Below are 57,671 nucleotides of genomic sequence, written 5' to 3'. Positions count from 1 at the left end.
GATGCCAGCCACATCCGGCGGTGATGAGCACCGCCAGTGATACGAACAATGTAGCCAGATATCGCACGCTTCCTCCCGCGCTTAGCCAACGACCAGATTAAGCAGTTTACCCGGTACGTAAATCACTTTACGCACGGTCACGCCATCAAGATATTTTGCTACCAGATGTTCCTGGCCCGCACGTTCACGCACCTGTTCTTCTGTCGCGTCAACGGCAACAGTAATTTTACCACGCACTTTACCGTTGACCTGGACGACGACCAGCGTGGTGTTTTCCACCATCGCTTTTTCATCAGCCTCCGGCCATGGCGCGTTGTCGATATCGCCTTCGCCGCCCAACGCCTGCCACAGCGTGAAGCTTGCGTGTGGGGTGAACGGGTTAAGCATTCGTACCACCGCCAGCAGAGCTTCCTGCATTAAGGCGCGATCTTGTTCGCTCTCTTGCGGCGCTTTCGCCAGTTTGTTCATCAGCTCCATAATCGCCGCGATAGCGGTGTTAAAGGTCTGACGGCGACCGATATCATCGGAAACTTTCGCGATAGTTTTATGCACGTCACGGCGCAGGGCTTGCTGATCTTCACTCAGTGCAGCCATATCCAGCGCGGCAACAGCACCCTGAGTGGTGTGTTCGTAAACCAGTTTCCAGACGCGTTTCAGGAAGCGGTTCGCGCCTTCTACGCCGGATTCTTGCCACTCCAGTGTCATATCGGCTGGCGATGCAAACATCATGAACAGACGCACGGTGTCCGCGCCGTAACGCTCAACCATTTCCTGCGGGTCGATACCGTTATTTTTCGACTTGGACATTTTGCTCATGCCGGTATATACCAGCTCGTGGCCCGCCGGATCGGTCGCTTTGACAATGCGGCCTTTCTCGTCACGTTCCACAATGGCATCTTTCGGCGAAACCCAGTTACGCTCGCCGTTTTCACCCACGTAATAGAACGCCTCGGCCAGTACCATGCCCTGGCACAGGAGTTGTTTCGCAGGCTCATCGGAGTTCACCATGCCCGCGTCGCGCATCAGTTTGTGGAAGAAGCGGAAGTAGAGCAGGTGCATGATGGCGTGTTCGATACCGCCAATATAGATATCTACCGGCAGCCAGTAATTTGCCGCTTTCGGGTCGAGCATGCCTTCGTTGTGCTGCGGGCACGTGTAACGCGCATAGTACCAGGATGACTCCATAAAGGTGTCAAAGGTATCGGTTTCGCGCAGTGCCGGTTGGCCATTAACGGTGGTTTTCGCCCACTCAGGATCGGCTTTAATTGGGCTGGTGATACCGTCCATGACCACATCTTCCGGCAGGATAACCGGCAGTTGATCTTCCGGCGTTGGAATAACGGTACCGTCTTCCAGCGTCACCATCGGGATTGGTGCGCCCCAGTAACGCTGACGGGAAACCCCCCAGTCGCGCAGACGGAAGTTCACTTTGCGCTCGCCCACGCCTTTGGCCGCCAGTTTGTCGGCAATGGCGTTAAACGCAGCGTTAAAGTCGAGTCCGTCGAATTCGCCGGAGTTAAACAGCACACCTTTTTCGGTCATCGCTTGTTCGCTAAGATCCGGCGCATTGCCGTCTGCGTTGAGAATGACCGCCTTGATCGGCAGATTGTATTTAGTCGCAAATTCGTAGTCGCGCTGATCGTGACCCGGAACGGCCATCACCGCGCCAGTACCGTACTCCATCAGCACAAAGTTTGCCGCCCACACCGGGATGGCTTCGCCGGTCAGCGGGTGAATGGCTTTCAGGCCGGTATCAACGCCTTTTTTCTCCATCGTCGCCATATCGGCTTCAGCAACTTTGGTATTACGGCATTCATCGATAAAGGACGCCAGCTCTGGTTTGCTCGCGGCAGCCTGCTGCGCCAGCGGATGACCCGCCGCAACGGCAAGGTAGGTTGCGCCGATAAACGTGTCCGGGCGAGTGGTGTAGACCGTCAGTTTCTGGTCGCTGTTCTGCACGTCGAAAGTGATTTCCACCCCTTCAGAACGGCCAATCCAGTTACGCTGCATGGTTTTCACGGTATCCGGCCAGTGATCCAGATTATCCAGGTCATTCAGCAGTTCGTCGGCATAAGCGGTGATTTTAATAAACCACTGCGGGATCTCTTTACGCTCAACTTTGGTATCACAGCGCCAGCAGCAGCCGTCGATAACTTGTTCGTTCGCCAACACGGTCTGGTCGTTCGGGCACCAGTTCACCGCAGAAGTTTTCTTATAGACGAGCCCTTTTTTGTACAGCTCGGTGAAGAACTTCTGTTCCCAACGGTAATATTCCGGTGTGCAGGTCGCCAGCTCGCGGCTCCAGTCATAGCCGAAGCCCAGCATTTTGAGCTGGTTTTTCATGTACGCGATGTTGTCGTAAGTCCACGGTGCTGGTGCGGTGTTATTTTTTACCGCCGCGCCTTCAGCCGGCAGACCAAACGCATCCCAGCCAATCGGCTGCAGCACGTTCTTACCCAGCATGCGCTGATAACGCGAGATCACATCGCCGATAGTGTAGTTACGGACGTGGCCCATGTGTAGTCGGCCAGAAGGATAGGGGAGCATCGACAAGCAATAGTATTTCTCTTTGCTCTCGTCTTCAGTGACTTCAAATGTGCGCTTCTCTTCCCAGTGGCGCTGTACTTTGGATTCTATCTCTTCCGGGCGGTATTGCTCTTGCATGGCAGCCAGTAGTCCTGTTTTTGCTACAGCTACAAATGTAGCGTTGTTACGTGATTTTTCGAAAGGCATAGCATAGCCCAAACGCCACTCTCAAAACAGCCTTTCCGCGAGGCGGGAATGAAATTGCCGCAGCCGTTGGCGGCTAATTTTTTGTCGACAGTGCGGGCGAGTCGGCACTGAGAGCAAGAAATAACGTCTACCATTAGAGAGAGTTACTGAACCGGGAGGCGAAACGATGAACAAGGTTGCTCATTTTTACCGTGAACTGGTAGCGGCGTTGACCGAGCGTCTACGCAATGGAGAGCGAGATATTGACGCATTGGTTGAACAAGCGCGCCTGCGCGTGGCGAAGACCGGCGAGTTAACGCGTACCGAGGTTGACGAGCTGATGCGCGCCATTCGCCGCGATCTGGAAGAGTTCGCCCTCAGTTACAGCGAAAGCCAGCAGGAAGTCACCGACAGCGTATTTATGCGGGTGATTAAAGAGAGTATCTGGCAGGAGCTGGCGGATATCACCGATAAAACGCAGCTTGAATGGCGTGAAGTATTTCAGGATCTCAACCATCACGGCGTGTATCACAGCGGCGAGGTGGTAGGGCTTGGGAATCTGGTGTGCGAGAAGTGTCATTTTCATCTGGCGGTCTACACGCCGGATGTGTTGCCGTTATGCCCGAAATGCGGACATGACCAATTCCAGCGCCGCCCGTTCGAACCGTAATCCCAAAAGCGCCTGCCCGGAGCGGGCAGGCGCAGGCTGTTAATGCAGGATTTTAGCGAGGAAGTCTTTAGCACGTTCGGATTTCGGATTATCAAAGAAGGCATCTTTCTCTGAATCTTCGACAATTTTCCCTTCATCCATAAAGATCACCCGGTTCGCCACTTTGCGGGCAAAGCCCATTTCGTGGGTTACCACCATCATGGTCATGCCTTCGTTCGCCAGTTCGACCATTACGTCCAGCACTTCGTTGATCATCTCGGGATCGAGCGCGGAAGTCGGCTCATCAAACAGCATCGCCACTGGATCCATACAGAGCGCGCGCGCAATCGCCACGCGCTGCTGCTGACCGCCTGAGAGTTGCGCCGGAAACTTATTCGCATGCGCTGACAAACCAACGCGCTCCAGCAACTTGAGCCCTTTTTCCCGTGCAGCGGCTTTATCACGCTTCAGCACTTTTACCTGTGCCAGCGTCAGGTTTTCGATAATCGACAAGTGCGGGAACAATTCAAAGTGCTGAAACACCATCCCGACGTGAGAACGCAGCTTCGCCAGATCGGTTTTCTTGTCATTCACTTTGGTGCCGTTGACGACAATCTCGCCTTTCTGCACCGGTTCCAGACCGTTGACGGTTTTAATCAGCGTGGATTTACCGGAGCCGGACGGCCCGCAAACCACAACCACTTCGCCTTTTTTCACTTCGGTGGAGCAATCGGTCAACACCTGAAAGTGACCATACCATTTAGAAACATTTTTCAGGGAAATCATTAGACGGTCCTTTTCTTCAGCCAGCTGACCAACAGCGAAGCACTCAAACTGATAACAAAATAGACAGCACCAGCAAACAGGATCATTTCAACCTGCGTACCATCGCGCTCGCCAATAGTAGATGCGGTGCGGAAGAAGTCCGCGAGGCTCAGGACATAGACCAACGAGGTATCCTGGAACAGCACAATGCCCTGCGTAAGCAGCAACGGAACCATGGCGCGAAACGCCTGCGGCAGGATGATGAGTTTCATCGACTGCCAGTGCGTCATACCCAACGCCAGTGCGGCACTGGACTGCCCACGGGAGATACTCTGGATGCCTGCGCGAATGATTTCTGAATAGTAGGCCGCTTCAAACATTGAAAAGGCCACCATCGCTGAAATCAGGCGGATATCGGTTTTGGGTGACAGGCCGAGCACGTTTTGCAGAAAACCCGGCACGATCAAATAAAACCACAACAGCACCATCACCAGCGGAATGGAGCGGAACACGTTAACGTAACTCTTGGCGAACCAGCGCAGCGGGGCGAAAGTGGACAGGCGCATTACTGCCAACAGCGTTCCCCAGACGATACCGACAACAATCGCAATCGCCGTGATCTTCAGCGTGACGATCAGACCCGCGACCAGGTACGGCAACGAAGGGACGATTGAACTCCAGTCAAATTCGTACATGATTATTTGCCCCCCATATTGCCCGGCAGGCGAATTTTGCGTTCAACCAGGTTCATCACCAACATAATGAAAGCATTAATTAATACATACGCAACGGTGATTGCCGTAAACGATTCCCAGGCATGTGCCGAGTAATCCAGCAATTTCCCTGCCTGTGCTGCCATGTCGACCAGACCGATAGTGGAGGCGATGGCCGAGTTTTTCACCAGGTTCATCATCTCCGAGGTCATCGGCGGCACAATCACGCGATAGGCGTTTGGCAGCAATACATAACGGTAGGTTTGCGGCAGCGTCAGCCCCATCGCCAGACCGGCGTTTTTCTGGCCGCGCGGTAGCGACTGAATCGCGGCGCGTACCTGCTCGCAAACGCGCGCTGCAGTAAACAGCCCCAGGCAGACCATTGAGGAGACGAAGAACTGGATATTCGGATCCAGTTCTGATTTGAACCACATGCCGATATCTTCTGGCAGCAGTTCCGGTACCACCAGGTACCAGGTGAAAAACTGCACGATCAGTGGCACGTTGCGGAACAGTTCGACATATAGGGTGCCAATGCCGGACAAGAAACGGTTAGGGACGGTGCGCAGGATGCCAAACAGGGAACCGACCAGGAAAGCGATAATCCAGGCCGTCACGGAAAGCGCGATGGTGACCTGAAAACCACTCCATAGCCAGCCAAGATAGGTGGTGTTGCCGAACGGGGCCTGTTCAAGAAATATTCCCCAGTTCCAGTCTATGGACATAAATCTACTCCGGAAAAAAAAGGGTAGCAGCGCTACCCTCGAAGATTGTATGAAGAGCGAGTTTTCGTGTTGAGTGGGGAACGACCACTCAGCATATAGTCTGTCCGTGCTACTTCGACAATCGAGAGGGCAGGTAAACCCGCCCCTAATGGTTTTAATTAGTTCAGAGCTTTGTCATTCGGTTCTTTGAACAGCGCTTTCATATCGTCAGAGAGATCGAAATTGAGGTTCATGTTTTTTGGCGGAATTGGGTTTTTAAACCATTTATCGAAGGATTTTTCCGCTGCACCGGATGTCTGCAACTGCGCGATGGTGTCATCCATCAGCTTTTTGAACTCCGGATCGTTTTTACGCAGCATACAGCCATAGGCTTCTTTTGATTGCGGTGTACCAACGATGTCCCAGTTGTCCGGTTTTTTCGCTTTCGCACGTTCACCCGCCAGCAGCGCGTCATCCATCATAAAGGCCACCGCACGGCCGCTTTCCAGCGTACGGAACGAGTCGCCATGGTCTTTCGCGCTGATAATACGCATATCCATTTTCTTTTCGTCGTTCAGCTTGTTCAGCAGAATTTCCGACGTAGTACCGGAAGTTACCACCACGGCTTTGCCTTTCAGGTCAGCGAAGTCTTTAATTGGGCCGCCTTTTTTGGTCAGTAGACGCGTGCCAACCACGAAAATGGTGTCAGAGAACGCCGCTTGTTTCTGACGTTCAACGTTATTGGTGGTGGAACCACATTCAAAATCGAAGGTGCCGTTTTGCAGCAGCGGGATACGGTTTTGTGAAGTGATTGGAATCAGTTTTACCGCCAGATCCGGCTTATTCAGTTTTTTCTTCACGGCTTCAACAATAGCGTTGGAGTAGTCCTGGGAGTAACCCACGACTTTTTGTTCATTGTCGTAGTAGGAGAACGGTACGGAAGATTCGCGGTGACCGACGACGATAACGCCGTTTTTAGCAATTTTAGCCAGCGTAGCTTGTTGATCGGCCGGCGCTGCGTCGGCAGGTTTTGCATCTTCAGCATGCACCAGACCGGCGGACAGTCCCATCACCAGCATCGCGGCGGCCAGTTTACGTAATTGCATATCCAGACTCCTTTATCGTCAGCGCCAGAGACGCGTATTGATACCCATTGTGTGTATTGTGTTTTTGTTGTTCTGCGACAATATCGTGCAGTGTCGTGTGTGTTTGTTACATTCAGTCTGGCTTAATGTAAAGATTTTGCTGCGGTATTGTTTATTTTTGCGAGGCGCGCCGCACCGTTTAGAGGCAAAAATCTCCCATTGCACCAGATTGGTGCTGCTACTGTTTCCTGTTGGTGCGACGTAAGTTGCACATAAGCGGATTTCATAGCTGCCTGATAGATATAAGCAAACCGCATGCCAAAAACGGCTTAATCGTAAATTTTGCGTAGCGAAGAGAGGATGCCCGGCAAGCAGACAGTCACCGGGCAGAACAGCGGGGAAAGGGATTAACGGCGGCGCTGACGCAAGCCCATCACCAGGGCGCCAAAGCCCAGCAGCACGGTGATAATCCACAGCGGCCAGTTGCCCGTGCGGGCATACGGCGTGAGACCAGAGGTGGGCGTCACCTTCGCGGTTAATACTTCGCGAGTAAATTGCGGGATCATCGCCTGGATTTCACCCTGCGGGCCAATGACCGCAGTGATGCCGTTATTGGTGCTACGCAACAGCGGTCGCGCCAGCTCCAGCGCACGCATCCGCGCCATCTGGAAGTGCTGCCACGGGCCGATGGATTTGCCAAACCAGGCGTCGTTCGAGATGGTCAGCAGGAAATCAGTATCCGGGCGGAAATTATCACGCACCTGCTCGCCAAGGATGATTTCGTAGCAGATTGCCGCCGTCAGCGTTAGCCCATGAGCCGTCAGCGGAGGTTGTACATAAGCGCCACGGCTGAAGGAGGACATCGGTAAATCGAAGAACGGTGCCAGCGGGCGCAGAATCGACTCCAGCGGTACAAATTCGCCGAACGGCACCAGATGGTTTTTGTTGTAGCGATCGCTTGAGCTGTAGCTATACGCGTTGTCTTTGCCCAGTGTAATGATGGTGTTGTAGGTATCGTAGCGGTTTTGCTTATTGAGACGTGCATCGACAATCCCGGTGATAAGCGTACTGTTGTTCGCCCGTAGCAGATTATCCATGGCGCTTAAAAAGCGTTGCTGGTTAATTTCCAGATCAGGAATGGCGGACTCCGGCCAGATGATCAGCTGCGATTTACCCATCACTTGCTCACTGGCTTCGCTGTAGATTTTCAGCGTATTGAGCAACTGGTTTTCGTCCCACTTCATCGATTGTGGAATGTTCCCCTGCACCATCGACACCTGAGTGGTGCGCTCCGGCAGCAGTTGATACCACTGGATATAACGCAGCGGGAAGGGCAGAGCGAACAGCACAACGGCGACAACCAGCGGGCGCAAGCGACGTTGCACTACCGCCAGCACCACCAGACCGCTCACCACCATCAGTAAGAAATTGATTGCTTCAACGCCAAGCACCGGTGCAAGGCCTTTCAGCGGCCCATCTATCTGGCTGTAACCAAACTGGAGCCACGGGAAACCGGTCAGCACCCAGCCGCGCAGGAACTCGGTAATTTGCCAGACGACCGGTGCGGCAACGGCCAGGCGCAACCAGGTGGTATGCGGCCACAGACGCGACAAAATACCGGCGAACAGCCCGGTATAGAGCGACAAATAGGCCGCCAGCAGTACCACAAGGAAAATATTGACCGGGCCTGGCATGCCGCCGAACTGGGCGATACTGACATACACCCAGTGCACACCGCTGCCAAACAGACCAAGCCCCCAGAAATAGCCAATCCAGGCAGCCTGTAACGGGCGGCGATTCAGGGTTAAACCCTGTAGACCAATCAGGGAGATAAGTGCGGCGGGCCAGAAGTCATAAGGAGAAAAAGCCAGCGTTCCGCTGGCTCCGAATAACAACGCCAGCAGCAGACGTATGCGCTGGCGCTCAAACAATGCGGCAAATACCATTTACATTACTCATCCAGTTTCGGTTGCGGAGAATCATCCGGCATTCTGACATGGACCTGAATAATACGTCGACTATCAGCCATAGCGACCTTGAATTGGTAACCATCAATGTCAATCGATTCGCCGCGCGCAGGCAAGTGGCCAAACGCCTGCATCACCAGACCGCCAATGGTGTCTACTTCATCATCACTGAAGTGGGTGCCGAAGGTTTCGTTGAAATCTTCAATCGGGGCTAGCGCGCGTACTGTCCAGGTGTGGCGGCTAAGCTGGCGGAAATCGATATCCTCTTCTTCGTCATATTCGTCTTCGATTTCGCCGACAATAAGCTCGAGAATATCTTCAATCGTCACCAGACCGGACACGCCGCCGAACTCATCAATAACGATAGCCATATGGTAGCGCTGGGAACGGAACTCTTTCAGCATGCGATCGACACGCTTGCTTTCCGGCACCACTACCGCCTGGCGTAACACTTTTTCCATGCTGAACGCTTCGGCGTCGCTGCGCATAAAAGGCAGCAAATCCTTAGCCATCAGGATCCCTTCGATGTGATCTTTGTCTTCGCTGATCACCGGAAAACGCGAGTGGGCAGACTCGATAATGACATCGAGACATTCGTCCAGCGTCTGGTTGCGTTTCAGGGTAATCATTTGGGAGCGGGGGATCATGATGTCGCGAACGCGCTGGTCCGCAATATCCATTACCCCTTCCAGCATGTCGCGCGTATCGTTGTCGATAAGCTCGTTCTGCCCGGAGTCTCGGATCAGTTCCAGCAGTTCATCACGGTTTTTCGGTTCGCCGTGAAAGAGCTGGCTGAGTAAAAGGGAGAAGAATCCCTTTTTGTTGTTGGTGTTGTCGCTACTGTGTGAGTTATCGTCGCTCATGGCGTCGTGTGGGTTCTCGTGTTGGTTAATCTGTCGCTCGTCGCGCGTAAACTCAGCGCCGGACGGCATTTATAGTGAGTGGAGCGCAGTAATCTGCGCGCCAACTTACTCTTTCTCGGAAATGTACGGATCCTCATAGCCCAGAGCAAGCATTATCTCTGTCTCGATCCCTTCCATCTCTTCGGCTTCATCGTCTGCGATATGGTCGTAACCGAGCAGGTGTAAACTGCCGTGCACCACCATGTGCGCCCAGTGAGCATCCAGCGGTTTGCCTTGCTCCTGGGCTTCCTGTTCCACAACCTGGCGGCAAATAATCAAATCACCAAGTAGCGGCATTTCGATCCCTGGCGGTGCTTCAAACGGGAAAGAGAGCACGTTAGTCGGCTTATCTTTCCCACGGTAGGTCAGGTTCAGTTCGTGGCTTTCCGCATTTTCGACCAGGCGAATGGTGACTTCCGCTTCTTCCTGAAATTGCGGAATAACGGCGTCAAGCCACTTCTGGAACTGCGCTTCTTCCGGCAGGCCGCTGTTATCTTCACATGCCAACTGTAGATCAAGGATCACCTGACTCATTTCTGCTCCTGCTCCTGGGTTTCGCGTTTGCGCTCGGCGGCCAGTTCTGCTTTACGTTTCTGTTCGGCTTCTTCCCACGCTTCATAGGCGATAACAATGCGGGCAACCACTGGATGGCGTACGACATCTTCACTGTGGAAGAAGTTAAAGCTGATTTCGTCGACGTTCGCCAGCACCTCAATGGCGTGACGCAAACCGGATTTGGTGTTGCGCGGCAGATCAATCTGCGTGACGTCGCCTGTGATCACCGCTTTGGAGTTAAAACCAATACGCGTCAGGAACATTTTCATCTGTTCGATGGTGGTGTTCTGGCTCTCATCAAGAATGATAAACGCGTCGTTTAGCGTACGGCCGCGCATATAGGCTAACGGCGCGACTTCAATAACGTTACGCTCAATCAGCTTTTCGACGCGTTCAAAGCCAATCATCTCAAACAGCGCGTCATACAATGGGCGCAGATAAGGATCGACTTTTTGGCTGAGATCGCCGGGCAGGAAGCCGAGTTTTTCACCCGCTTCTACCGCCGGGCGTGTCAACAGAATGCGGCGCACTTCCTGACGCTCCAGCGCATCCACCGCAGCGGCGACGGCAAGGTAGGTTTTACCGGTGCCCGCCGGACCCACGCCGAAGGTGATGTCATGGTCAAGAATATTGGCGACGTACTGCGCCTGGTTCGGCGTGCGCGGTTTAATCACGCCACGCTTGGTTTTGATATGAATTGCTTTGCCGTAGTCCGGCACGCTTTCGGCGCTCTGCTCCAGCACGCGCGCTTCTTTGATAGCCAGATGGATCTGTTCCGGTTCGATATCCTGGATCTGACCGCGCATTGGGGCGGTATCGACATATAGGGTGCGCAGAATATCGGCCGCGGCATTAACGCAAATTTCTCGTCCGGTGAGTTTGAAGTGATTATCGCGGCGGTTGATTTCGATGCCCAGTCGCCGCTCCAGTTGTTTGATGTTGTCGTCAAACGGGCCGCACAGACTTAGCAGACGTGCGTTGTCCGCTGGCTCAAGGGTAATTTCACGCGTATCTATATTCAAACTGTTCCTCTTTTCGATGTGTCGAGGGCTATGCCCATTAGGGAATTATTCACGGCATATAAAGAAGTCGCAAGCATTGCGCAAGATGTTGGGGTCGGCGAGGGGAAAAGCAAGGCCTGCCAGATAGGGCAGGCCGGTGGCATTATGGTTGGTACAGACCGACGCCGAGATCGTTCTCTTTACGCGTACGGGCAATAACAGATTGCGGTGATTCCACCACGCGCAGTCCCATTTCCTCTTCGGTACGCACCAGCACGCCGCGCAGGGAGTTCGGGTAGACATCGACGATTTCCACATCGACAAATTTACCGATCATCTCCGGCTTGCCTTCGAAGTTCACCACGCGGTTATTTTCGGTGCGGCCGGACAGCTCCATGATGTTCTTACGCGAAGTACCTTCTACCAGGATGCGCTGGGTCGTGCCGAGCATACGGCGGCTCCAGGCCATCGCCTGTTGGTTAATACGCTCTTGCAGAATGTACAGGCGCTGTTTTTTCTCCTCTTCCGGCACATCATCTACCATATCGGCAGCGGGCGTGCCCGGGCGTGCGGAGAAGATAAAGCTGTAGCTCATGTCGAAGTTAACATCGGCAATCAGCTTCATGGTTTTTTCGAAGTCTTCGGTGGTTTCACCCGGGAAGCCGACGATAAAATCGGAGCTAATCTGAATGTCCGGCCGCGCCTCGCGCAGCTTACGGATGATCGCTTTGTATTCCAGTGCGGTATGCGTGCGGCTCATCAGGTTCAGTATGCGGTCAGAACCACTCTGCACAGGCAGATGCAGGAAGCTCACCAGCTCCGGGGTGTCACGATAGACATCAATAATGTCATCGGTAAACTCAATCGGGTGGCTGGTGGTGAAACGGATACGGTCGATACCATCAATAGCGGCGACCAGGCGCAGCAATTCAGCAAAGGTGCCGATGCTACCATCGTAGTTTTCACCACGCCAGGCATTCACGTTCTGGCCGAGCAGATTCACTTCACGTACGCCCTGTGCCGCCAGTTGCGCGATCTCAAACAGGATGTCGTCGGCAGGGCGGCTGACTTCTTCACCACGGGTATAAGGCACCACGCAGTAAGTGCAGTATTTGTTACAGCCTTCCATTATTGATACAAACGCGGTCGGGCCTTCGGCACGCGGTTCCGGTAAGCGATCGAATTTTTCAATTTCCGGGAAGCTGATATCGACCACCGGGCTACGGGTGCCACGTACGGAATTGATCATTTCCGGCAAGCGGTGCAGGGTTTGCGGCCCAAAAATAATGTCGACATAGTGCGCGCGCTGGCGAATATGATCGCCTTCCTGAGACGCTACGCAGCCGCCAACACCGATAATCAGATCGGGGTTTTTCTCTTTCAGCAGCTTCCAGCGGCCTAACTGATGGAAGACTTTTTCCTGAGCCTTTTCACGGATTGAGCAGGTATTAAGCAGCAGCACATCCGCTTCTTCCGCCACCTCGGTCAGTTGATAGCCGTGAGTGGCATCCAGCAGATCGGCCATCTTCGATGAATCGTATTCGTTCATCTGACAGCCCCAGGTTTTTATGTGGAGTTTTTTTGTCATCGACTTGCTCTTGCTTAAGTTCGTATACGCTGAGTATGACGGGTATCAGCCAGGATTGCAGGCCGCGTATTGTAATGCTTTGGTCGCGTGCTGACCAGTATGACGGTTGTCAGCCTCAAGGGGTAAAAAATCCGGTAAACTTGACGGATTATCGTTGAAGGATAAGTAGCCATGACAAATCAATCCACTGAAGTTGCTATCGTCGGCGGCGGAATGGTCGGCGGAGCGCTGGCACTGGGGCTGGCGCAACATGGTTTTGCCGTGACCGTGATTGAAAAACAGGAGCCCGCGGAGTTTGATGCAACGTTGCCGCCGGACGTACGCATTTCGGCAATCAGTGCCGCATCGGTGGCGTTGCTGCGAGGCCTGGGCGTCTGGGAGAACATTCAGTCCATGCGCTGCCATCCATATCGGCAACTGGAAACCTGGGAGTGGGAAAATGCGCATGTGGTGTTCGACGCTCGCGAGCTGAAGTTGCCGCTGCTCGGTTATATGGTGGAAAACACGGTGCTACAGCGTGCGTTGTGGGAGGCGTTACAGGCGCACCCGCAGGTAACGCTGCTCACGGCGAAAGAATTAACTGCATTGCATGCATACAACGAAGGTCAGCAACTCACGTTTGCGGATGGTAACACGTTAACGGCGAAGCTGGTGGTAGGGGCCGATGGCGCGAATTCCTGGGTACGGCAAGCGGCGGGGATTGGCATTCACGCCTGGCAGTATCAGCAATCCTGCATGTTGATTACCGTTCAGTGCGAACACGAAGCGGGTGACAGCACCTGGCAGCATTTTACGCCGGATGGCCCGCATGCTTTTTTGCCGCTGTTTGATAACTGGGCGTCGCTGGTGTGGTATGACACCCCGGCGCGTATCCGCCAGTTACAGACATTGACGATGGTGCAACTGGAGCAAGAGATTGCCCGACATTTCCCGGCGCGCTTAGGTGCCGTTAAACCGGTCGCCGCAGCCTCTTTTCCGCTGACTCGCCGTCATGCGCTGCAGTATGTCAGGCCGGGGCTGGCGCTGGTGGGAGACGCGGCGCATACCATTCATCCGTTGGCCGGGCAGGGCGTTAATCTGGGGTATCGCGATGTGGATGCGTTGCTGGATGTATTGACCAGTGCGCGTTCGCACGGTGAAGTCTGGGCCAGTCAGCAGATTCTAAAACGCTATCAAACGCGGCGTATGGCGGATAACTTTATTATGCAAAGCGGGATGGATCTATTTTACGCCGGGTTTAATAACTCCCTCGGCCCGGTGCGACTGCTGCGTAATATCGGTCTGATGGCGGCGGAACGCGCAGGCGTGTTGAAACGGCAGGCGCTGAAGTACGCATTAGGATTGTAAAAGGTCTGCGGGCGCAGCACCCGCAGTACTCACATAATTGCCAATAATTTATCCAGTGCCGTGTGCGCGCCTTTTTTGTCGATAAAAAAAGCCTGATACCCGTCAATCCCTTCAACCTGTTGCAGTGCCCATTCGCCATTGTGCATTTTGCGCAGCAACCGCACTGTGCGGTAAAGCGGCACCAGCAGAATAATCAGCGCCACGAAGGCTGCCGCTCCATAGCTCGTGGAGAGCGGGTTTGCGCTGGCCTGTTGCACCAGTAGCGCGACAGACGCAACTTGCAGCACGAGTCTTGTGAGCAGTGTCCGCATACAGAATTGCTGCAGGCGCTGTGGCGTAGAGAAGCAGGGGTTTTTCAGTGATGAGCGTGTTTCCTGCACCGGAATGCCCTGCACATACACCGTCCAGTGAGTTGTCTCCTTCAGCAGCAGAGCCTGGCCGCTTTCGCTCAGCGTATGCAGACGCATGGATATGACAACCGGGAAGACCAACCCCATACAGAGGCCATAAAAGATCGGCGCGGAGAGGCCCATAAAAGCAAGACCGAAACCGGTGACCACAAAGAGTACATACAGCGGGGCATAAATTAGCAGGGCAGTGTTTTGATAGTTCATCATGCTGACTCAGAGGAGAATGGCGGGTAAATTACCATACGTTTTATGCAGTGATTAACTACCAACATCCGGGGATGTGTAGAAAACAAAAAAGCCCGCCTAAGCGAGCTTTTTTGTTTTGTTGGCTGGGGTACGAGGATTCGAACCTCGGAATGGTGGAATCAGAATCCACTGCCTTACCGCTTGGCGATACCCCAAAAGTGCGTTCGCGAAAGCAAACGTCTTTGAGATGGCTGGGGTACGAGGATTCGAACCTCGGGATGGTGGAATCAGAATCCACTGCCTTACCGCTTGGCGATACCCCAACAAATCTTTTTCAGGCTTAACGTTTTAACATTAGACCTTAAATATGGTGGCTACGACGGGAATCGAACCTGTGACCCCAGCATTATGAGTGCTGTGCTCTAACCAGCTGAGCTACGTAGCCAAGTTTTACTGCTTTCCCAGTCATCGACTGGCTGGGGTACCTGGATTCGAACCAGGGAATGCCGGTATCAAAAACCGGTGCCTTACCGCTTGGCGATACCCCAACGACTAGTGCTTTTCGCAGGAGTCGAAGAAGAGATGGCTGGGGTACCTGGATTCGAACCAGGGAATGCCGGTATCAAAAACCGGTGCCTTACCGCTTGGCGATACCCCATCCGTGCAACGCTTACTTGGGAATGGTGCGGGAGGCGAGACTTGAACTCGCACACCTTGCGGCGCCAGAACCTAAATCTGGTGCGTCTACCAATTTCGCCACTCCCGCAAAAAAGATGGTGGCTACGACGGGAATCGAACCTGTGACCCCAGCATTATGAGTGCTGTGCTCTAACCAGCTGAGCTACGTAGCCATCTTTTTTCGCGTTACCTTATCGGCGTTGCGGGGCGCATTATGCGTATTGGGCCTTACAGCGTCAATACCTTTTTCATCGAAAATTGCCGGAATGTGACTGTTTGGTTAGGTTGCGAACAGCATGACGCTTTATTGGGCGAAAATTGATTTTATTCATTAAATCAGCGCACAAAAAACAACAGGCCCCGCAGGGCCTGTAAGAATAACCATTACTTATTAATAAGCTGACTGGTGAATACCTACCGCGCGACCTGACGGATCGTTCATGGTTTTGAAGGCTTCGTCCCATTCAAACGCTTTCGCGGAAGAACAGGCAACGGATGGACCGCCAGGAACGCATTCCGCGGCACTTGCCAGCGGGAACAGCTCTTCAAAAATTTCACGGTACAGATACGCTTCTTTCGATGCTGGCGTGTTGTACGGGAAACGGTAGCTGGCCGTTGCCAGTTGTTGATCCGTTACCTGCTGCGCGGCGACTTCTTTCAGCGTATCGATCCAGCTGTAACCAACGCCGTCGGAGAACTGCTCTTTTTGACGCCATGCCACGCTTGCCGGCAGGTAGGATTCAAAACATTCGCGCAGAATGTGTTTCTCCATTTTGCCGTTGCTGCCGCACATTTTGTCTTCCGGATTGATACGCATGGCCACGTCGAGGAATTTTTTATCCAGGAACGGTACACGCGCTTCCACACCCCAGGCGGACATCGCTTTGTTTGCACGGGCGCAGTCAAACATATGCAGGGCCTGCAGTTTACGCACGGTTTCTTCGTGCAACTCTTTGGCATCTGGCGCTTTATGGAAATAGAGATAACCGCCAAACACTTCATCGGAACCTTCGCCGGAGAGCACCATTTTGATGCCCATCGCTTTGATTTTACGCGACATCAGATACATCGGGGTTGAGGCGCGAATCGTCGTCACGTCATAGGTTTCAATGTGGTAAATCACATCGCGAATCGCATCCAGCCCTTCCTGCACGGTGAAATGAATTTCATGGTGTACGGTGCCAAGATGGTTGGCGACTTCCTGCGCCGCTTTCAGATCCGGCGCGCCTTTCAGACCAACAGCGAAGGAGTGAAGTTGCGGCCACCAGGCTTCTGATTTCTCCTGATCTTCAACGCGACGGGCTGCGAATTTTTTGGTAATTGCGGAAATGACCGAAGAGTCCAGACCGCCGGAAAGCAGCACGCCGTATGGTACATCGGACATCAGGTGGCTTTTCACCGCGTCTTCCAGCGCCTGGCGCAGTTCCGCTTTGTCGGTCACGTTGTCTTTTACTGCATCGTAGTCAAACCAGTCGCGCTGATAATAAGAGCGGATTTCACCGTCTTTGCTCCACAGGTAGCTGCCTGCCGGGAACTCTTTAATGGTGCGGCAAACCGGCACCAGCGCTTTCATTTCTGACGCCACGTACAAGTTGCCGTGTTCGTCGTGGCCCATATACAGCGGAATGATACCGATATGGTCGCGGCCAATCAGGTAAGCATCTTTTTCACTGTCGTACAGCGCGAAAGCGAACATGCCTTGCAGGTCGTCGAGGAATTCCGGCCCTTTTTCCTGATACAGCGCGAGGATCACTTCGCAGTCAGAACCGGTCTGGAATGCGTAACGGTCGCCATATTCTGCGCGCAGCGCCTGGTGGTTATAAATTTCACCGTTCACCGCCAGCGCATGTGTTTTCTTTTCGTTGTAGAGCGGCTGTGCCCCGGCGTTAACGTCGACAATAGAGAGTCGTTCGTGCGCCAGAATAGCTTTATCACTTGCATAAACACCGGACCAGTCCGGGCCGCGGTGGCGCATCAGTCGGGATAATTCCAGCGCTTTTTTACGTAATTCGACCGCGTCGGTTTTAATATCCAGTACGCCAAAAATTGAACACATAGACTTCTCCGTTAACCTTGAGTGCAAAGCTGTAATGTTGTGTGCTTGCAGTCAAAATGCCGCAAAAACGGGGCAGGGCGCAAGCCTTTTACCGCGCTGAAAGTAAAAAGTGCAATGATGATTATTGAATGCTGAAAAAAGAGTATGCAAAAGACGCTATTATTGATGAATCGCCAAAATAATGCGCATTTTATTGAATGATGTTCTTTTTGGCAGGGGTGAAAATAAAAAACCACGTCCGAAGACGTGGTGAAGTTTAGATAACGTCGATTTCCGCGACCGAGGGATAAATCCACGACGGGCGAAACGGCATGCTGTCGATATCATCAATGCGCGATACGCCGGAGAGTACCAGGATGGTTTCAAGCCCGGCCTGAAAGCCCGCCAGGATATCGGTACGCAGGTTATCACCCACAATCACTGTCTGTTCTGAGTGCGCCTGCATGGTATTCAGTGCCGCACGGATGATCCACGGGCTGGGTTTGCCGACATAGAAAGGTTTACGCCCGGAAATTTTTTCGATGCCGGCGCACAGCGCGCCGCAGGCCGGATAATATCCGCGCCCGTGGGTGTCCGGGTTGGTGGCGATAAAGCGCGCGCCATTCGCCACGAAGAACGCAGCCTTATGCATCATTTCCCAGTTATAGGAACGGGTCTCGCCAACGATGACAAAATCTGGGTTGATATCGGTAATGGTAAAACCGGCTTTGTAAAGCTCGTGGATCAGTGCGCCTTCGCCCACCACATAGGCTTTTTTCCCTTCCTGGCGCTTAAGGAAATCGGCGGTTGCCATCGCAGAGGTATAAAAGACGCTGGCAGGCACATCAATCCCAGCAGAGACAAAGCGGTTCGCCAGATCCTGGCCGGTTTGCGAAGGGTAGTTGGTCAGCAATACCAGCGGCATGCCTTTTTCAAGGATGCGGGTGATGAACTCAGCAGCACCCGGCACGGCAACGTTGTCGTGCATCAGCACGCCGTCAATATCACAGATTACATTCTGAATGGTCATGGACTGTCCGGATAAAAAAATAAGTATTAACGATAGACGCTGTCAGTTTTCCAGCAAACGTTGCAGCAGCAGACCGTTCAGCATAGCGCGTTTCACCAGCGCAAACGCGCCGATCGCCGAGCGGTGATCCAGCGCGGAAGGTACCACCGGCAAGTTTTTGCGAAACGCTTTTAACGCCTGAGTGTTAATGCACGCCTCAATGGCCGGGAGCAGCACTTTTTCTGCTTCGACAATTTCCCCTGCGATCACCACTTTCTGCGGATTAAACAGGTTTATGGCAATGGCGATGGTTTTACCCAAATGGCGGCCAACATATTCAATCACTTCACAGGCCAGCGCATCGCCTTTGTTGGCGGCTTTACAGATGGTCTTGATTGAGCAATCTTCCAGCGTCAGGCGACTCTGGTAGCCCTGTTCTAACAGGTGACGAACGCGGTGTTCTATCGCGGCATTGGCGGCGATAGTTTCCAGACAGCCAAAGTTGCCGCAGTGACAGCGTTCGCCCAGCGGCTCGACTTGCACGTGCCCAATTTCGCCGACGTTGCCGTTACGGCCAATAAAAATACGCCCGTTAGAGATAATCCCGGCGCCCGTCCCACGGTGCACACGCACCAGAATGGAGTCTTCACAATCCTGGCTTGCCCCAAAATAGTGCTCGGCCAGCGCCAGGCTACGAATGTCATGCCCGACAAAACAGGTCAATTTGAAGCGTTCTTCCAGTGCTTCCACCAGTGCCCAGTTTTCAACCTGAATGTGCGGCATATAGCGAATCACCCCGCTTTCCGGGTCTACCAGACCCGGCAGAATCACGGAAATCGCGATCAGTTCGCGGATTTTGCGTTGGCTGGTTTCAAGAAAGTGGCTGATGGTGTTGAGCAGCGCATGTTCCAGCGTTTCCTGGGTACGTTCGGGCAGCGGGTAATGCTCTTCTGCCAGCACTTTGCTGCTTAAATCGTACAAGGTCAGTGTGGTGTCGTAACGCCCGAGGCGTACACCGATAGCCTGGAAACTGCGGGTTTCGGTAACAATGGAGATAGCGCGGCGGCCTCCGGTGGAGGCCTGCTGATCGACTTCTTTGATCAGCCCGCGTTCGATAAGCTGGCGCGTGATTTTTGTCACGCTAGCGGGAGCTAGCTGGCTTTGTTCGGCAATTTGAATGCGCGAAATGGGGCCGTGTTGGTCAATCAGGCGGTAAACCGCCGCGCTGTTAAGCTGCTTTACGAGGTCAACGTTACCGATTTGAGCTTGTCCGCCTGATGTCATACCGTCTCTTTATGCAGTGACGACCTCGTTGCCATTAACGATGGTCTTGATGATTTTATAATCGCGCGTGAACGCCGTCAGGTTCGCCACTTTCCCCGCGGCGAGACTTCCCAGCTTTTCGTCAACGCCAATGGCGCGAGCGGGGTAGAGTGTTGCCATACGCAGCGCTTCATCCAGCGCAATGCCGACATGCTCCACCAGATTTCGCACCCCTTCGATCATCGTCAGGGAGGAACCGCTCAGCGTTCCGTTTTCGTCCACGCACAGTCCATTACGGTAGTATATTGTTTTGCCAGCAAAAATGAACTGCTCAATATTCGCCCCAGCTGGCGCTGTCGCGTCAGTTACCAGGCAAAGTTTGTCGCCTTTCAATCGCTTAGCATTACGGATATTAACGTAATCGACATGCAGGCCATCTGCAATCACGCCGCAGTAAACGTCTGTGTCATCAAGCACTGCGCCTGCCAGACCAGGTTCACGGCCGGTAATGTATGGCATCGCATTATATAAATGTGTGGCGAACGTGATCCCAGCGCGGAAACCGGCTTTTGCTTCTTTCAGCGTGGCATTGGAGTGACCGGCAGAAACGACGATGCCTGCGTCAGCTAACTGGCGAATCACCTCGGTGCCCGCCATTTCCGGGGCCAGCGTTACTTTGGTGATCACATCCGCGTTCTGGCACAGGAAGTCAACTAACGCCGGATCCGGTTTACGCACGAATTCCGGGTTGTGCGTGCCTTTTTTAACAATATTCAGCCACGGCCCTTCCAGATGAAGGCCCAGCGCCTGATGCGGGTATTTAGCCAGGTAATCGCGCATCACCTGCACGCCCTGTTTCATTAATTCATCGCTGGTGGTAATCAGCGTCGGCAGGTAGCTGGTGCAGCCGGATTTCTCATTCGCCTGCTGCATGATTTCCAGTGTTTTTACGCTAACGGCTTCTGCGGTGTCGTTAAACTGTACGCCGCCACAGCCGTTGAGCTGCACATCGATAAAACCGGGGGCAAGGATGGCACCATTCAGCGAGCGTTGTTCAATTCCTGTTGGCAGCTCAGCCAGCGGACAAAGGCGTTCAATCAGACCATTGGCGATGACCAGCGCATGGTCATCCAGAATTTCATGGCCGGTGTAGATCCGGCCCTGGGTTAAAGCATACATAACTACCCCCGGTTAACTAGGTATACCACTCCGCAGGATCCGCCTCGCGGAGCGGGAACTGACTTACAGACCTTTAATATTTTCCGCTTCTAACTCGTTGAAGTATTTCAACGTTTTCACTTTCAGCTCCATCGTGGACGGTTCGTCGCAGACGATGACGGCTTTCGGATGTAACTGCAGGCAACTGATGGTCCACATGTGGTTAACGTTGCCCTCAACAGCCGCCTGCAGCGCCTGTGCTTTAACACCGCCGAGCACCAGGATCATCACTTCTTCGGCATCCAGCAATGTGCCCACGCCCACGGTCAGTGCGTATTTTGGCACCTGATTAACGTCACCATCAAAGAAGCGAGAGTTCGCCACGCGGGTGTCATGGGTCAGGGTTTTAATACGGGTGCGCGAAGCCAGCGAAGACGCCGGTTCGTTAAACGCAATGTGCCCATCGTTGCCTACGCCACCCATAAACAGGTGAATTTTGCCGTAAGAACGGATTTTTTCTTCATAACGGCGACATTCTGCGTCAATATCCGGCGCGTTGCCATCGAGCAGGTTAATATTTTCAGCCGGAATATCAACGTGATCGAAGAAATTGCGGTGCATAAAGCTGTGGTAGCTTTCCGGGTGATCTTTCGGCAAGCCGACATACTCATCCATGTTGAAGGTGACAACATGCTGGAAACTGACCTGGCCTGCTTTGTGCATCTCAACTAACGCTTTGTACGCGGTGAGCGGGGTTCCACCGGTCGGTAAGCCGAGAATAAACGGACGGTCTGCGGTCGGTTTGAACGCGTTGATACGATTGACGATATGGCGGGCTGCCCATTTGCCGACTTGTTCAGCTGTCGCCAGGGGAATCAGTCTCATTGTTCACCTCAAAAGTTAAATGAAGAAAGTTGGCGGAATGCGTGCTAACTCAGCGTTAAGCGTAACCTGGTTCGCGACAGAGAGAAGGGAGCAATCCGTCCTGATATTTTTAATCATAAAATAAGTTTTACCTGTTTGCCAGTGATTGGGAGGGTGATTGACGATACTTAGTGATTTTAATCACAGAAAATACGCTTTTAATTTGCGAGGCGAATTAATTTTTCACACACTCTGTCAGGTAGTGAGAAAATAGCCGTGATTTCAGGGTTAGTGACACAATAAAAAACGACTGTTTCAGTGAGCTCTCATCGGGTTCATAGGGGGAATAAAAGTGAGTATTCTAGGTTATCTGCAAAAGATCGGCCGCGCGCTAATGGTGCCTGTCGCCACGCTGCCTGCGGCGGCAATTCTGATGGGCGTCGGCTACTGGATTGACCCGGTCGGCTGGGGTGGTCAAAACGCACTGGCGGCGTTTTTCATCCAGTCTGGCTCCGCCATTATCGACAATATGGGCGTACTGTTCGCGGTGGGTGTCGCTTACGGTATGTCAAAAGACAAAGATGGTGCCGCTGCGCTGGCTGGCTTTGTCGGCTTCCTGGTTCTGACCACGCTCTGTTCACCGGCAGCAGTGGCAATGATCCAAAAAATCCCTGCGGATCAAGTTCCGGCCGCGTTTGGCAAAATCAAAAACCAGTTTGTCGGTATTCTGGTGGGGATTATTGCAGCTGAACTGTATAACCGCTTTAGCAGCGTTGAGCTGCCGAAAGCGCTCTCCTTCTTTAGCGGCCGCCGTCTGGTGCCGATTCTCACCTCGTTTGTGATGATCGTTGTTGCTTTCATCATGATGTATATCTGGCCGGTCGTATTTAGCGGTCTGGTGGAGTTTGGTGAAAGCATTCAGAAACTCGGCTCCGTGGGCGCTGGCGTTTACGCCTTCTTTAACCGCCTGTTAATTCCGGTCGGTTTGCACCACGCGCTCAACTCCGTGTTCTGGTTTGACGTCGCGGGCATTAACGATATTCCTAACTTCCTCGGTGGCGCGCAGTCTATCGAAGCCGGTAAAGCGGTGGTCGGCATCACTGGCCGTTACCAGGCGGGCTTCTTCCCGATCATGATGTTCGGCCTGCCAGGTGCGGCGCTGGCGATTTACCACTGCGCACGTCCGGAAAACAAAGCCAAAGTGCTGGGTATCATGATGGCGGGCGCGTTTGCCTCGTTCTTTACCGGTATCACCGAACCGCTGGAATTCTCCTTTATGTTCGTTGCGCCGGTACTGTATGTGATCCATGCCGTGCTGACGGGGATCTCCGTATTTATCGCTGCCAGCATGCACTGGATTGCCGGTTTCGGCTTCAGCGCCGGTCTAGTGGATATGGTGCTCTCCTCGCGTAACCCGCTGGCAACCCAGTGGTGGATGCTGATCCCGCAAGGTCTGGTGTTCTTTGTTATCTATTATGTGGTTTTCCGTTTCGCTATCACTAAGTTCAACATGCTGACGCCGGGTCGTGAACTGGCCGTTGCAGGTGATGAAACTGATGGTCAGGATGTCAATGTCAGCGGTAACACCGAGCAGGATGTGAGTGGCCTGGCGCGTCAGTACATCGCCGCGATTGGGGGTTCTTCTAACCTGACCGGCATTGACGCCTGTATCACTCGTCTGCGTTTAACGGTGAAAGACTCTTCGCTGGTGAACGAATCCATGGCGAAACGTCTTGGCGCCTCCGGTGTTATTCGCCTGAACAAAACCGGCGTGCAGATTATCGTTGGTTTCGTGGCGGAAAAAATTGCCGATGCAATGAGAACGGCAGGCGATGTCCCGGCGGCAGGTAATGCTGCGCCCGCAGCGGCTCCGGCGGCAGCGGTAAAGCCGCAGGCGGTACCGAACGCGACAACCATCGCTGAGTTGGTATCGCCTGTAACCGGTGAACTGGTGGCGCTGGATCAAGTGCCGGATGAAGCCTTTGCCAGCAAAGCAGTTGGTGACGGCGTGGCGGTGAAACCGACGGATAAAATCGTAGTTTCTCCGGCAGCGGGCACCATCGTGAAAATCTTCAACACTAACCACGCGTTCTGCCTGGAAACTGAGAAAGGCGCGGAAATCGTTGTCCATATGGGCATTGATACCGTTGCGCTGGGCGGTCAGGGCTTTACTCGCCTGGTTGAAGAAGGCGCGGAAGTGGTGGCGGGGCAGCCGATCCTCGAAATGGATCTGGAGTACCTCAACGCCAATGCCCGTTCGATGATTAGCCCGGTGGTGGTCAGCAATATTGACGACTTTAGCGGCCTGGTTATCAAGGCGCAGGGCGCGGTGGTTGCTGGTCAGACGCCGCTGTTTGAAATTAAAGGCTAATGGCTCCTGAGTAAGCTTTCATGCCTTAAGCGGCGGGGGATTATCCTCCGCCGCTTTTTTTTGCCTTGCATTTAATCAGTGCCATACTGATGTCGCTTTTATTAGGGGGATGAGGATGAAAAGGATAATTTGCGCGTTCTGTATCGCACTGACGTTAAGCGGCTGTATTCCACGTTACGCCACGCTGCGCCCACACTATGACGTGGATGTGCGTAATCCGGCCGGGGAGCCGATCTCAACGGCAATGATGTGGGTGAGCACCGGGCGTTCACCGCCGGGGTATTATCCACCGCCGGAAGCGTTTCGTGCTGATCGGCAAGGGCATATTGAGGTGGAGAAAAAATCCCAGTGGGAAAATATGATTTTCTTTTTGCACGGGACGAATTTCTACTCGTGGGGCTGGTGTATTGAAGCGCCGGGTTATGTTCCGCAAAACGGACAGGGTGATGAGATTGAGAGCCCGGTCATCCTTAAACCGACCACGCAAGATTTACGCTGCCGACAAGCGCAGGACGTAGCTGAAGACCTTTCTCCTGGGCATCAGTGATTTGTATAAGTAAAGGTTGTTTCCTGCGTCCTCTTATTAGATCATATGCCGTTATACGTTGTTTACGCCTTGAGGAACCTGTGATGAGTGAGGCAGAAGCCCGCCCGACTAACTTTATTCGCCAGATCATTGATGAAGATCTGGCCAGTGGTAAGCACACTACCGTCCATACCCGTTTTCCGCCGGAGCCGAATGGTTATTTGCACATTGGCCACGCGAAATCGATCTGCCTGAACTTTGGTATCGCGCAAGATTACCAGGGGCAGTGCAACCTGCGTTTCGATGACACAAACCCTGCAAAAGAAGACATCGAATACGTTGAATCTATTAAGAACGACGTGCAATGGTTGGGCTTTCACTGGTCTGGCGATATCTGCTACTCCTCGGATTACTTCGACAAGCTGTACGAATACGCGATTGAGCTTATCAACAAAGGCCTGGCCTACGTTGACGAGCTCTCCGCTGATGAGATCCGTGAATATCGCGGTACGTTGACTGCACCGGGTAAGAACAGCCCGTATCGCGATCGCAGCGTGGAAGAGAACCTGGCGCTGTTTGAAAAAATGCGCGCGGGTGGCTTCGAAGAGGGTAAAGCGTGCCTGCGCGCGAAGATCGACATGGCGTCGCCGTTTATCGTGATGCGCGATCCGGTGTTGTACCGCATTAAATTTGCTGAACATCACCAGACCGGTAACAAGTGGTGCATCTATCCGATGTACGACTTTACCCACTGCATCAGCGATGCGCTGGAAGGCATTACTCATTCGCTGTGTACGCTGGAGTTCCAGGATAACCGCCGCCTGTATGACTGGGTGCTGGATAACATCACCATCCCGGTTCACCCGCGCCAGTACGAGTTTTCGCGCCTGAATCTGGAATACACCGTGATGTCCAAGCGCAAGCTGAACCTGCTGGTCACTGACAAGCATGTTGAAGGCTGGGACGATCCGCGTATGCCGACTATCTCCGGTCTGCGCCGCCGTGGTTACACCGCAGGCTCTATCCGCGAATTCTGCAAACGTATCGGCGTCACCAAACAGGACAACACCATTGAGATGGCTTCTCTGGAGTCCTGCATCCGTGAAGATCTGAACGAAAACGCTCCGCGTGCGATGGCGGTTATCGATCCGGTGAAACTGGTTATCGAAAATTATCCGCAGGACAACAGCGAAATCGTTAGCATGCCGAATCATCCGAATAAGCCGGAAATGGGCACGCGTGACGTGCCGTTTAGCGGTGAAATCTGGATCGATCGCGCTGACTTCCGCGAAGAAGCTAACAAACAGTATAAACGTCTGGTGCTGGGTAAAGAGGTTCGCCTGCGTAACGCTTATGTCATCAAAGCAGAACGCGTGGAGAAAGATGCCGACGGCAACATCACTACTATTTTCTGTTCTTACGATGCGGACACGCTGAGCAAAGATCCGGCCGATGGCCGCAAAGTGAAAGGGGTTATCCACTGGGTTAGCGCACAGCATGCGCTGCCGGTCGAAATCCGCCTTTACGATCGTCTGTTCAGTGTGCCGAACCCGGGCGCTGCCGAAGATTTCCTGGCGACCATCAACCCGGAATCGCTGGTCATCAAGCAAGGCTATGCGGAACCGTCGCTGAAAGAAGCACAAGCGGGTAAAGCGTATCAGTTCGAACGTGAAGGTTACTTCTGCCTCGATAGCCGTTATGCAACCGCTTCCAAACTGGTGTTCAACCGCACCGTGGGTCTGCGTGATACCTGGGCGAAAATCGGTGACTGAGTAAGTCAACCAGAAACAATTGTGTTAAAGCGCCGCTTCCAGCGGCGTTTTTTTTTGCTTATCGATTAGGTTGTTACACTTTATATACATTCGCGTCGCGAATTAATGTATCTTCTTATTGATGTCTGCATTGAACAGCTGGAAAGCATTCTCGTGGTTTTAAAAGTCAATTTTAATGTGTAATCGCTATCAATTAGCATTAATCTCTTTGTTTTGCTGGTTTTTGTTTGTTGTTTTCCTGTTTTGTGTAACATGTTTCAAAACACTACGTAATATGTGCTCTTCGTCATAATCCTGTCATTTTGCCGCTAAAAAACATTGATAATTCGCGTCGCGAAAAATAGTCTTAAGCCGGTAGTGAATTCGGGGGTTTTCGTAACTACCTAAACTATTTGGTCTTTTTTTCGCTATCTCTGGCGATTTTATAAATACGTCTAGAAGGAATCACACATGCGTACGTTTAGTGGCAAACGTAGTACGCTGGCGCTGGCAATCGCCGGTGTCACAGCAATGTCGGGCTGGGTTGTCTCTCCACAGGCTCATGCAGCAGGCTTTATCGATGATTCCACGCTCACGGGCGGTATCTATTACTGGCAGCGTGAACGTGACCGCAAAGATGTTCTGGAAGATAAATACAAAACCAACCTTTCCCATTCGACATGGAACGCGAACCTGGATTTCCAGTCTGGTTACGCCGCCGATATGTTTGGGCTGGATATTGCGGCATTCACCGCCATTGAGATGGCGGAAAATGGCGACAGCGCGCACCCGAACGAAATCGCCTTCTCCTCCAGCAATAAAGCCTATAAAGAAGACTGGTCAGGTGATAAGAGCGGGGTCAGCCTGTATAAAGCCGCAGCGAAATTTAAATATGGTCCGGTATGGGCGCGCGCGGGTTACATCCAGCCAACCGGCCAGACGCTGTTAGCGCCGCACTGGAGCTTTATGCCCGGTACTTATCAGGGCGCGGAAGCCGGGGCGAATTTTGACTACGGCGATGCCGGGGCGTTGAGTTTCTCCTACATGTGGACCAACGAGTACAAATCGCCGTGGCATATCGAGATGGACAAGTTCTATCAAAACGATAAAAAGACCAAAGTCGATTACCTGCATTCGATTGGCGCGAAGTATGACTTCAAAAACGATCTGATCCTGGAAGCCGCGTTTGGTCAGGCTCAGGGTTATGTTGATCAATATTTCGCCAAAGCCAGCTACAAATTCGATATCGCGGGCAGCCCGCTGAGCACCAGTTATCAGTTCTATGGCACGCGCGACAAAGTGAGTAATGGCGGCGTAAACGATATTTATGACGGTACGGCGTGGCTGCAGGCACTGACATTTGGCTACAAAGTCGGTCAGGTCGATCTGCGTCTGGAAGGCACGTGGGTAAAAGCCGATGGTCAGCAAGGCTACTTCCTGCAACGTATGACGCCGACTTACGCTTCATCCAACGGTCGGCTGGATATCTGGTGGGATAACCGCTCTGACTTTAACGCCAACGGCGAGAAAGCGGTGTTCTTCGGCGCAATGTACGACCTGAAGAACTGGAACCTGCCGGGCTGGACGGTGGGCGCGTCTTACGCTTACGCCTGGGATGCGAAACCGGCTGACATGGCAACGCCAGATGCCTATTACGATCCGAACTATCGCCTGAAAGAGTCCTCTTACAGCCTCGATGCAATTTACACCCTGCAGGACGGACGTGCGAAAGGCACGATGTTCAAGCTGCATTTCACTCAGTACGACAACCATTCCGACATCCCAAGCTACAGCGGTGGTTATGGCAACATCTTCCAGGATGAGCGCGATGTGAAGTTTATGGTTATCGCACCGTTTACCATTTTCTGATGAGCGCATGCCGGGTTCGGCCCGGCAAACTACAAGGAATACGTAATGAAAACAATTCGTTTAAGTCTGCTCGCCAGTGCCGTACTGGCGATGCTGGGCAGCACTGCGGCGCTGGCGAATCAGAGTACCGTTGATGCTATCAGCCAGTTTCATCTCAACTATGCGGTGAAAGATAATTTCGCCGCGCAACACGGCGTTGACTGTGCGAAGCTCGGCGCCGATTGGGCGTCCTGCAACAAAGCGGTGATCACCCTGACCAATAATGGCGACGCGGTAACCGACAACGCGTGGGCCATCTATTTTCACAGCATTCGTCCGGTGCTGGAGGTGGCAAACGATCAGTTCAAAGTGACCCATATTATGGGCGACCTGCATAAGCTGGAGCCGACCGACAAATTTACCGGTTTCCCGGCAAAGCAGGCGATAGAGATCCCGATTATTAATGAATACTGGCAGTTGTTTATCACCGATGTGCTGCCGCGCTGGTACGTCACCGCCGACGGCGCGACGGCGAAAGTGATTGCCAATACGGATACGGAAGATTTATCCCGCTTTGTTACGCCGCTTGATAACCAGTGGAAACGTACGCCGGACGACAAAAATATCCTGATGACTGCTGAGGCGCGCTTTGAGAAAAATAGCGATGTGAAAACGCTAAATCTCGCGTCGCTGCGTGGCCAGATTGTGCCAACGCCACAGCACGTTAACATCCACGGGCAGGATGTCGACCTGAGTAAGGGCGTGAAGCTGGATCTCTCCGCGCTGAGTGCCGATGCACAAGATGCGGTGAAATCACGTTTTGCATTACTGGGCGTGAAAGAGGGCAATTATCCGCTACGGACTGAAATTGCCAGCAACACCTTTAGCGGCGATGAGGCGGTGTCTGGCGCGTACCGTCTGCATATTGGCGCGAAAGAAACCGTGGTGACCGGCTACGATCAAGCGGGCGTGTTCTACGGTCTGCAATCGCTGCTGTCGCTCGTTCCTGCTACGGGCGAGATGAAGATTGCCGCGCTTGAAGCGAAAGATGCACCGCGTTTTGATTATCGCGGCATCCAGCTGGATGTTGGTCGCAACTTCCACAGTAAAGCGGCGGTACTGCGCCTGTTAGATCAGATGTCGGCATACAAACTGAACAAATTCCATTTCCATCTTACGGATGATGAAGGCTGGCGCATTGAGATCCCCGGCCTGCCGGAACTGACCGATATCGGCAGTAAGCGTTGTCATGATCTGAGTGAGAAAACGTGCCTGTTGCCGCAGCTCGGTTCCGGACCGGACAGTAATAACAACGGTAGCGGTCACTTCAGCCGTGCCGATTACATCGAAATCCTCAAATACGCCAAAGCGCGACAAATCGAAGTGATCCCGGAAATCGATATGCCAGCTCATGCGCGTGCAGCGGTGATCTCGATGGAAGCGCGTTACGATCGCCTGATGAAAGCAGGCAAAGAGAAAGAGGCAAATCAATATCGTCTGCTGGATCCCACTGATACATCGAACACCACCGGTGTGCAGTTCTATAACCGCACTGGTTATCTCAATCCGTGCCTTGATTCGTCGCGTAACTTCGTAGACAAAGTGATTGGTGAAATCCAGCAGATGCATAAAGAAGCCGGGCTGCCGCTGAATACCTGGCATTTTGGCGGTGACGAAGCGAAAAACATCTATCTGGGCGCCGGTTATACGGATCAGAAAAAACCGGAAGCGGGCAAAGGCATTATTGATCAGAGCAATCAGGATAAGCCGTGGGCGAAATCGCAAGCCTGCCAGGCGATGATCAAAGAGGGCAAAGTTGCCGACGTGGAACATCTCTCCAGCTATTTTGGCGTTGAGGTCAGCAAGCTGGTGAAAGCGCACGGCATTGACACGATGCAGGCGTGGCAGGACGGTTTGAAAGATGCCAAAGACGCGTCGGTGTTCGCCACCGATCATGTCAATGTTAACTTCTGGGATACGCTCTACTGGGGCGGTTTTGACTCGGTGAATGACTGGGCGAACAAAGGCTTCCGCGTTGTGGTCTCTAACCCTGATTACGTTTATCTCGATTTCCCGAATGAGGTCAACCCGGCCGAAAGCGGTTACTACTGGGGTACGCGTTTTAGCGATGAACGTAAGATTTTCAGTTTCGCCCCGGACAACATGCCGCAGAACGCGGAAACCTCGCTCGATCGTGATGGCAACCCGTTTAGCGCGAAATCCGACAAACCGTGGCCGGGCGCGTATGGCCTTTCTGCGCAGCTGTGGAGCGAGGTGGTGCGCACCGATAACCAGATGGAGTACATGATTTATCCGCGTATGGTTTCGGTGGCTGAACGTGCATGGCATCGCGCGGGCTGGGAGCAGGATTACAAAGCCGGACGTGAATACAAAGGCGGTGAGACACATCTGGTAGATGTGAAAGCGCTGGAACGTGACTGGCAACGCTTTGCGAACCTGTTAGGTCATCGCGAACTGGCGAAACTGGATAAGGCTGGTGTTCATTACCGCCTGCCAGTACCGGGCGCGCGCGTGGTGGGTGGAAAACTTGAAGCCAATACCAGCTTCCCAGGCATGGTGGTTGAGTTTTCAACCGACGGCGGCAAAAACTGGCAGCGCTACGACGATAAAGCGCGTCCGCAAGTGAGCGGGGAAGTGCAGGTGCGAACCGTCAGCCCGGACGGTAAACGCTTTAGCCGTGTCGACAGCGTAAAAGCGTAATGTGAGGCAGTGATTACACCCGGCGGCGCGAGCTTGCCGGGTTTTTCTTTTTTGCCAGTATTGCAGGCAAAAAAAAGCCAACCGTCAGGTTGGCTTTTTAGGCTTCAAAAGCTGTTATTTCGCGTCGTGCGCGTGTTCATCTTCGCGGCAGTCACCTTCGGCGCAGTGACCGTAAAGGTAAAGACTGTGGTTAGTCAGGCGAATGCCGTGTTTCGCGGCGATTTCACGCTGACGCGCTTCAATGGAGTCATCACTGAATTCAATCACCTTGCCGCAATCGAGGCAGATCAGGTGATCGTGGTGATGTTGCTGAGTCAGTTCAAAAACGGACTTGCCGCCTTCGAAGTTATGACGGGTCACAATCCCGGCGTCGTCAAACTGGTTCAGTACACGGTAAACCGTTGCCAGTCCGATCTCTTCGCCCATGTCGATCAGTCGTTTGTATAAATCTTCCGCACTGACATGATGGTTATCCGGTTCCTGAAGCACTTCAAGGATTTTTAACCGAGGAAGCGTGACTTTCAGGCCGGCCTTCTTTAATGCGGTATTGTTGTCAGTCATGCGGAATCTGTCCTGTTGCTATACGATTCACTTCCTTAGCGGAAGTTATAAGGAATGCACCTGGGGTAATGCGTCTCATTATAGAACTGCCATGGCTGGATGAAAACTGCAAGCCCTCAAGTAAAGTAAGCTTATAAAACGTGGTGTCGCCAGCAAAGTCCTTTACGGCGGCACCCAGTTTAGCAGGGCTCATTGTACAGCGATGGATAAAAAAGTTAAAAATTTGTAGCAATTATTTCCATTGCTTTTATCTATTAATACGGCGCAATCCACAGATTACGCCGTAAAAAACTCAGGCATTAAGGATATCGTCCAGGTGCAACTCTTCGCGAACCTGTTTTACCCATTTTTGAACGCGTTCGGAAGTCAGCTCAGGTTGACGGTCTTCGTCAATCGCCAGGCCAACGAAGTGGTCATCGTCCGCCAGACCTTTAGAGGCTTCAAAATGGTAGCCCGCAGTCGGCCAGTGACCAACAATGGTCGCGCCGCGCGGTTCGATGATATCGCGAATGGTGCCCAGCGCATCGCAGAAATATTCCGCGTAATCTTCCTGGTCGCCACAGCCGAACAGCGCAACTAATTTACCGTTAAAGTCGATCTCTTCCAGCGTCGGGAAAAAGTCATCCCAGTCGCACTGCGCTTCACCATAGTACCAGGTAGGAATGCCGAGCAACAGAATGTCATACCCTTCGATATCTTCTTTGCTGCTCTTGGCAATGTCATGTACGTCGGCAACGTCTTTACCAAGCTGACTCTGAATCATTTTCGCGATGTTTTCGGTGTTGCCGGTGTCGCTGCCGAAGAAAATGCCTGTAATTGCCATGAGTAAAATAACCTCTTGAAACTTAATGAGTATGGTGGTGGCGCTACGCCTACAGATAAGGGCAATCATAGCAGAACAGGGAAGCACGCGGAAACTGCTATCGCGTCGGACTGCACTGTATGACACATGAAAGTGTTATTTCGATGATGTTTCGGAGGATTCGCTAGCCGCGCAATGCCTTCAGCTGCGCCAGCAGCATCTCTTCGATAAGCTCGCTGCGGCTCATATCACGCGCTTCCGCCAGCTCGTTTAACGCATCGACGGCTTCCACGTTGAGTTTTAATTCGACACGCTTAAGCCCACGAACTTTATCGCGTTTTAGCTGATTGCGTTTGTTGATGCGCAATTGTTCATCGCGCGAGAGCGGGTTTGTCTTCGGCCGTCCCGGGCGACGCTCATTCGCGAACAGATCTAGTGTCGTACGGTCCGTTTGTTCTTTAGCCATGGTCTAAGCATACTACGGGAAAAACAAGCAATCGGGCGGCGCGCCCGGGCTGAATAGCGCGCCATCATACATCAGCACAACGGACACGCCAACGACCGGGCGCGTTGAAACGACCAGTCGCCGCCTTTTTAATCAATTTGTCTTTTCAGCGAGATAGCGACGAATAGCACGCAAAACCGCGTCGGGTTTCTCGGCATGAACCCAATGGCCGGCACCGGCAATCACATGCGCTCGCGCTTGTGGGAACTGCGCCAGCAGCGTGTCACGGTAGGCTTCAGTGACGTAAGGGGAATTTCCACCGCGAACAAACAGAGCCGGTTTGTTCCAGGCCGGAACCGTTTCCCAGCCGACAATATGCGGGTATTGCTCCCATAACACCGGCACGTTGAAACGCCACGTACCGTCGACAAAGGATTTCAGCAGGAACTGAATGACACCTTCTTCATTTATATGTTCACGCATCAGGGTTGCAGCTTGCTGGCGAGTGGATGCTTCTGCATCACTGACCGCGTTGATGGCGGCAAAAATTTCGTCATGGCGGCGCACCTGGTAATCCACAGGCGCAATATCAATCGCCACCAGTTGATCAATACGCTCTGGCGCGAGCGCTGTTAACGCCATCACGGCTTTACCGCCCATGGAGTGACCAATAAAGGTCGCTTTGTCGAACTGATGAGCGTTCAACGTATCCAGCAGATCCTGCGCCATGGCCGGGTAGTTCATTTCTGAAGAGCGGTCTGAAAGGCCGTGGTTACGCATATCCACTTGCAACACGTCATGATCCTGAACCAGTTCACGGGCGAGCACTCCAAGATTATCAAGGCTACCGAAAAGACCGTGAACAAGGACGATCGGAGAATTGTTGTGCGGATGTTGCGCAGTTTGCGCGCGCGTATTCAATTTCATGGCAAAGTTCTTTTTTTCACTGATTCGGGTTAGGTTATTATGTTGAACATTCTGCCGCCCGGCCGCAAGGTTAAGAATTACTCTTACTTTTGCCGCCATCCTGGTTTGACGCTATCCGCTGTTGAGATTTCACTTTATAATCCCAACACTTGTATTCAGATAAGATATCGCACTGGATTAAGATGAAAACGATCGAAGTTGATGATGAGCTCTACAGTTATATTGCCAGCCACACGAAGCACATTGGCGAGAGCGCATCCGACATTTTACGGCGCATGTTAAAATTTTCCGCCGTTCCTCAATCATCACAGCCTGCCGCTTCCCTCGCGCCAGTAAAAGAGACGCGTACTGTCAGCACCGTTGAAGGGGTTAAACCGACAAACACCGCCAAAGACAAAGTCCGTGCCGTGCGCGAGCTGCTTCTGTCTGATGAATACGCCGAGCAGAAAAAGGCGGTGAATCGTTTCCTGCTGGTGCTGTCTACACTCTACTTACTGGATGAAAAAGGGTTTACGGAATCCACCGAGTCTCTGCATGGGCGCACCCGCGTATACTTTGCCGCGAACGAGCAAACGCTTTTGCAAAACGGCAATCAAACCAAGCCGAAACAGGTGCCGGACACCCCTTACTGGGTCATCACCAACACCAATACGGGTCGTAAATGCAGCATGATCGAGCACATCATGCAATCAATGCAGTTCCCCGCGGAATTGATTGAAAAAGTTTGCGGCACAATTTAATCCTTGCATTGAAAGGACCAGGCAATGGCTAACCATCCGCGTGCGGGGCAACCTGCACAACAGGGCGATTTGATCAACGTCGCTCAGCTTACTGCGCAGTATTACGTGCTGAAACCGGAAATTGGAAATTCAGAACATGCGGTGAAGTTCGGAACATCCGGTCACCGTGGCAGCGCAGGTCGCCACAGCTTCAACGAGCAACATATCCTCGCCATCGCTCAGGCTATCGCCGAAGAGCGTGCGAAAAACGGTATTACCGGCCCGTGCTATGTGGGTAAAGATACCCACGCGCTGTCTGAACCGGCGTTTATCTCTGTGCTGGAAGTGCTGGCAGCCAACGGTGTGGACATTATCGTGCAGGAAAATAACGGCTTCACGCCGACGCCTGCCATCTCAAACGCTATCCTGGTTCACAACAAAAACGGCGGCGCGCAGGCTGACGGTATCGTTATTACGCCATCACATAACCCACCGGAAGATGGTGGGATCAAATACAACCCGCCGAACGGCGGCCCGGCGGACACCAACGTCACCAAAGTGGTGGAAGATCGCGCTAACGCACTGCTGGCAGATGGCCTGAAAGGCGTAAAACGCATTACGCTGGATGCCGCGCTGGCGTCCGGTCATGTGACGGAAAAAGATCTGGTACAGCCGTTTATTGAAGGGTTGGCGGATATCGTCGATATGGCGGCTATCCAGAAAGCGGGTCTGAAACTGGGCGTTGACCCGCTGGGTGGCTCCGGTATTGAGTACTGGAAACGCATTGCTGAGCACTACAAGCTGGATTTGACCATCGTTAACGATCAGGTCGATCAGACGTTCCGCTTTATGCATCTCGATAAAGATGGCGTTATCCGTATGGATTGCTCCTCCGAGTGCGCCATGGCGGGCTTGCTGGCGCTGCGTGACAAGTTCGATCTGGCCTTCGCCAACGATCCGGACTACGATCGTCACGGCATTGTTACACCGGCTGGCCTGATGAACCCGAACCACTACCTGGCGGTGGCGATCAATTACCTGTTCCAGCACCGTCCGCAGTGGGGCAAAGAGGTAGCCGTTGGTAAAACGCTGGTTTCCTCGGCGATGATCGACCGCGTAGTGAATGACCTGGGCCGCAAACTGGTGGAAGTGCCGGTCGGCTTTAAATGGTTTGTTGATGGTCTGCACGATGGCAGCTTCGGCTTCGGCGGCGAAGAGAGCGCGGGGGCTTCGTTCCTGCGTTTCGACGGCACACCGTGGTCAACGGATAAAGACGGCATCATCATGTGCCTGCTGGCTGCGGAAATCACCGCCGTCACCGGGAAAAACCCGCAGCAGCACTACGATGAGCTGGCAGAGCGTTTCGGCGCGCCGAGCTACAACCGCTTGCAGGCTTCTGCTTCTTCCGCACAGAAAGCGGCACTGTCTAAACTTTCCCCGGAAATGGTTAGCGCCAGCACGCTCGCTGGTGATCCGATCACCGCGCGTCTTACTGCGGCACCGGGCAACGGCGCATCCATTGGCGGGCTGAAAGTGATGACCGACAACGGCTGGTTCGCCGCGCGTCCGTCAGGCACCGAAGACGCCTACAAAATCTACTGTGAAAGCTTCCTTGGTGCTGAACACCGTAAGCAGATCGAAAAAGAAGCGGTAGAGATTGTCAGCGAAGTGCTGAAAAACGCCTAAGCGCTGAAAAGAAAAGGCTCCCTAGGGAGCCTTTTTACTGCCTGTTAGCGATTACCCCAGCGCCACCATCAGCGCCCCGGCGGTGATCAGCGCGACACCCGCGCCAGAAATCAAAGAAACCTTTTCGCCAAACAGCACCACTGCCAGAATCACCGCAAACACTACGCTTAGCTTATCAATCGGCGCCACGCGGGACACGTTACCGGTTTTGATCGCCATAAAGTAGAACAGCCACGACAGCGCCCCGGCCACACCGCTCAGCACCACAAACAGCAGCGCTTTTTTATCGGCGAAAACCGTCGAAATCAGCGACAGCTTGCCCTGAACCACCACCACGCCAACCAGAAAAATTGCCATCACCACCGCGCGGATGGCGGTAGCGGTATTAGCATCAAGATGTTGTAAACCGATTTTGCCGAAAATGGCCACCAGCGCAGCGGTCAGCGCCGACAACAAGGCATAAATTAACCAGGCACTCATGATTCCCCTCCCAAAAATCAGAAGGATACGCCGTCAGAGCATAAACCGGTAGCCGATACCTGTTTCCGTCAGTAAATGGCGAGGACGCGCCGGATCGACCTCCAGCTTTTGCCGCAGATGCCCCATATAAATACGCAGATAATGGCTGTGTTCCACGGCGTTTGGTCCCCATACCTGGCTAAGCAGCTGGCGCTGCGTCAGGACTTTCCCGTGGTTATTGAGCAGCACCGCCAGCAGGCGAAACTCAATCGGCGTGAGATGCAGTTCTTCCTCACCGCGTTGAATGCGGCGGTTAGCCAGATCGACGTGGATATCCGAAAAGGTGACCACCGGCTCATCGGGTGTGGCGGCGGCATGGCGGCGCAGCGCGACGCGCAGGCGCGCCTGCAATTCGCCAATGCCAAACGGCTTGCTGAGATAATCATCGGCACCTGCATCCAGCGCGGCGATTTTGTCGCTCTCTTCTGTACGCGCAGAGAGCACAATCACTGGCATCTTGCTCCACTGGCGCAGGTCACGGATAAAGTCGAGCCCGTCGCCGTCTGGCAGCCCCAAATCGAGGATCACCAAATCCGGTTTACGGGTGGCGGCTTCAATTAGTCCGCGCTGAAGTGTCTCTGCTTCATGGACGCGCAGCCCTTCGGCTTCCAGCGCGGTACGCAGAAAACGGCGGATAGCTTGTTCATCTTCAACAATCAGAACGTTGATCACAGATCCTCAGGTAATTCATCCAGTTGCGGCGGTGTTTCCCGTGGAAGTGTAACACAAAATAGCGCGCCGCCTTGTGGGCGGTTGCGGGCGGCGATGGTGCCGCCATGCACCTCGACAATCGCCTGGCAAATCGCCAGCCCCAGCCCAACGCCGGGAATGGCTGACTCTTTAGTACCGCGGGCGAATTTATCGAAAATCGCTGCTTCCTGGCCCGCGGGGATCCCCGGCCCGTTATCCCATACATCCAGCGTTAACTGGTCCGGTGTGCTGTGCGCGGTAATGCCGATTTCGGCGCGATGTCCGGCATATTTCACCGCATTTTCCAGCAGATTAATCAGCACGCGCTCAAACAACGGGCCGTCCACATGCACCAGCATCAGTGGGTCGGGCAGGTCGAGCGCAATATGCTGGCCGCCAAGCCCTGGCTCCAGCGTTCGCAACGCGCTGCCAATCACCTCTTCGAGGGTCAGCCACTCTTTTTTCAGGTTAAAGCCGCCAGACTGAATGCGCGCCATATCCAGCAAATTGTTTACCAGCCGCGTGGTATTCAGCACATGCTGGCGGATTTCGTTGGCTTGCGGCGCATGTGCTGAACCTTCGCTGGCCAGATCCAGCGTCAGGATCTCCGCCTGACCAAACAGCACCGTTAGCGGCGTGCGCAGATCGTGGGATAGCGCCGCCAGCAGCGAGTTGCGGATGCTTTCGCGCTCGCTGGCAAGCCGTGCTTGCTCTTCGCTGGTGGCTAATGCCTGGCGCTCCAGCGCGCTGGCGACCAGCAGGGTGAAAGTTTCCAGCAGGCGTTGCTGCTCCGGGATCATTAACTGACGCAGATTCGCCGGTTCAACAATCAACAAGCCATGGGTTTTTTGATCGCTTTTTAGCGGCAAAATTTGATACGGCACGCCGGGCAGCGTATCGGTGCCCGCGCCTGCCGGCTGGCCTTTATCAAAACTCCAGCGGGCGATGGCGTCATCCCACGGCGTCATACCGTGCGTCTGCGTCACAGCCGCCAACTGACCGTGGCTATCCGGCAGCAGCAGTTTGCTGCGCGCATTAAAAGTAGAGTGGATAAAGGTTTCGCTGGTCGCCGCGATATCCTGATTGCTACGCCCAACCGCCAGCGCTTTTGACATCTCATACAGATGGCGGGTGCGCTGCTCCCGGTAGCGCGCCACCCGCGCCTGGTAACGAACACCCGCCGTCAGGTTACCAATCACCAGGCCTACCGTCAGCATTACGCCAAACGTCAGCAGGTATTGCACATCGGAAACCGCCAGCGTACCGCGCGGGGCGATAAAAAAGAGATCAAAACTGACAACGTTAATCACCGTGGCGAAAGCGGAGGGCCAGCGGCCAAAAAATAGCGCCACCAGCACCACGCCAAGCAGATAGATCATCACCAGGTTGGCGGCATCAAACGCCGTCAGCCACTGCATAGCAATTAACGTAATGGCGGCGCAAAGCGCAAGCGCGACAACGCAGCCTTTAAGCTGCACGCGAAAGCGATCCATAAACGGTCGCCCATCCCCGGCGCGGGCGGGCAGGGGAGTTGGCGCATCTTCCAGCGCGATAATCACCAGATCGAGATCCGGCGCGCGCCTGGCAAGCTTGTCGGCAAAGGATTCCCGGCTCCACCACTGGTGTTTGTTGCGTCTGCCAATCAGAATTTTGCCGAGATTATGTTCGCGCGCGTAACGCAAAATGGCGCGGTCTTCCGCCGGATCGGAAAGGGTGGCGGTTTCTGCGCCCAGCTCCTGCGCCAGACGCAGCGAACTTAAAATCGCCCGCCGCTGCGGTTCCGGTAGCTTATGCAACGTTGGGGTTTCGACATACACCGCATGCCAGGCGCTGCCGAGCTTTGCTGCCAGGCGTGCGGCAGTGCGGATCAGCTTCTCATTGCCGGCACCGTGTCCGACACAAAGCAAAATCGCATCGCGCGTGTGCCAGACTTTTTCTTCGCCCTGGCGGTCGCGCCAGGCGCGCATTTGGTCATCCACGCGATCGGCTGTGCGGCGCAGCGCCAGTTCGCGCAGGGCAATCAGGTTGCCTTTTCGAAAGAAGTGTTCAATCGCGCGTTCCGCCTGACCGCCAATATAGACTTTGCCTTCGTGCAGACGCTGGCGCAGGTCATCCGGCGGTAAATCCACCAGCACCACTTCATCGGCGCTGTCAAAGAAAGGGTCCGGCACCGTTTCGCGCACCTGAATGCCGGTCACGCCGCTGACCACATCGTTCAGGCTTTCAAGGTGCTGAACGTTGACGGTGGTAAAAACATCAATTCCCGCCTCCAGCAGCTCTTCGACATCCTGCCAGCGTTTCGGGTGGCGCGAGCCGGGCGCGTTACTGTGCGCCAGTTCGTCCATCAAAATAAGCGCCGGACGCCGCGCAAGGGCGGCGTCCAGATCAAACTCCTGAATTAAGCGTCCGCGATGATGAATACGCCGGGCGGGCTGCGTTGCCAGCCCCTCCAGCAATGCGGCAGTCTCTTTTCGACCGTGGGTTTCCACTACGCCAATCAGAATATCCAGCCCTTGCGCTCGCAGCCGCTGTGCTTCCTGCAGCATCGCAAAGGTTTTCCCCACCCCGGCGCAGGCACCAAAAAAGACTTTCAGCTTGCCCCGGTGCGCGGTGGCGGCATGCTCCAGCAGGCGGTCGGGATTGGGGCGCAAAGGCTCATCAGTCATGCTTTATTTGTCCTTGAGCGCATCCAGCGCCAGATTAAGGTCCACCACATTCACCACCGGCTGGCCGATAAAATTCACCAGCGGCGTTGAGGTATGCTCCGCCACCAGCTTCGCCACCACCTGCACCGGCAGGTTACGCGCCTGCGCCACCCGTGGGATCTGCCATTCAGCGGTCTGCGGAGATAACTGCCCGTCAAGGCCGCTGGCCGAGGTGGTAATGAGTTCTACCGGAACATGCGTATCCGCTTGCGGGTTATCGGCCCGCAGTTGCGCGACGCGCTGCGCCACTTCTTTATCCAGCTCCGGGTTGCTACCCGCCAGGTTACTGCCGCCGGACGCCATAGGATTATAAGGCGCGTCCGCCGTGGCGGAAGGGCGACCATGAAAATATCCCGGCTGGGTAAAATCCTGGCCTAACAGGCGAGAGCCACGCACGTTGTCGCCTTCACGAATAAGTGAGCCATTGGCCTGATAGTGAAACCACCATTGCCCTAGCGCGGTGGTCAGTAGCGGATACAGCCCGCCAGTAATTAGGGTAAAGAGTATCAAAAGCAGAAATGCTGGACGTAATAAAGCCATTTTTATCTTCCTCTTACACCAGGCCGAATAACGTGAGAATAAGGTCGATCGCTTTGATGCCAATAAACGGCACGATCAAACCGCCCAGCCCGTAGATCCACAAGTTGCGACGCAGCATGGCAGAAGCGGTCAGCGGTTTGTAGCTCACCCCTTTCAATGCCAGTGGGATCAGAAACACAATCACCAGCGCGTTAAAAATAACGGCGCTCAAAATGGCCGACGCCGGGGAGTGCAGGTGCATCACGTTGAGCATATTCAGTTGCGGATAGGTTGCCGCAAACGCCGCCGGGATAATGGCGAAGTACTTCGCCACATCGTTAGCGATACTGAAGGTGGTCAGCGAGCCACGCGTCATCAGCATCTGTTTGCCGATATGCACTACTTCAATCAGCTTGGTGGGGTTGGAATCCAAATCCACCATGTTGCCCGCTTCTTTCGCCGCCTGCGTACCAGAGTTCATCGCGACCGCCACATCCGCCTGCGCCAGCGCGGGGGCGTCATTGGTGCCATCGCCGGTCATCGCCACCAGCCGGCCTTCTGCCTGATACTGGCGGATCAGCGCCAGTTTGGCTTCCGGGGTCGCTTCGGCCAGAAAATCGTCGACACCCGCTTCGGCGGCAATCGCGGCGGCGGTCAGGCGGTTATCACCGGTGATCATCACCGTTTTAATACCCATTTTGCGTAACTGGGCAAAACGCTCTTTGATGCCACCTTTGACGATATCTTTCAGCGCGATCACGCCCAGCACTTTTGCCCCTTCGGCCACCACCAGTGGTGTTGCCCCCTGGCGCGCCACGCGTTCGACCAGCGCTTCGACATCAGCCGGGAACTGACCGCCATTCGCTTCGATATGGCGGCGAATGGCATCGACGGAACCTTTGCGGATCATCCGATCCTGCACGTTAATCCCGCTCATCCGGGTTTGCGCGGTGAACGGCACAAAGGTCGCTTGCAGGCTCTGCATGTCGCGTTCGCGCAGGTTAAAGCGCTGTTTCGCCAGAATAACAATGCTGCGGCCTTCCGGCGTTTCATCGGCCAGCGAGGAGAGCTGTGCGGCATTGGCCAGCGTTTTTTCATCCACGCCCTGGGCGGGCAGGAAGTCCGACGCCTGGCGGTTACCCAGCGTGATGGTGCCGGTCTTATCCAGCAATAACACATCGACATCGCCCGCCGCTTCCACCGCGCGACCGCTGGTGGCAATGACGTTTGCGCCCAGCATCCGGCTCATCCCCGCGACACCAATCGCGGAAAGCAGCCCGCCGATAGTAGTTGGAATGAGACACACCAGCAGGGCAACCAGTACGGTGACACTCACCGGCGTACCGCCATACACGGAGAAGGGCCACAGCGTTGCCGTTGCCAGCAGGAACACAATCGTCAGCGCCACCAGCAAAATGGTCAGCGCGATTTCGTTCGGCGTTTTACGCCGCTGCGCGCCTTCGACCATCGCGATCATACGATCAAGGAAAGTTTCGCCAGGGTTAACGTTGCACTGGATCACCAGCCAGTCAGAGAGAATGCGTGTACCGCCGGTTACCGAGGCGAAATCGCCGCCGGACTCACGAATCACCGGTGCGGACTCCCCGGTGATCGCGCTCTCATCCACCGACGCGCCGCCTTCGATCACTTCGCCATCGCAGGGGATAATGTCGCCTGCTTCCACCAGTACGATGTCGCCTTTGCGCAGATCTTCCGCCGGAATGTGGTCGATTTGCGCGTCATGCTGCGGGGCACGAAGTTTGCGGGCAAACGCGGTCTTTTTCACCCCTTTCAGGCTATTGGCCTGCGCTTTACTGCGGCCTTCGGCCAGCGCTTCGGCGAAGTTGGCAAACAGAACCGTCACCCACAGCCACACGCTGATAGCGCCAGTGAACCACGCACTGCCGTCGAGATGACCGGTCGCCATTGCCAGCGCCAGCAGGGTGGTTAACACGCTGCCAATCCAGACAATAAACATTACCGGGTTACGCCACTGTACATGCGGGCTTAACTTGGTCACGGAATCCATCAGCGCCTGGCGAACAAGATTCGGTTCGAAAAGCGCCAGTTGTTTACGACTCATATAACGCGTCTCCGCCACTCTTAAAATTGCAGGTATTCCGCCACCGGGCCGAGCGCCAGGGCAGGAATAAAGGTTAAAGCGCCGACCAGTAACACGGTGCCAATCAGCAGGCCGATAAATAGCGCGCCATGCGTTGGCAGCGTGCCGGAGCTGGTCGGTTGAATTTTCTTCGCCACCAGCGAACCGGCAATCGCCATCACCGGCACAATCACACCGAAGCGACCAAAGAACATGCAAAACGCCAGCAAACAGTTCCAAAACGGTGTATTGGCGCTTAAGCCCGCAAAGGCGCTACCGTTGTTATTGGCGGCGGAAGAGACGGCGTACAGCACTTCGCTAAAGCCGTGAATGCCGGGGTTGAACATGCCGCTACGACCTGCGTCGGTCATCATTGCCAGCGCGGTGCCAATAAGTACCAGAGCCGGGGTGACAAGGATCGCCAGCGCGGTCATTTTCATTTCACGCACGTCAATTTTCTTGCCGAGGAATTCAGGCGTGCGGCCAATCATCAGCCCGGCGATAAACACCGCCAGCAGCACAAACAGCAGCATGCCGTACAGACCTGAACCCACGCCGCCAAACACCACTTCGCCAATCTGCATTAGCCACATCGGGATCATGCCGCCAAGCGCGGTAAACGAGTCGTGCATCGCGTTGACCGCGCCGCAAGAGGCTGCGGTGGTGACCACGGCGTACAAGCTGCTGGCCAGAATGCCGAAACGGCTCTCTTTCCCTTCCATATTGATGGCGCTATCGCCGCCGAGCGTCAGGAAGTGTGGGTTACCCTGTAATTCCGCCCACATCACAATTCCGGCGCAGATGACGAAGATAATCGACATTGCCCACAGCAACATGTGTCCCTGGCGGCGATCGCCAACCGCATCACCAAATGCGAAGCACAGCGCCGCCGGGATCAGGAAGATCGCCAGCATCTGCACAAAATTGGTTAAAGCAGTGGGGTTTTCAAACGGATGCGACGAGTTGGCATTAAAGAAGCCACCGCCATTTGTGCCGAGCATTTTTATCGCTTCTTGCGATGCTACCGGCCCCATCGGCATCAGATGTTGCACACCTTCCAGCGAGGTATAAGCCTGGTACGGCGAAAAGTTTTGCAGCGCCCCTTGCTGAATAAAAAACAGCGCAATCAGCAGTGCAATGGGCAGCAACAGCCACAGGGTAATGCGCGTGATATCGACCCAGGCATTCCCGAGCGTCTCCATACTGCGGCGTGAAAAAGCGCGGATCAGCGCAAAGACCACAGCAATACCCGTCGCGGCGGATAAGAAGTTTTGTACCGTCAGCCCAGCCATCTGGCTGAAATAGCTCAGGGTGCTCTCCCCGGAGTACGCCTGCCAGTTGGTGTTAGAGATAAAGCTGACGGCGGTGTTCAGTGCCAGATGCCAGGAGAGCCCCGGCAGGTTTTGTGGGTTGAGCGGCAAAATGCCTTGCAGCATCAGCATCGCAAACAGCAGCATCAGGCCGAAGATATTCAGCCACAAAATCGCCAGCAAATAGTGGCGCCAGTTCATTTCACGGGTATCGATACCGAGCCCGCGCCAGAGGAGGTTTTCCATACCGCGCACGCCGGGAAGCGGCTGCCCGGCGATCATTTTCGCCAGCAGCGAACCGAGCGGGCGCGCGAGGATAAACAATACCAGCAGAAAGCTGGCAATCAGAAGAAACGCCTGAGCGGCCATCAGAAAGCCTCCGCGTTGATCAGGGCATAAACCAGATAGCCCAATAACAGGAAAATCAGCACGATGCCGATGACTACGCCTGCACTCACAATCCACCTCCGGGGTGATTTAACGATGTGCAGAAAAAGTAGAATTTTTGGCGCAAAGATTTCGCAAAAATCGGCGGGCGAGGTGTAAAAAAAATATAAAAATCGCGCGGAGTGATGTGGATACGTATTGCCCCTTTCCCCGGGCAACTCTGTTTATCAAATAATCCACAATTTAACTGATGGTTAGTATTAATTTAACCATTTTGTAACTTATTTACCGGCTCAATGTAAATAAAGCCAAAATTGACAAAAAATAGTGGTCGGATGAGTAGTAAAATTACAAACAAAACGGTACTATTTTAACCAGATTTCAGTGCCGCCCTGGTTTTTACGTTAGTGGCTTTCAGTGGTGGCTAATTATTTTCCGGTGCTGCTTACCGGCCTGACAAAGGGGAGAGAATTATGGACACATACAAAGCGTTTCCGGCTCATATTGTGTTGATGCGACGTGCTTTCGCCGTTCTGGCGGGCGTGCTGGCGTTACCGGTAATGTTGTTCTGGAAAGACCGCGCACGTTTTTATAGCTATCTGCATCGCGTCTGGGCAAAAACCAGCGATAAACCGGTGTGGATGGAGCAGGCAGAGAAAGTAGCCTGCGATTTTTATTAATCGACGACACACAGCAAACCTTATCGCCACCGCCTTTGCGGTGGCTTTTTTTTACCTGCGACCTTTGACTACACTTACTGTGGGTAGAAAAAGGAGCCGTGATGCGCGAGAAAATCCCTGCTGACATTCGTGCCTGTTTGTCCGGAAAACCTGTCTGTTTTTACGGCGTCCATACAGAGCTTACCCTCGCAGCTAAATCGCTTTCTCCCCGACAGACATTTGTTTCGACCCGCCTTGCGCAATCCCACTCGTGCGCTGATGCCTGGCTTTTATCAAACGCTTTATGCCCGCCAGCGAACTCCAACCGCGGCTTGCGCCGAAGACTTTACTCAAACACTATATGGTTGAATTTCCCGACGCGTCCCTGGCCGGGAAACGCATTTTGCCCCCGGCCAGAGGCGCGGCGCTTACGTTACGGATATTAGGAGCGGTATGACCACCCATCTGGTCTGGTTTCGCGCGGATTTGCGCGTGCATGACAACCTTGCACTTGCTGCTGCCTGTCGCAGCGATAACGCGCAGGTAAAAGCCCTGTTTATTGCCACGCCTGCGCAGTGGCAGCAACATCATCTGGCGCCTCGCCAGGCAGCCTATCTCAATGCGCATCTCAACGCCTTGCAGCAGGCGCTGGCGGAAAAGGGCATTCCATTGATTTACCGGGAAGCGGCGGATTTTACCGACAGCGTACAAACGGTAGTGGAGGTCTGTGATAGCGAGCAAGTCAGCCATCTCTTTTACAACTATCAATACGAATTCAACGAGCGACAGCGCGACGCTGCAGTCGAAAAAGCGCTACCGAATGTCGCCTGCCAGGGTTTTGACGACAGCGTGATGCTGGCTCCCGGTAGCGTGATGACCGGCAATCATGAGATGTACAAAGTCTTTACGCCTTTTAAAAACGCCTTTCTGCGCCGGTTAAAAGAGGATTTGCCACAGTGTGTTGCTGCGCCGCATCCGCGTGAAGGTGTCGACGTCGCGCCAAAACCGATTACGCTTGATTACCCGCAGCAGGATTTTGACGAAAACCTGTTCCCGGCCGATGAGAAAAGCGCTATCGCGCGGCTTCGTCAGTTTTGCCTGCAGCAGGCGGCAGCGTATGAGCAGCAGCGTGATTTCCCGGCGATCGAAGGCACCAGCCGCTTGTCGGCGTGTCTGGCGATTGGCGCGTTATCACCGCGCCAGTGCCTGCATCGTCTGCTGGCTGAACAACCGCAGGCGCTCGACGGCGGGTCGGGCGCAGTGTGGCTCAATGAGCTGATTTGGCGCGAATTTTATCGCCATCTGATGACTTATCATCCGGCACTCTGTAAGCATCGCCCTTTTATCGCCTGGACTGATAAGGTGCAGTGGCAGGAAAACGCCGGGCATCTGCAAGCCTGGCAATGCGGCAAAACCGGCTACCCGATTGTTGATGCGGCGATGCGCCAGTTGAACGCCACCGGCTGGATGCACAACCGCTTACGGATGATAACCGCGAGCTTCCTGGTCAAGGACTTACTTATCGACTGGCGTCATGGGGAGCGTTATTTTATGTCGCAGTTGATCGATGGCGATTTCGCGGCGAACAATGGCGGCTGGCAGTGGGCGGCCTCGACGGGCACCGATGCGGCTCCCTATTTTCGTATTTTTAACCCGACCACGCAGGGCGAACGCTTTGATGCTGACGGCGCGTTTATTCGCCACTGGTTACCTGAACTGAAAAAGGTGCCGGAAAAATCGGTGCATCAACCCTGGGACTGGGCGGATAAACACGGGGTAAAACTCGATTATCCCCGCCCGATTGTTGACCATAAACAGGCGCGTACCGCCACGCTGGCGGCCTATGAAGCTGCCCGTAAAGCGTAAAGGAGTGATGATGAAAAATACCGAGCTGGAAACACTGATTAACGAAAAACTTAACAGTGCGGCGTTCAGTGATTACGGCCCGAACGGGCTACAGGTTGAAGGGCGGGAAACGGTACAGAAAATTATCACCGGCGTGACCGCAAGCCAGGCATTGCTGGACGAAGCGGTACGCCAGCAGGCGGATGCGGTGATTGTCCATCACGGTTATTTCTGGAAAAACGAAGCGTCGATCATTCGCGGGATGAAGCGTAACCGCCTGAAAACGTTACTGGCGAACGACATCAACTTGTACGGTTGGCACCTGCCGCTCGACGCGCACCCACAGCTTGGCAATAACGCTCAACTGGCGGCGTTACTCGGCATTAACGTAATGGGTGAAATTGAAGAATTGCTGCCGTGGGGCGAACTCTCCATGCCGGTTCCGGGAGGGGAACTGGCGTCGTGGATTGAGGCGCGTCTTGGTCGCAAGCCGCTGTGGTGTGGCGATACCGGGCCGGAAAAAATCACCCGTGTCGCCTGGTGTACCGGCGGCGGGCAGGGCTTTATTGATAAAGCGGCCCGCTTCGGCGTTGATGCGTTTATCACCGGCGAAGTCTCCGAGCAGACCATTCATTCCGCCCGTGAACAGGGGCTGCATTTCTACTCTGCGGGCCACCACGCTACCGAGCGCGGCGGTATTCGCGCGCTCAGCGACTGGCTGAATGAAAATACCGATCTTGACGTCACGTTTATCGATATTCCGAACCCGGCGTAAGGAGAGGGCAAGTGCAGCGAGCACGGTGTTATTTGTTAGGTGAAAGCGCGGTGGTGCTGGAGCTTGAGCCACCGGTACAACTGGCGACGCAAAAGCGTATCTGGCGGCTGACGCAGCGGCTGGCGGACGTGCCGGACGTGGTGGAAGCCATTCCGGGGATGAATAACATTACGGTGGTGCTGCGCGATCCCCATTCGCTGGCGCTTGATGCGATTGAGCGCTTACAGCGCTGGTGGGAAGAGAGCGAGGCGCTGGAGCCCGAGTCACGATCCATTGAGATCCCGGTGCTGTACGGCAAAGCGGCCGGGCCGGATCTGGGGCTGGTGGCGGAACACTGCCGGATGACGGAAAAGCAGGTCGTTGAGCTGCATGCTTCTATCGATTACGTGGTGTGGTTTCTTGGCTTCCAGCCCGGTTTCCCTTATCTGGGCGGGATGCCGGAGGCGCTTGCCACTCCGCGCCGCGCCGAACCGCGTGTGAGTGTTCCCGCCGGTTCTGTCGCCATTGGCGGCGCGCAAACCGGCATTTACCCACTGGAAACGCCTGGCGGCTGGAACCTGATTGGCCGCACCGATCTGGCGTTGTTCAACCCGCGCTTGCCGGAGCCGGTGCTATTACGTCCGGGCGACACGCTGCGGTTTGTGCCGCGCAAGGAGGGCGTATGCTGAAAATTATCCGTGCGGGAATGTATACCACCTTGCAGGGCGGTAAACGTATTGGCTTGCGCCAGTCCGGCGTCAGCTACTGCGGCGCGCTGGACGAACCCGCGTTGCAAATTGCTAATGCGCTGGTGGGGAACGCGCCGGCGGCGGCGGCGCTGGAAATTACTTTTGGTCAGTGCGAAGTGGTATTTGGTCGCGATGCCTGGTTTGCGCTTACTGGCGCAGGCTGTGAGGCGAAGCTTGACGGTAAAGCGGTGTGGACCGGCTGGCGGTTTGCCGCAAAGGCCGGGCAGCGACTGGTGTTGAAAAGGCCGTTGCACGGTGTGCGCAGCTATCTTGCGGTTGCCGGGAGCTTTGCCGTGCCGGCGGTAATGGGCTCGGTCAGCACCGATCTGAAAACCGCTATCGGCGGGCTGGAAGGGCGGCTACTGCGCGATGGCGATGTTTTGCCGCTGGGTGAACCTGTCCGTCATTTTCACACACAGCAAGGAGTAAAACAGTTGCTGTGGGGCAACCGTATTCGCGCGTTGCCGGGGCCGGAATATCACGAATTTGACAGCGCCTCGCAGGAGGCGTTCTGGCGTTTGCCGTGGCAGATAAGCCCGCAGAGTAACCGCATGGGTTACCGTTTACAGGGGCAGCCGCTGGTGCGCACTACGTCACGCGAACTGCTTTCCCACGGCTTGTTGCCGGGCGTCGTCCAGGTTCCCTCTAACGGGCAACCGATAGTGCTGATGAATGATGCCCAGACCACCGGCGGTTACCCGCGAATTGCCTGCATTATCGAGGCGGATATGTACCACCTGGCGCAGATCCCGCTCGGGCAGCCGATACACTTTGTTCAGTGCTCGCTGGATGAGGCGCTGAAGGCGCGGCGCGAGCAGCGTATCTATCTCGATCAACTGGCATGGCGTCTGCACAATGAAGATTGATTTAAACGCCGATCTCGGCGAAGGCTGCGGCAACGATGCGGCGTTACTCCAGCTTGTATCTTCCGCCAATATCGCTTGCGGTTTCCACGCAGGTGATGCGCAAACCATGCTGACCTGTGTGCGCGAAGCATTGCGTAACGGCGTGGCGGTGGGCGCGCATCCCTCATTCCCGGATCGGGAAAACTTTGGCCGCACGCCGATGCATCTGCCGCCGGATAGGGTCTATGCCCAAATGCTGTATCAAATTGGTGCGCTGGCGGCGATGGTGCGTGCCGAAGGCGGCAAACTGCACCATGTGAAACCGCACGGTATGCTCTACAACCAGGCGGCGGATGACGCGGCGCTGGCCGATGCCATTGCCGGAGCGGTTTATGATGCAGATCCCGCATTGATTCTGGTTGGGCTGGCGGGCAGCGAGTTAATTCATGCTGGCGAGCGTTATGGTTTGCGCACGCGCCAGGAGGTATTTGCCGATCGAGGCTACCTCCGCGATGGTCGATTGGTGCCGCGCAGTGCGCCGGGCGCGCTAATTGATGATGACAATCTGGCGCTGGCGCAAACGTTGGAGATGGTGCTTGAAGGCCGGGTGAGGTGCGTCAGCGGTGAGTTTGTTAATGTGCAGGCGCAAACGGTCTGCCTGCATGGCGATGGTGAGCATGCGTTGCTATTTGCCCGCCGCTTACATAGTGCCTTCGCCCAACGTGGCGTGTTGATTTCCGCCCACTAACGCAAGGAGTTTTTATGCCGGAAGGACCGGAGATCCGCCGGGCGGCAGATACGCTTGAAGCCGCTGTTAAAAACAAACCATTAACGGATGTCTGGTTTGGCCTGCCGTCGTTGAAGGGGTTCGCCGCTGATCTTGTGGGGCAGTGCGTTGAGAACATTGAAACGCGGGGAAAAGCGCTCCTGACCCATTTTTCCGGCGGGCTAACGCTTTACAGCCATAACCAGCTTTACGGCATCTGGCGCGTGGTTGAGGCGGGGGAGATCCCGCAAACCAACCGTGTGCTGCGCGTGCGGCTGCAAACGGAGCAAAAGGCGATTTTGCTGTACAGCGCGTCGGATATCGCGCTGCTCACGCCCGGGCAACTGGCGCAACATCCGTTTTTACAGCGTGTCGGGCCGGATGTGCTGGATATGTCGCTGACCGTGGCGCAGGTAAAAGAACGGCTGCTCTCACCCCGTTTTCGCCGTCGCCAGTTTTCGGGGTTATTGCTCGATCAGGCCTTTCTTGCCGGGCTGGGAAATTACCTGCGTGTCGAAATTCTCTGGCAAAGCGCCCTGGCACCGCAGCGCAACGTTTTGCAGCTAAGCGAAGAGCAACTCGACGTGTTAGCGCATGCGCTGCTGGATATTCCCCGTTTGTCGTATCAGACACGCGGCGTGGTGGATGAGAATAAACACCACGGCGCGCTGTTTCGCTTTAAGGTGTTTCACCGCGCAGGCGAACCGTGCGAGCGTTGCGGCGGGATAATTGAGAAAACCACCATGTCGTCCCGGCCGTTTTACTGGTGCCCGGCTTGTCAGCGTTAAAATAAAAAACGCGCCTTCAGGCGCGTTTTTTTCTGCGGGTTGGCTATCAATCTTTTTTCAGATCGGAGCTGAACTCGCGTTTTTCGTAACCGGTGTACAGCTGGCGCGGACGGGCAATTTTGATGCCATCGTCGTGCATTTCGTTCCAGTGTGCAATCCAGCCCACAGTACGCGCCATCGCGAAGATAACGGTAAACATAGACGACGGAATACCCATCGCTTTCAGGATAATACCGGAGTAGAAATCGACGTTCGGGTAGAGCTTACGTTCGATAAAGTACGGATCGTTGAGCGCAATGTGCTCAAGCTCCATCGCCACTTCCAGCAGATCATCTTTGGTGCCCAGCTCACGCAGCACTTCGTGGCAGGTTTCACGCATCACGGTTGCGCGCGGGTCATAGTTTTTGTAGACACGGTGACCGAAGCCCATCAGACGGAACGAATCGTTTTTGTCTTTGGCGCGGCGCAGGAATTCCGGAATGTGTTTCACGGTGCTGATCTCTTCCAGCATCTTCAGCGCAGCTTCGTTGGCGCCGCCGTGTGCCGGTCCCCACAGTGAAGCGATACCTGCGGCGATGCAGGCGAACGGATTCGCGCCAGAAGAGCCCGCGGTACGCACGGTGGAGGTGGAAGCGTTTTGTTCATGGTCGGCGTGCAGGATCAGAATACGGTCCATTGCGCGTTCCAACACCGGGTTCACTTCATACGGTTCACACGGCGTGGAGAACATCATGTGCAGGAAGTTACCAGCGTAAGAGAGATTATTCTGCGGGTAGACGAACGGCTGACCAATGGAATATTTGTAACACATCGCCGCGACGGTCGGCATTTTCGACAGCAGGCGGAACGCGGCAATCTCACGGTGACGCGGATTGTTAACGTCCAGTGAATCGTGGTAGAACGCCGCCAGCGCGCCAGTCACACCGCACAGCACCGCCATTGGGTGCGAGTCGCGACGGAAACCGTGGAACAGACGGGTGATCTGCTCATGAATCATCGTATGGCGTGTTACGGTCAGTTTGAACTCGTCAAACTGCTCCTGCGTTGGCTTTTCGCCGTACAGCAGAATGTAGCAGACTTCCAGATAGTTGGATTCGGTCGCCAGTTGGTCGATAGGGAAACCACGGTGCAGCAGAATACCTTCGTCACCGTCGATAAAGGTGATTTTCGATTCGCATGATGCGGTAGAGGTAAAACCTGGGTCAAAAGTGAATACCCCTTTTGAACCGAGACTACGGATATCAATCACATCCTGACCGAGCGTGCCTTTTAGCACATCCAGTTCAATAGCAGCGTCACCATTGTAGGTGATGGTTGCTTTCTTATCAGCCATTTACGGTCTCCTTAGCGCCTTATTGCTTAAGACCGCCAGTCACCGGATTTGCATTCAACTGCCCGTCAACGTTACCAGTTTGTTATTTAGCTCGCAGCTCTGTTGAGAGGAGGTACCAGGGTACAGAGCGATGGGCGCGTGCAAGTACACATTGAAAACACAGTGAAAAAACAGCAAATCAGCGTCTTAGCAGTCCGAATTTATCAAACCTGTATATCACTAATAACTGTCCTGATTACATCGGTCAATACCATCACACTGTTACATAACTTATTCTCAGGTGAAAGTAAGACCCCATAACTTTTGCGAATTATAAGCCCTTTCCGGCGTAGTTTGTAACAAGAATGTTTAACTTTTGTCAAATCAGATGATTAAAATTTAAAAGAATGTTGTTATCGTGATGGGGGTCACTGTTCTGCATAAAACCCGACAAACTATATGTAGGTTAATTGTAATGATTTTGTGAACGACCTATACTGCCGCCAGGTCTCCGGAATACCCCTGCAATCCCGAGCCACCCAGCGTTGTAACCTGTCGTTTAGCATCTGGAAGCTAATTTTTTGCATGACGAGCAGTTATAGAAAAGGACGCTGTCTGACCCGCACGCAGACCGGAGGAAGGAAACTATAAGAATAGCATGTGGGCGTTATTCATGATAAAAAATGTTAAAAAACAAAGACCTGTCAATCTGGATCTGACAACAATTCGGTTTCCTGTTACGGCTATAGCTTCCATTCTCCACCGCGTTTCCGGCGTCATTACTTTCGTGGCGGTTGGCATTCTGCTGTGGTTATTGGGCCTGTCGCTGTCATCCGAAGAGGGCTTCCTGACCGCCTCTGCCATCATGAGCAGCTTTTTCGTTAAATTCATTTTCTGGGGCATCCTGACAGCGCTGGCTTATCACGCTGTGGGCGGTATTCGCCATATGTTAATGGATTTTGGCTGGCTGGAAGAAACCTTCGAAGCAGGAAAGCGTTCCGCTAATCTCTCTTTTGCAATCACTGTCGTGCTTTCAATTCTCGCAGGAGTCCTCGTATGGTAAGCAACGCCTCCGCATTAGGACGCAACGGCGTACATGATTTTATTCTTGTCCGTGCTACTGCCATCGTCCTGACGTTATACATCATCTATATGGTCGGTTTTTTTGCCACACACGGCGATCTGACCTGGGTGGTGTGGACTGAGTTTTTCTCCTCCGCTTTCACGAAAGTCTTCACGCTGCTGGCGCTGTTTTCGATTCTGATCCATGCCTGGATTGGCATGTGGCAGGTGTTGACCGACTACGTTAAATCGCTGGCTGTGCGCCTGGTGCTGCAACTGGCTATCGTCATTGCACTTGCGGTTTACGTGATTTATGGATTCGTTGTGGTGTGGGGTGTGTAATGAAACTGCCAGTCAGAGAATTTGATGCTGTTGTCATTGGTGCCGGTGGCGCAGGTATGCGCGCGGCGCTGCAAATTTCCCAGAGCGGGCAAACCTGTGCGCTGCTCTCTAAAGTCTTTCCAACCCGTTCTCACACCGTATCTGCGCAAGGCGGCATTACCGTTGCGCTGGGTAATACCCATGAAGATAACTGGGAATGGCACATGTATGACACGGTAAAAGGTTCCGATTACATCGGTGACCAGGATGCCATTGAATATATGTGTAAAACCGGCCCGGAAGCGATTCTTGAGCTGGAACATATGGGTCTGCCGTTCTCCCGTCTGGATGATGGCCGTATCTATCAACGCCCGTTTGGCGGCCAGTCGAAAAACTTCGGCGGCGAACAGGCGGCGCGCACGGCAGCCGCAGCGGACCGTACCGGTCATGCGCTGTTGCACACTCTTTATCAGCAAAACCTGAAAAACCACACGACGATTTTTTCCGAGTGGTACGCGCTGGATCTGGTGAAAAACCAGGATGGCGCGGTGGTGGGTTGTACCGCACTGTGCATTGAAACCGGTGAAGTGGTCTACTTCAAAGCGCGAGCAACCGTGCTGGCGACCGGCGGCGCAGGCCGTATTTACCAGTCCACCACCAACGCACATATCAATACCGGCGACGGCGTTGGCATGGCGCTGCGCGCAGGTGTACCGGTGCAGGATATGGAAATGTGGCAGTTCCACCCGACCGGTATTGCTGGCGCGGGTGTACTGGTAACGGAAGGTTGCCGTGGGGAAGGCGGTTACCTGCTGAACAAACATGGCGAGCGCTTTATGGAGCGTTATGCGCCAAACGCCAAAGACCTTGCGGGTCGTGATGTGGTGGCGCGTTCCATCATGATCGAAATCCGTGAAGGTCGCGGCTGCGACGGCCCGTGGGGTCCGCACGCGAAACTGAAACTCGATCACCTGGGTAAAGAGGTGCTGGAATCGCGCCTGCCGGGGATCCTTGAACTGTCGCGCACCTTCGCGCACGTCGATCCGGTGAAAGAGCCGATCCCGGTCATCCCGACTTGCCACTATATGATGGGCGGTATTCCGACCAAAGTAACTGGCCAGGCGCTGACGGTGAACGAGAAGGGCGAAGATGTCGTCATTCCGGGTCTGTTCGCAGTGGGTGAAATTGCCTGCGTATCGGTACACGGCGCCAACCGTCTGGGCGGTAACTCGCTGCTGGATCTGGTGGTGTTTGGTCGTGCGGCAGGTCTGCATTTACAAGAATCGATCGCCGAGCAGGGCGCACTGCGCGACGCCAGCGAGTCTGATGTTGAAGCGTCACTTGAGCGCCTCAACCGCTGGAACAACAACCGCAACGGCGAAGATCCGGTCACCATTCGTAAAGCGCTGCAAGAGTGTATGCAGCATAACTTCTCGGTCTTCCGTGAAGGTGATGCGATGGCGAAAGGGCTTGAGCAATTGAAAGTGATCCGCGAGCGTTTGAAAAACGCCCGTCTGGACGATACGTCCACCGAGTTTAACACCCAGCGCGTTGAGTGCCTGGAGCTGGATAACTTGATGGAAACCGCGTATGCAACGGCGGTCTCCGCAAACTTCCGTACTGAGAGCCGTGGCGCGCATAGCCGCTTCGACTATCCGGATCGTGACGACGCAAACTGGCTGTGCCATTCCCTGTATCTGCCAGAAACGGAGTCCATGACGCGTCGCAGCGTCAATATGGAGCCGAAACTGCGTCCGGCATTCCCGCCGAAGATTCGTACTTATTAATGCGGAGACAGGATTATGAAACTCGAATTTTCGATTTATCGCTATAACCCGGACGTTGATGACGCGCCGCGCATGCAGGATTACACCCTGGAAGGCGAAGAAGGGCGTGACATGATGCTGCTGGATGCGTTAATGCAGCTGAAAGAAAAAGATCCTACGCTGTCGTTCCGCCGCTCCTGCCGTGAAGGGGTGTGTGGTTCCGATGGTTTGAACATGAACGGCAAGAACGGTCTGGCGTGTATCACCCCGATTTCCGCACTCGGCAATGGCAAACAGAAGATTGTGATTCGTCCTCTGCCTGGCCTGCCGGTGATCCGCGATTTGGTGGTGGACATGGGACAATTCTATGCCCAATATGAGAAGATTAAGCCTTACTTATTGAATAATGGGCAAAATCCGCCAGCAAGAGAGCACTTACAGTCACCTGACCAGCGTGAAAAACTCGACGGTCTCTATGAATGTATTCTCTGCGCCTGCTGCTCGACATCTTGCCCGTCGTTCTGGTGGAACCCGGACAAATTTATCGGTCCGGCTGGCCTGCTGGCGGCGTACCGTTTCCTGATCGACAGCCGCGATACGGAAACCGATAACCGTCTGGAAGGTTTAAGCGATGCTTTCAGCGTATTCCGCTGCCACAGCATTATGAACTGCGTCAGTGTATGCCCGAAAGGTCTGAACCCGACGCGCGCCATCGGCCATATTAAGTCGATGTTGTTGCAACGAAGCGCATAAATGTCAGTGCCGGATGGCGCTGACGCGTATCCGGCCTACATTAATAGTGATGTTTTTTTTGCCCGGTAGCGTTAGCGCCGCCGGGTAACAAGGAAGCAGGAAACCTTTAAAAACCGCCACAGTAGACATAATCGAGATGTCTGGTGCGAGACAAGGCGGCAACTGAGCGCATCGCTGGGAGCATAGTCAACTATGTGACCAGGGTAAGCAAAGGCAGCCAATGCAGTCGCAGCCCGGACAGCGAAGATTAGGCAGTTTTTAAAGGTTCCTTCGCGGGCCACCAAGAGCCCGCAAGTGAACCCTGGGACGTGCGCTAACGGGTGTACGTCGTAGTTATCCACGGCGAAGTAAGCATAACAATGCTTAAGGGATCACGATGCAGAACGGCGCAATGAAAGCCTGGCTGGACTCTTCTTACCTCTCTGGGTCTAACCAGAGCTGGATAGAACAGCTCTATGAAGACTTCTTAACCGATCCTGACTCGGTAGATGCAAACTGGCGATCTATGTTCCAGCAGTTACCGGGCACCGGAGTCAAACCGGATCAGTTCCACTCCAAGACGCGTGATTATTTCCGTCAGCTGGCGAAAGATGCTTCACGTTACTCTTCCTCTATTTCCGACCCCGACACCAATGTAAAGCAGGTTAAAGTCCTGCAACTTATCAACGCATACCGTTTTCGTGGTCACCAACATGCGAACCTCGATCCGCTGGGATTGTGGCAGCAAGAAAGGGTTGCCGATCTCGATCCGGCTTACCACGATCTGACGGAAGCCGATTTCCAGAACAGCTTTAACGTGGGTTCTTTTGCGATTGGCAAAGACACCATGCCGCTGGGCGAATTGATTAACGCACTGAAAGAGACCTATTGCGGTTCGATCGGTGCGGAATATATGCATATCACCAGCACCGAAGAGAAACGCTGGATCCAGCAACGTATTGAGTCCGCAACGGGCAAGTCAAGCTTTAGCAGTGAAGAGAAAAAACGCTTCCTGGCTGAGCTGACGGCTGCAGAAGGTCTTGAACGTTATCTGGGCGCGAAATTCCCCGGAGCGAAACGCTTCTCGCTGGAAGGCGGGGATGCGCTGGTGCCGATGCTTAAAGAGATGATCCGCCACGCGGGCAAGAGCGGTACTCGCGAAGTGGTGCTGGGTATGGCGCACCGCGGACGTCTGAACGTACTGGTTAACGTGCTGGGTAAACAGCCGCAGGATCTGTTCGACGAATTCGCCGGTAAACATAAAGAACACCTTGGCACCGGCGACGTGAAATATCACATGGGCTTCTCGTCCGACGTGGAAACGGAAGGCGGCCTGGTTCACCTGGCGCTGGCGTTCAACCCGTCACACCTCGAGATTGTCAGCCCGGTGGTTATCGGTTCCGTTCGTGCGCGTCTTGACCGCCTTGACGAACCGAGCAGCAATAAAGTGCTGCCAATCACCATTCATGGCGACGCCGCTGTGGCGGGGCAGGGCGTGGTGCAGGAGACCCTGAACATGTCGAAAGCACGCGGCTACGAAGTGGGTGGCACGGTGCGTATCGTCATTAACAACCAGGTGGGCTTCACCACATCGAACCCGCTGGATGCACGCTCTACGCCGTACTGTACCGACATCGGTAAAATGGTGCAGGCGCCGATTTTCCACGTGAATGCGGACGATCCGGAAGCGGTGGCGTTCGTCACTCGCCTGGCGCTCGATTTCCGTAACACTTTCAAACGCGATGTCTTTATCGACTTGGTGTGCTACCGCCGTCATGGCCATAACGAAGCCGACGAGCCGAGCGCAACCCAGCCGCTGATGTACCAGAAAATCAAAAAACACCCGACGCCGCGCAAAATCTATGCCGATCGTCTGGAGCAGGAAAAAACCAT

At 54.2% G+C, this 57,671-nt stretch carries 51 protein-coding genes and 7 tRNA genes (2 of these 58 only partly in view); 21 read left to right on the top strand and 37 right to left on the bottom strand.

The window, feature by feature from the left end; translation table 11 throughout:
• Positions 1-67 carry the beginning of an LPS assembly lipoprotein LptE gene (gene lptE / locus C813_RS39355; protein ID WP_017455893.1) on the bottom strand. The gene continues 497 nt to the left of window position 1, outside the view, so 67 of the gene's 564 nt are visible here — the first part of the coding sequence; the start codon lies at positions 65-67; its stop codon lies beyond the left edge, outside the window.
• A 14-nt stretch (positions 68-81) separates the two neighbouring features.
• Entirely contained in the window at positions 82-2,664 is a 2,583-nt protein-coding gene (gene leuS, locus C813_RS39350) for a leucine--tRNA ligase (RefSeq protein WP_017455894.1), read from the bottom strand.
• A 235-nt stretch (positions 2,665-2,899) separates the two neighbouring features.
• Here leuS and C813_RS39345 point away from each other — a divergent pair, with 235 nt between their 5' ends.
• Positions 2,900-3,382, top strand: a complete 483-nt coding sequence (locus C813_RS39345) for a zinc ribbon-containing protein (RefSeq protein WP_017455895.1) — start codon at positions 2,900-2,902, stop codon at positions 3,380-3,382.
• Between the two features lie 39 nt (positions 3,383-3,421).
• Here C813_RS39345 and gltL read toward each other — a convergent pair whose 3' ends face one another.
• The 9 genes from gltL to miaB all read right to left on the bottom strand — a co-directional run bounded on the left by gltL (position 3,422) and on the right by miaB (position 12,641).
• Positions 3,422-4,147, bottom strand: coding sequence for a glutamate/aspartate ABC transporter ATP-binding protein GltL (gene gltL / locus C813_RS39340; RefSeq protein WP_017455896.1), 726 nt, complete (start codon positions 4,145-4,147; stop codon positions 3,422-3,424).
• Complete coding sequence (gltK, locus tag C813_RS39335) at positions 4,147-4,821, bottom strand: glutamate/aspartate ABC transporter permease GltK (protein ID WP_017455897.1); 675 nt, start codon at positions 4,819-4,821, stop codon at positions 4,147-4,149. The genes gltL and gltK overlap by 1 nt, the downstream gene beginning before the upstream one ends.
• A gap of 2 nt (positions 4,822-4,823) precedes the next feature.
• The gene (locus C813_RS39330) at positions 4,824-5,564 is read right to left on the bottom strand and encodes an amino acid ABC transporter permease (RefSeq protein WP_017455898.1); all 741 of its coding nucleotides are present in this window, start codon (positions 5,562-5,564) and stop codon (positions 4,824-4,826) included.
• A 158-nt stretch (positions 5,565-5,722) separates the two neighbouring features.
• On the bottom strand, positions 5,723-6,649 hold the full coding sequence (locus C813_RS39325; protein ID WP_017455899.1) for an amino acid ABC transporter substrate-binding protein: 927 nt from the start codon (positions 6,647-6,649) through the stop codon (positions 5,723-5,725).
• 386 nt (positions 6,650-7,035) lie between these two features.
• Positions 7,036-8,574 (bottom strand): apolipoprotein N-acyltransferase, encoded by a 1,539-nt coding sequence (gene lnt / locus C813_RS39320; protein WP_017455900.1) that lies wholly within the window; start codon positions 8,572-8,574, stop codon positions 7,036-7,038.
• A gap of 5 nt (positions 8,575-8,579) precedes the next feature.
• Positions 8,580-9,458: a CNNM family magnesium/cobalt transport protein CorC gene (gene corC, locus C813_RS39315; RefSeq protein WP_040016553.1), complete on the bottom strand. Its 879-nt coding sequence runs from the start codon at positions 9,456-9,458 to the stop codon at positions 8,580-8,582.
• A gap of 105 nt (positions 9,459-9,563) precedes the next feature.
• A complete protein-coding gene (gene ybeY / locus C813_RS39310) occupies positions 9,564-10,031 on the bottom strand; it encodes an rRNA maturation RNase YbeY (RefSeq protein ID WP_017455902.1) in 468 nt (155 codons plus the stop codon).
• A complete protein-coding gene (locus C813_RS39305; protein WP_017455903.1) occupies positions 10,028-11,074 on the bottom strand; it encodes a PhoH family protein in 1,047 nt (348 codons plus the stop codon). The genes ybeY and C813_RS39305 overlap by 4 nt, the downstream gene beginning before the upstream one ends.
• Positions 11,075-11,216: 142 nt before the next feature.
• Complete coding sequence (miaB, locus tag C813_RS39300; protein ID WP_017455904.1) at positions 11,217-12,641, bottom strand: tRNA (N6-isopentenyl adenosine(37)-C2)-methylthiotransferase MiaB; 1,425 nt, start codon at positions 12,639-12,641, stop codon at positions 11,217-11,219.
• A 171-nt stretch (positions 12,642-12,812) separates the two neighbouring features.
• Here miaB and ubiF point away from each other — a divergent pair, with 171 nt between their 5' ends.
• Positions 12,813-13,988, top strand: a complete 1,176-nt coding sequence (gene ubiF / locus C813_RS39295; protein WP_017455905.1) for a 3-demethoxyubiquinol 3-hydroxylase — start codon at positions 12,813-12,815, stop codon at positions 13,986-13,988.
• Between the two features lie 29 nt (positions 13,989-14,017).
• On the opposite strand, the gene C813_RS39290 is transcribed toward ubiF, so the two are convergent.
• From C813_RS39290 to nagB, 13 genes are all read right to left on the bottom strand, one after another.
• Entirely contained in the window at positions 14,018-14,605 is a 588-nt protein-coding gene (locus C813_RS39290) for a hypothetical protein (RefSeq protein ID WP_017455906.1), read from the bottom strand.
• A gap of 119 nt (positions 14,606-14,724) precedes the next feature.
• Positions 14,725-14,799: transfer RNA gene (locus C813_RS39285), tRNA-Gln, on the bottom strand.
• Between the two features lie 33 nt (positions 14,800-14,832).
• Positions 14,833-14,907 (bottom strand) — tRNA-Gln (locus tag C813_RS39280).
• A gap of 45 nt (positions 14,908-14,952) precedes the next feature.
• Positions 14,953-15,029: transfer RNA gene (locus C813_RS39275), tRNA-Met, on the bottom strand.
• A gap of 28 nt (positions 15,030-15,057) precedes the next feature.
• A tRNA-Gln gene (locus C813_RS39270) sits at positions 15,058-15,132 on the bottom strand.
• Between the two features lie 35 nt (positions 15,133-15,167).
• Positions 15,168-15,242: transfer RNA gene (locus tag C813_RS39265), tRNA-Gln, on the bottom strand.
• 23 nt (positions 15,243-15,265) lie between these two features.
• Positions 15,266-15,350 (bottom strand) — tRNA-Leu (locus tag C813_RS39260).
• 8 nt (positions 15,351-15,358) lie between these two features.
• Positions 15,359-15,435: transfer RNA gene (locus C813_RS39255), tRNA-Met, on the bottom strand.
• Between the two features lie 218 nt (positions 15,436-15,653).
• Complete coding sequence (gene asnB, locus C813_RS39250; protein ID WP_017455907.1) at positions 15,654-17,318, bottom strand: asparagine synthase B; 1,665 nt, start codon at positions 17,316-17,318, stop codon at positions 15,654-15,656.
• 256 nt (positions 17,319-17,574) lie between these two features.
• On the bottom strand, positions 17,575-18,327 hold the full coding sequence (locus tag C813_RS39245; RefSeq protein ID WP_017455908.1) for an HAD-IIA family hydrolase: 753 nt from the start codon (positions 18,325-18,327) through the stop codon (positions 17,575-17,577).
• A 42-nt stretch (positions 18,328-18,369) separates the two neighbouring features.
• Positions 18,370-19,590 (bottom strand): DNA-binding transcriptional regulator NagC, encoded by a 1,221-nt coding sequence (gene nagC, locus C813_RS39240; RefSeq protein WP_017455909.1) that lies wholly within the window; start codon positions 19,588-19,590, stop codon positions 18,370-18,372.
• Positions 19,591-19,599: 9 nt separating this feature from the next.
• The gene (nagA, locus tag C813_RS39235; RefSeq protein WP_017455910.1) at positions 19,600-20,748 is read right to left on the bottom strand and encodes an N-acetylglucosamine-6-phosphate deacetylase; all 1,149 of its coding nucleotides are present in this window, start codon (positions 20,746-20,748) and stop codon (positions 19,600-19,602) included.
• Between the two features lie 63 nt (positions 20,749-20,811).
• Positions 20,812-21,612: a glucosamine-6-phosphate deaminase gene (gene nagB, locus C813_RS39230; RefSeq protein WP_017455911.1), complete on the bottom strand. Its 801-nt coding sequence runs from the start codon at positions 21,610-21,612 to the stop codon at positions 20,812-20,814.
• 331 nt (positions 21,613-21,943) lie between these two features.
• Here nagB and nagE point away from each other — a divergent pair, with 331 nt between their 5' ends.
• The 5 genes from nagE (at position 21,944) to C813_RS39205 (ending at position 30,808) form a co-directional block, all read left to right on the top strand.
• Entirely contained in the window at positions 21,944-23,962 is a 2,019-nt protein-coding gene (nagE, locus tag C813_RS39225; protein WP_017455912.1) for an N-acetylglucosamine-specific PTS transporter subunit IIBC, read from the top strand.
• A gap of 115 nt (positions 23,963-24,077) precedes the next feature.
• The gene (locus C813_RS39220) at positions 24,078-24,509 is read left to right on the top strand and encodes a membrane lipoprotein lipid attachment site-containing protein (RefSeq protein WP_017455913.1); all 432 of its coding nucleotides are present in this window, start codon (positions 24,078-24,080) and stop codon (positions 24,507-24,509) included.
• A gap of 83 nt (positions 24,510-24,592) precedes the next feature.
• A complete protein-coding gene (gene glnS, locus C813_RS39215; protein WP_017455914.1) occupies positions 24,593-26,260 on the top strand; it encodes a glutamine--tRNA ligase in 1,668 nt (555 codons plus the stop codon).
• A gap of 450 nt (positions 26,261-26,710) precedes the next feature.
• The gene (gene chiP / locus C813_RS39210) at positions 26,711-28,108 is read left to right on the top strand and encodes a chitoporin ChiP (RefSeq protein ID WP_017455915.1); all 1,398 of its coding nucleotides are present in this window, start codon (positions 26,711-26,713) and stop codon (positions 28,106-28,108) included.
• A 45-nt stretch (positions 28,109-28,153) separates the two neighbouring features.
• Positions 28,154-30,808, top strand: coding sequence for a beta-N-acetylhexosaminidase (locus C813_RS39205; RefSeq protein WP_017455916.1), 2,655 nt, complete (start codon positions 28,154-28,156; stop codon positions 30,806-30,808).
• 114 nt (positions 30,809-30,922) lie between these two features.
• Here C813_RS39205 and fur read toward each other — a convergent pair whose 3' ends face one another.
• From fur to ybfF, 4 genes are all read right to left on the bottom strand, one after another.
• On the bottom strand, positions 30,923-31,369 hold the full coding sequence (fur, locus tag C813_RS39200) for a ferric iron uptake transcriptional regulator (RefSeq protein WP_007373881.1): 447 nt from the start codon (positions 31,367-31,369) through the stop codon (positions 30,923-30,925).
• Between the two features lie 292 nt (positions 31,370-31,661).
• Positions 31,662-32,192, bottom strand: coding sequence for a flavodoxin FldA (fldA, locus tag C813_RS39195; RefSeq protein WP_017455917.1), 531 nt, complete (start codon positions 32,190-32,192; stop codon positions 31,662-31,664).
• Positions 32,193-32,355: 163 nt separating this feature from the next.
• Positions 32,356-32,637, bottom strand: coding sequence for a LexA regulated protein (gene ybfE / locus C813_RS39190; protein ID WP_017455918.1), 282 nt, complete (start codon positions 32,635-32,637; stop codon positions 32,356-32,358).
• Positions 32,638-32,769: 132 nt separating this feature from the next.
• The gene (gene ybfF / locus C813_RS39185) at positions 32,770-33,543 is read right to left on the bottom strand and encodes an esterase (RefSeq protein ID WP_017455919.1); all 774 of its coding nucleotides are present in this window, start codon (positions 33,541-33,543) and stop codon (positions 32,770-32,772) included.
• A gap of 182 nt (positions 33,544-33,725) precedes the next feature.
• Between ybfF and seqA the strand changes: the two genes are divergently transcribed.
• Together seqA and pgm are read left to right on the top strand one after the other, a co-directional pair.
• Positions 33,726-34,283 (top strand): replication initiation negative regulator SeqA, encoded by a 558-nt coding sequence (gene seqA / locus C813_RS47015; RefSeq protein ID WP_017455920.1) that lies wholly within the window; start codon positions 33,726-33,728, stop codon positions 34,281-34,283.
• Positions 34,284-34,307: 24 nt separating this feature from the next.
• On the top strand, positions 34,308-35,948 hold the full coding sequence (pgm, locus tag C813_RS39175; RefSeq protein ID WP_017455921.1) for a phosphoglucomutase (alpha-D-glucose-1,6-bisphosphate-dependent): 1,641 nt from the start codon (positions 34,308-34,310) through the stop codon (positions 35,946-35,948).
• 51 nt (positions 35,949-35,999) lie between these two features.
• On the opposite strand, the gene C813_RS39170 is transcribed toward pgm, so the two are convergent.
• From C813_RS39170 to kdpF, 7 genes are read right to left on the bottom strand one after another with little or no spacing between them, the layout of a single operon-like run.
• Positions 36,000-36,428: an EamA family transporter gene (locus tag C813_RS39170; protein ID WP_017455922.1), complete on the bottom strand. Its 429-nt coding sequence runs from the start codon at positions 36,426-36,428 to the stop codon at positions 36,000-36,002.
• Between the two features lie 33 nt (positions 36,429-36,461).
• Entirely contained in the window at positions 36,462-37,139 is a 678-nt protein-coding gene (gene kdpE / locus C813_RS39165; RefSeq protein WP_017455923.1) for a two-component system response regulator KdpE, read from the bottom strand.
• Entirely contained in the window at positions 37,136-39,823 is a 2,688-nt protein-coding gene (kdpD, locus tag C813_RS39160) for a two-component system sensor histidine kinase KdpD (protein WP_017455924.1), read from the bottom strand. The genes kdpE and kdpD overlap by 4 nt, the downstream gene beginning before the upstream one ends.
• Positions 39,824-39,826: 3 nt before the next feature.
• A complete protein-coding gene (kdpC, locus tag C813_RS39155; protein ID WP_017455925.1) occupies positions 39,827-40,402 on the bottom strand; it encodes a potassium-transporting ATPase subunit KdpC in 576 nt (191 codons plus the stop codon).
• Positions 40,403-40,415: 13 nt separating this feature from the next.
• Complete coding sequence (gene kdpB, locus C813_RS39150; protein ID WP_017455926.1) at positions 40,416-42,464, bottom strand: potassium-transporting ATPase subunit KdpB; 2,049 nt, start codon at positions 42,462-42,464, stop codon at positions 40,416-40,418.
• A 20-nt stretch (positions 42,465-42,484) separates the two neighbouring features.
• Complete coding sequence (gene kdpA, locus C813_RS39145) at positions 42,485-44,161, bottom strand: potassium-transporting ATPase subunit KdpA (protein WP_017455927.1); 1,677 nt, start codon at positions 44,159-44,161, stop codon at positions 42,485-42,487.
• Positions 44,161-44,250, bottom strand: a complete 90-nt coding sequence (kdpF, locus tag C813_RS39140; protein ID WP_017455928.1) for a K(+)-transporting ATPase subunit F — start codon at positions 44,248-44,250, stop codon at positions 44,161-44,163. Before kdpF ends, kdpA begins: the two co-directional genes overlap by 1 nt.
• Positions 44,251-44,652: 402 nt before the next feature.
• On the opposite strand from kdpF, the gene C813_RS39135 reads away from it, so the two are divergent.
• The 7 genes from C813_RS39135 to nei all read left to right on the top strand — a co-directional run bounded on the left by C813_RS39135 (position 44,653) and on the right by nei (position 50,585).
• A complete protein-coding gene (locus C813_RS39135) occupies positions 44,653-44,859 on the top strand; it encodes a YbfA family protein (protein ID WP_017455929.1) in 207 nt (68 codons plus the stop codon).
• 432 nt (positions 44,860-45,291) lie between these two features.
• Positions 45,292-46,704: a deoxyribodipyrimidine photo-lyase gene (phrB, locus tag C813_RS39130; RefSeq protein WP_017455930.1), complete on the top strand. Its 1,413-nt coding sequence runs from the start codon at positions 45,292-45,294 to the stop codon at positions 46,702-46,704.
• Between the two features lie 10 nt (positions 46,705-46,714).
• On the top strand, positions 46,715-47,458 hold the full coding sequence (locus C813_RS39125; protein WP_017455931.1) for a type 2 GTP cyclohydrolase I: 744 nt from the start codon (positions 46,715-46,717) through the stop codon (positions 47,456-47,458).
• A gap of 11 nt (positions 47,459-47,469) precedes the next feature.
• A complete protein-coding gene (gene pxpB, locus C813_RS39120) occupies positions 47,470-48,126 on the top strand; it encodes a 5-oxoprolinase subunit PxpB (RefSeq protein WP_017455932.1) in 657 nt (218 codons plus the stop codon).
• On the top strand, positions 48,120-49,052 hold the full coding sequence (gene pxpC / locus C813_RS39115) for a 5-oxoprolinase subunit PxpC (protein WP_017455933.1): 933 nt from the start codon (positions 48,120-48,122) through the stop codon (positions 49,050-49,052). The genes pxpB and pxpC overlap by 7 nt, the downstream gene beginning before the upstream one ends.
• The gene (gene pxpA / locus C813_RS39110) at positions 49,042-49,779 is read left to right on the top strand and encodes a 5-oxoprolinase subunit PxpA (protein ID WP_017455934.1); all 738 of its coding nucleotides are present in this window, start codon (positions 49,042-49,044) and stop codon (positions 49,777-49,779) included. Before pxpC ends, pxpA begins: the two co-directional genes overlap by 11 nt.
• A gap of 14 nt (positions 49,780-49,793) precedes the next feature.
• Complete coding sequence (gene nei, locus C813_RS39105) at positions 49,794-50,585, top strand: endonuclease VIII (protein WP_017455935.1); 792 nt, start codon at positions 49,794-49,796, stop codon at positions 50,583-50,585.
• A gap of 46 nt (positions 50,586-50,631) precedes the next feature.
• Here nei and C813_RS39100 read toward each other — a convergent pair whose 3' ends face one another.
• A complete protein-coding gene (locus C813_RS39100; protein WP_017455936.1) occupies positions 50,632-51,918 on the bottom strand; it encodes a citrate synthase in 1,287 nt (428 codons plus the stop codon).
• A gap of 203 nt (positions 51,919-52,121) precedes the next feature.
• Positions 52,122-52,280, bottom strand: coding sequence for a hypothetical protein (locus C813_RS47750; protein WP_425284205.1), 159 nt, complete (start codon positions 52,278-52,280; stop codon positions 52,122-52,124).
• Positions 52,281-52,555: 275 nt separating this feature from the next.
• Between C813_RS47750 and sdhC the strand changes: the two genes are divergently transcribed.
• The 5 genes from sdhC to sucA form a co-directional block, all read left to right on the top strand.
• Positions 52,556-52,960: a succinate dehydrogenase cytochrome b556 subunit gene (sdhC, locus tag C813_RS39095; RefSeq protein ID WP_017455937.1), complete on the top strand. Its 405-nt coding sequence runs from the start codon at positions 52,556-52,558 to the stop codon at positions 52,958-52,960.
• Positions 52,954-53,301: a succinate dehydrogenase membrane anchor subunit gene (sdhD, locus tag C813_RS39090; RefSeq protein ID WP_017455938.1), complete on the top strand. Its 348-nt coding sequence runs from the start codon at positions 52,954-52,956 to the stop codon at positions 53,299-53,301. The genes sdhC and sdhD overlap by 7 nt, the downstream gene beginning before the upstream one ends.
• Complete coding sequence (gene sdhA, locus C813_RS39085) at positions 53,301-55,067, top strand: succinate dehydrogenase flavoprotein subunit (protein WP_017455939.1); 1,767 nt, start codon at positions 53,301-53,303, stop codon at positions 55,065-55,067. The genes sdhD and sdhA overlap by 1 nt, the downstream gene beginning before the upstream one ends.
• 15 nt (positions 55,068-55,082) lie before the next feature.
• A complete protein-coding gene (locus C813_RS39080) occupies positions 55,083-55,799 on the top strand; it encodes a succinate dehydrogenase iron-sulfur subunit (RefSeq protein ID WP_017455940.1) in 717 nt (238 codons plus the stop codon).
• A gap of 376 nt (positions 55,800-56,175) precedes the next feature.
• Positions 56,176-57,671 carry the 5' portion of a 2-oxoglutarate dehydrogenase E1 component gene (gene sucA / locus C813_RS39075; protein ID WP_017455941.1) on the top strand. 1,312 nt of this gene lie beyond the right edge of the window, so only the first 1,496 of its 2,808 coding nucleotides appear in the window; it begins with the start codon at positions 56,176-56,178; its stop codon lies beyond the right edge, outside the window.

It is taken from the genome of Kosakonia sacchari SP1 (assembly GCF_000300455.3).
Classification (GTDB): domain Bacteria; phylum Pseudomonadota; class Gammaproteobacteria; order Enterobacterales; family Enterobacteriaceae; genus Kosakonia; species Kosakonia sacchari.
Note: the sequence above shows the minus strand (reverse complement) of the source record. Positions and strands in the feature narration are given on the sequence as shown.

What these genes read in the sequence shown, in the direction of transcription:
- leuS (WP_017455894.1), bottom strand. Translation starts at nt 2,664, where the DNA reads ATGCAAGAGCAATACCGCCCGGAAGAGATAGAATCCAAAGTACAGCGC.
- C813_RS39345 (WP_017455895.1), top strand. Translation starts at nt 2,900, where the DNA reads ATGAACAAGGTTGCTCATTTTTACCGTGAACTGGTAGCGGCGTTGACC.
- gltL (WP_017455896.1), bottom strand. Translation starts at nt 4,147, where the DNA reads ATGATTTCCCTGAAAAATGTTTCTAAATGGTATGGTCACTTTCAGGTG.
- gltK (WP_017455897.1), bottom strand. Translation starts at nt 4,821, where the DNA reads ATGTACGAATTTGACTGGAGTTCAATCGTCCCTTCGTTGCCGTACCTG.
- C813_RS39330 (WP_017455898.1), bottom strand. Translation starts at nt 5,564, where the DNA reads ATGTCCATAGACTGGAACTGGGGAATATTTCTTGAACAGGCCCCGTTC.
- C813_RS39325 (WP_017455899.1), bottom strand. Translation starts at nt 6,649, where the DNA reads ATGCAATTACGTAAACTGGCCGCCGCGATGCTGGTGATGGGACTGTCC.
- lnt (WP_017455900.1), bottom strand. Translation starts at nt 8,574, where the DNA reads ATGGTATTTGCCGCATTGTTTGAGCGCCAGCGCATACGTCTGCTGCTG.
- corC (WP_040016553.1), bottom strand. Translation starts at nt 9,458, where the DNA reads ATGAGCGACGATAACTCACACAGTAGCGACAACACCAACAACAAAAAG.
- ybeY (WP_017455902.1), bottom strand. Translation starts at nt 10,031, where the DNA reads ATGAGTCAGGTGATCCTTGATCTACAGTTGGCATGTGAAGATAACAGC.
- miaB (WP_017455904.1), bottom strand. Translation starts at nt 12,641, where the DNA reads ATGACAAAAAAACTCCACATAAAAACCTGGGGCTGTCAGATGAACGAA.
- ubiF (WP_017455905.1), top strand. Translation starts at nt 12,813, where the DNA reads ATGACAAATCAATCCACTGAAGTTGCTATCGTCGGCGGCGGAATGGTC.
- C813_RS39290 (WP_017455906.1), bottom strand. Translation starts at nt 14,605, where the DNA reads ATGATGAACTATCAAAACACTGCCCTGCTAATTTATGCCCCGCTGTAT.
- asnB (WP_017455907.1), bottom strand. Translation starts at nt 17,318, where the DNA reads ATGTGTTCAATTTTTGGCGTACTGGATATTAAAACCGACGCGGTCGAA.
- C813_RS39245 (WP_017455908.1), bottom strand. Translation starts at nt 18,327, where the DNA reads ATGACCATTCAGAATGTAATCTGTGATATTGACGGCGTGCTGATGCAC.
- nagC (WP_017455909.1), bottom strand. Translation starts at nt 19,590, where the DNA reads ATGACATCAGGCGGACAAGCTCAAATCGGTAACGTTGACCTCGTAAAG.
- nagA (WP_017455910.1), bottom strand. Translation starts at nt 20,748, where the DNA reads ATGTATGCTTTAACCCAGGGCCGGATCTACACCGGCCATGAAATTCTG.
- nagB (WP_017455911.1), bottom strand. Translation starts at nt 21,612, where the DNA reads ATGAGACTGATTCCCCTGGCGACAGCTGAACAAGTCGGCAAATGGGCA.
- C813_RS39220 (WP_017455913.1), top strand. Translation starts at nt 24,078, where the DNA reads ATGAAAAGGATAATTTGCGCGTTCTGTATCGCACTGACGTTAAGCGGC.
- glnS (WP_017455914.1), top strand. Translation starts at nt 24,593, where the DNA reads ATGAGTGAGGCAGAAGCCCGCCCGACTAACTTTATTCGCCAGATCATT.
- chiP (WP_017455915.1), top strand. Translation starts at nt 26,711, where the DNA reads ATGCGTACGTTTAGTGGCAAACGTAGTACGCTGGCGCTGGCAATCGCC.
- C813_RS39205 (WP_017455916.1), top strand. Translation starts at nt 28,154, where the DNA reads ATGAAAACAATTCGTTTAAGTCTGCTCGCCAGTGCCGTACTGGCGATG.
- fur (WP_007373881.1), bottom strand. Translation starts at nt 31,369, where the DNA reads ATGACTGACAACAATACCGCATTAAAGAAGGCCGGCCTGAAAGTCACG.
- fldA (WP_017455917.1), bottom strand. Translation starts at nt 32,192, where the DNA reads ATGGCAATTACAGGCATTTTCTTCGGCAGCGACACCGGCAACACCGAA.
- ybfE (WP_017455918.1), bottom strand. Translation starts at nt 32,637, where the DNA reads ATGGCTAAAGAACAAACGGACCGTACGACACTAGATCTGTTCGCGAAT.
- ybfF (WP_017455919.1), bottom strand. Translation starts at nt 33,543, where the DNA reads ATGAAATTGAATACGCGCGCGCAAACTGCGCAACATCCGCACAACAAT.
- seqA (WP_017455920.1), top strand. Translation starts at nt 33,726, where the DNA reads ATGAAAACGATCGAAGTTGATGATGAGCTCTACAGTTATATTGCCAGC.
- pgm (WP_017455921.1), top strand. Translation starts at nt 34,308, where the DNA reads ATGGCTAACCATCCGCGTGCGGGGCAACCTGCACAACAGGGCGATTTG.
- C813_RS39170 (WP_017455922.1), bottom strand. Translation starts at nt 36,428, where the DNA reads ATGAGTGCCTGGTTAATTTATGCCTTGTTGTCGGCGCTGACCGCTGCG.
- kdpD (WP_017455924.1), bottom strand. Translation starts at nt 39,823, where the DNA reads ATGACTGATGAGCCTTTGCGCCCCAATCCCGACCGCCTGCTGGAGCAT.
- kdpC (WP_017455925.1), bottom strand. Translation starts at nt 40,402, where the DNA reads ATGGCTTTATTACGTCCAGCATTTCTGCTTTTGATACTCTTTACCCTA.
- kdpB (WP_017455926.1), bottom strand. Translation starts at nt 42,464, where the DNA reads ATGAGTCGTAAACAACTGGCGCTTTTCGAACCGAATCTTGTTCGCCAG.
- kdpA (WP_017455927.1), bottom strand. Translation starts at nt 44,161, where the DNA reads ATGGCCGCTCAGGCGTTTCTTCTGATTGCCAGCTTTCTGCTGGTATTG.
- C813_RS39135 (WP_017455929.1), top strand. Translation starts at nt 44,653, where the DNA reads ATGGACACATACAAAGCGTTTCCGGCTCATATTGTGTTGATGCGACGT.
- phrB (WP_017455930.1), top strand. Translation starts at nt 45,292, where the DNA reads ATGACCACCCATCTGGTCTGGTTTCGCGCGGATTTGCGCGTGCATGAC.
- C813_RS39125 (WP_017455931.1), top strand. Translation starts at nt 46,715, where the DNA reads ATGAAAAATACCGAGCTGGAAACACTGATTAACGAAAAACTTAACAGT.
- pxpC (WP_017455933.1), top strand. Translation starts at nt 48,120, where the DNA reads ATGCTGAAAATTATCCGTGCGGGAATGTATACCACCTTGCAGGGCGGT.
- pxpA (WP_017455934.1), top strand. Translation starts at nt 49,042, where the DNA reads ATGAAGATTGATTTAAACGCCGATCTCGGCGAAGGCTGCGGCAACGAT.
- nei (WP_017455935.1), top strand. Translation starts at nt 49,794, where the DNA reads ATGCCGGAAGGACCGGAGATCCGCCGGGCGGCAGATACGCTTGAAGCC.
- C813_RS39100 (WP_017455936.1), bottom strand. Translation starts at nt 51,918, where the DNA reads ATGGCTGATAAGAAAGCAACCATCACCTACAATGGTGACGCTGCTATT.
- sdhC (WP_017455937.1), top strand. Translation starts at nt 52,556, where the DNA reads ATGTGGGCGTTATTCATGATAAAAAATGTTAAAAAACAAAGACCTGTC.
- sdhD (WP_017455938.1), top strand. Translation starts at nt 52,954, where the DNA reads ATGGTAAGCAACGCCTCCGCATTAGGACGCAACGGCGTACATGATTTT.
- sdhA (WP_017455939.1), top strand. Translation starts at nt 53,301, where the DNA reads ATGAAACTGCCAGTCAGAGAATTTGATGCTGTTGTCATTGGTGCCGGT.
- C813_RS39080 (WP_017455940.1), top strand. Translation starts at nt 55,083, where the DNA reads ATGAAACTCGAATTTTCGATTTATCGCTATAACCCGGACGTTGATGAC.